General features: G+C 35.1%; 56 protein-coding genes and 8 pseudogenes (2 of these 64 running past the window's edge). 12 read left to right on the plus strand and 52 right to left on the minus strand.

Going from position 1 to position 57,671, the window contains the following annotated elements:
• Both M1D66_RS21380 and M1D66_RS21385 read right to left on the minus strand, forming a co-directional pair.
• Positions 1-133: the beginning of a VOC family protein gene (locus M1D66_RS21380; protein ID WP_000473638.1), read on the minus strand. It extends 233 nt beyond the left edge of the window; the window shows 133 of its 366 coding nt (coding positions 1-133); the start codon lies at positions 131-133; the stop codon falls past the left edge of the window.
• A gap of 60 nt (positions 134-193) precedes the next feature.
• Complete coding sequence (locus M1D66_RS21385; protein WP_070179941.1) at positions 194-1,096, minus strand: AraC family transcriptional regulator; 903 nt, start codon at positions 1,094-1,096, stop codon at positions 194-196.
• A 137-nt stretch (positions 1,097-1,233) separates the two neighbouring features.
• Here M1D66_RS21385 and M1D66_RS21390 point away from each other — a divergent pair, with 137 nt between their 5' ends.
• Both M1D66_RS21390 and M1D66_RS21395 read left to right on the plus strand, forming a co-directional pair.
• Positions 1,234-1,719 (plus strand): RNA polymerase sigma factor, encoded by a 486-nt coding sequence (locus M1D66_RS21390; protein WP_000824008.1) that lies wholly within the window; start codon positions 1,234-1,236, stop codon positions 1,717-1,719.
• Positions 1,720-1,724: 5 nt separating this feature from the next.
• The gene (locus M1D66_RS21395; RefSeq protein WP_000501943.1) at positions 1,725-2,849 is read left to right on the plus strand and encodes an anti-sigma factor; all 1,125 of its coding nucleotides are present in this window, start codon (positions 1,725-1,727) and stop codon (positions 2,847-2,849) included.
• A 43-nt stretch (positions 2,850-2,892) separates the two neighbouring features.
• Here M1D66_RS21395 and M1D66_RS21400 read toward each other — a convergent pair whose 3' ends face one another.
• Both M1D66_RS21400 and M1D66_RS21405 read right to left on the minus strand, forming a co-directional pair.
• A complete protein-coding gene (locus M1D66_RS21400; RefSeq protein ID WP_242554773.1) occupies positions 2,893-3,870 on the minus strand; it encodes an HD domain-containing protein in 978 nt (325 codons plus the stop codon).
• A 134-nt stretch (positions 3,871-4,004) separates the two neighbouring features.
• The gene (locus M1D66_RS21405; protein ID WP_000793729.1) at positions 4,005-5,111 is read right to left on the minus strand and encodes a metallophosphoesterase; all 1,107 of its coding nucleotides are present in this window, start codon (positions 5,109-5,111) and stop codon (positions 4,005-4,007) included.
• A gap of 34 nt (positions 5,112-5,145) precedes the next feature.
• Between M1D66_RS21405 and M1D66_RS21410 the strand changes: the two are divergent.
• Positions 5,146-5,259 (plus strand): annotated as a pseudogene (locus tag M1D66_RS21410) (TetR family transcriptional regulator); the annotation flags it as partial.
• Positions 5,260-5,402: 143 nt separating this feature from the next.
• Positions 5,403-6,413 carry a beta-channel forming cytolysin CytK2 gene (gene cytK2 / locus M1D66_RS21415; RefSeq protein ID WP_000830629.1) on the plus strand — a complete coding sequence of 337 codons (1,011 nt, stop codon included), beginning with the start codon at positions 5,403-5,405 and terminating at the stop codon, positions 6,411-6,413.
• Positions 6,414-6,457: 44 nt separating this feature from the next.
• On the opposite strand, the gene M1D66_RS21420 is transcribed toward cytK2, so the two are convergent.
• The 19 genes and pseudogenes from M1D66_RS21420 to M1D66_RS21510 form a co-directional block, all read right to left on the minus strand.
• Positions 6,458-6,712 (minus strand): DUF7660 family protein, encoded by a 255-nt coding sequence (locus M1D66_RS21420; RefSeq protein ID WP_016122083.1) that lies wholly within the window; start codon positions 6,710-6,712, stop codon positions 6,458-6,460.
• Positions 6,713-6,774: 62 nt separating this feature from the next.
• Positions 6,775-7,503: an Imm26 family immunity protein gene (locus M1D66_RS21425; RefSeq protein WP_242554774.1), complete on the minus strand. Its 729-nt coding sequence runs from the start codon at positions 7,501-7,503 to the stop codon at positions 6,775-6,777.
• Positions 7,504-7,857: 354 nt separating this feature from the next.
• On the minus strand, positions 7,858-8,484 hold the full coding sequence (locus M1D66_RS21430) for a suppressor of fused domain protein (protein ID WP_242554775.1): 627 nt from the start codon (positions 8,482-8,484) through the stop codon (positions 7,858-7,860).
• A 40-nt stretch (positions 8,485-8,524) separates the two neighbouring features.
• Positions 8,525-9,199: a hypothetical protein gene (locus M1D66_RS21435; protein ID WP_242554776.1), complete on the minus strand. Its 675-nt coding sequence runs from the start codon at positions 9,197-9,199 to the stop codon at positions 8,525-8,527.
• A 118-nt stretch (positions 9,200-9,317) separates the two neighbouring features.
• Entirely contained in the window at positions 9,318-9,782 is a 465-nt protein-coding gene (locus tag M1D66_RS21440) for a DUF6882 domain-containing protein (RefSeq protein ID WP_242554777.1), read from the minus strand.
• Positions 9,783-10,049: 267 nt separating this feature from the next.
• Complete coding sequence (locus M1D66_RS21445) at positions 10,050-10,328, minus strand: ribonuclease E inhibitor RraB (protein WP_242554778.1); 279 nt, start codon at positions 10,326-10,328, stop codon at positions 10,050-10,052.
• Positions 10,329-10,801: 473 nt separating this feature from the next.
• Entirely contained in the window at positions 10,802-11,164 is a 363-nt protein-coding gene (locus tag M1D66_RS21450; protein WP_000904359.1) for a hypothetical protein, read from the minus strand.
• Positions 11,165-11,255: 91 nt separating this feature from the next.
• Positions 11,256-11,609, minus strand: coding sequence for a hypothetical protein (locus M1D66_RS21455; RefSeq protein WP_242554779.1), 354 nt, complete (start codon positions 11,607-11,609; stop codon positions 11,256-11,258).
• Between the two features lie 169 nt (positions 11,610-11,778).
• A pseudogene (locus M1D66_RS21460) lies at positions 11,779-12,072 on the minus strand (hypothetical protein); the annotation flags it as partial.
• 55 nt (positions 12,073-12,127) lie between these two features.
• Entirely contained in the window at positions 12,128-12,382 is a 255-nt protein-coding gene (locus tag M1D66_RS21465; protein WP_166696326.1) for a DUF7660 family protein, read from the minus strand.
• Between the two features lie 41 nt (positions 12,383-12,423).
• A complete protein-coding gene (locus M1D66_RS21470; protein ID WP_242554780.1) occupies positions 12,424-13,215 on the minus strand; it encodes a leucine-rich repeat domain-containing protein in 792 nt (263 codons plus the stop codon).
• A gap of 208 nt (positions 13,216-13,423) precedes the next feature.
• Positions 13,424-13,833 (minus strand): annotated as a pseudogene (locus M1D66_RS21475) (Imm44 family immunity protein).
• A gap of 297 nt (positions 13,834-14,130) precedes the next feature.
• Positions 14,131-14,331, minus strand: coding sequence for a hypothetical protein (locus M1D66_RS21480; protein WP_242554781.1), 201 nt, complete (start codon positions 14,329-14,331; stop codon positions 14,131-14,133).
• A gap of 139 nt (positions 14,332-14,470) precedes the next feature.
• On the minus strand, positions 14,471-15,004 hold the full coding sequence (locus M1D66_RS21485; RefSeq protein ID WP_000397230.1) for a hypothetical protein: 534 nt from the start codon (positions 15,002-15,004) through the stop codon (positions 14,471-14,473).
• A 230-nt stretch (positions 15,005-15,234) separates the two neighbouring features.
• Entirely contained in the window at positions 15,235-15,714 is a 480-nt protein-coding gene (locus M1D66_RS21490; protein WP_242554782.1) for a hypothetical protein, read from the minus strand.
• A gap of 49 nt (positions 15,715-15,763) precedes the next feature.
• Positions 15,764-15,982 carry a hypothetical protein gene (locus M1D66_RS21495; protein WP_000411162.1) on the minus strand — a complete coding sequence of 73 codons (219 nt, stop codon included), beginning with the start codon at positions 15,980-15,982 and terminating at the stop codon, positions 15,764-15,766.
• A gap of 220 nt (positions 15,983-16,202) precedes the next feature.
• Entirely contained in the window at positions 16,203-16,448 is a 246-nt protein-coding gene (locus M1D66_RS21500) for a hypothetical protein (RefSeq protein ID WP_000475564.1), read from the minus strand.
• 22 nt (positions 16,449-16,470) lie between these two features.
• Positions 16,471-16,989 (minus strand): hypothetical protein, encoded by a 519-nt coding sequence (locus M1D66_RS21505; protein WP_242554783.1) that lies wholly within the window; start codon positions 16,987-16,989, stop codon positions 16,471-16,473.
• Entirely contained in the window at positions 16,971-17,186 is a 216-nt protein-coding gene (locus M1D66_RS21510) for an RHS repeat-associated core domain-containing protein (RefSeq protein WP_395940373.1), read from the minus strand. The genes M1D66_RS21505 and M1D66_RS21510 overlap by 19 nt, the downstream gene beginning before the upstream one ends.
• A 59-nt stretch (positions 17,187-17,245) precedes the next feature.
• On the opposite strand from M1D66_RS21510, the pseudogene M1D66_RS21515 reads away from it, so the two are divergent.
• A pseudogene (locus M1D66_RS21515) lies at positions 17,246-17,347 on the plus strand (IS6 family transposase); the annotation flags it as partial.
• A 42-nt stretch (positions 17,348-17,389) separates the two neighbouring features.
• Here M1D66_RS21515 and M1D66_RS21520 read toward each other — a convergent pair.
• From M1D66_RS21520 to M1D66_RS21555, 8 genes and pseudogenes are all read right to left on the minus strand, one after another.
• Positions 17,390-17,755 carry a ribonuclease E inhibitor RraB gene (locus M1D66_RS21520; protein ID WP_242554784.1) on the minus strand — a complete coding sequence of 122 codons (366 nt, stop codon included), beginning with the start codon at positions 17,753-17,755 and terminating at the stop codon, positions 17,390-17,392.
• 50 nt (positions 17,756-17,805) lie between these two features.
• Positions 17,806-18,561 carry an Imm26 family immunity protein gene (locus M1D66_RS21525; RefSeq protein ID WP_001192248.1) on the minus strand — a complete coding sequence of 252 codons (756 nt, stop codon included), beginning with the start codon at positions 18,559-18,561 and terminating at the stop codon, positions 17,806-17,808.
• 325 nt (positions 18,562-18,886) lie between these two features.
• Positions 18,887-19,153 (minus strand): annotated as a pseudogene (locus M1D66_RS21530) (RHS repeat-associated core domain-containing protein); the annotation flags it as partial.
• A pseudogene (locus tag M1D66_RS21535) lies at positions 19,149-19,347 on the minus strand (ribonuclease E inhibitor RraB); the annotation flags it as partial. The pseudogenes M1D66_RS21530 and M1D66_RS21535, both read right to left, overlap by 5 nt.
• Positions 19,348-19,576: 229 nt before the next feature.
• Positions 19,577-20,026, minus strand: coding sequence for a WapI family immunity protein (locus M1D66_RS21540; RefSeq protein ID WP_071716684.1), 450 nt, complete (start codon positions 20,024-20,026; stop codon positions 19,577-19,579).
• A pseudogene (locus M1D66_RS21545) lies at positions 19,999-21,246 on the minus strand (RHS repeat domain-containing protein); the annotation flags it as partial. The pseudogene M1D66_RS21545 and the gene M1D66_RS21540, both read right to left, overlap by 28 nt.
• A gap of 154 nt (positions 21,247-21,400) precedes the next feature.
• Entirely contained in the window at positions 21,401-22,102 is a 702-nt protein-coding gene (locus tag M1D66_RS21550) for a hypothetical protein (RefSeq protein WP_065211719.1), read from the minus strand.
• Between the two features lie 30 nt (positions 22,103-22,132).
• Positions 22,133-28,804 (minus strand): DNRLRE domain-containing protein, encoded by a 6,672-nt coding sequence (locus M1D66_RS21555; RefSeq protein ID WP_242554786.1) that lies wholly within the window; start codon positions 28,802-28,804, stop codon positions 22,133-22,135.
• Between the two features lie 389 nt (positions 28,805-29,193).
• Here M1D66_RS21555 and M1D66_RS21560 point away from each other — a divergent pair, with 389 nt between their 5' ends.
• The gene (locus M1D66_RS21560) at positions 29,194-29,781 is read left to right on the plus strand and encodes a hypothetical protein (protein WP_000566764.1); all 588 of its coding nucleotides are present in this window, start codon (positions 29,194-29,196) and stop codon (positions 29,779-29,781) included.
• 209 nt (positions 29,782-29,990) lie between these two features.
• Here the strand turns inward: M1D66_RS21560 and M1D66_RS21565 are convergent, their stop codons facing one another.
• The 9 genes from M1D66_RS21565 to M1D66_RS21605 form a co-directional block, all read right to left on the minus strand.
• Positions 29,991-31,064 carry a sulfate/molybdate ABC transporter ATP-binding protein gene (locus M1D66_RS21565; RefSeq protein WP_000027093.1) on the minus strand — a complete coding sequence of 358 codons (1,074 nt, stop codon included), beginning with the start codon at positions 31,062-31,064 and terminating at the stop codon, positions 29,991-29,993.
• Positions 31,065-31,077: 13 nt separating this feature from the next.
• A complete protein-coding gene (gene cysW / locus M1D66_RS21570) occupies positions 31,078-31,935 on the minus strand; it encodes a sulfate ABC transporter permease subunit CysW (RefSeq protein ID WP_000433861.1) in 858 nt (285 codons plus the stop codon).
• Between the two features lie 11 nt (positions 31,936-31,946).
• Positions 31,947-32,774, minus strand: a complete 828-nt coding sequence (gene cysT, locus M1D66_RS21575; RefSeq protein WP_001227879.1) for a sulfate ABC transporter permease subunit CysT — start codon at positions 32,772-32,774, stop codon at positions 31,947-31,949.
• Between the two features lie 34 nt (positions 32,775-32,808).
• On the minus strand, positions 32,809-33,864 hold the full coding sequence (locus M1D66_RS21580; protein ID WP_000758703.1) for a sulfate ABC transporter substrate-binding protein: 1,056 nt from the start codon (positions 33,862-33,864) through the stop codon (positions 32,809-32,811).
• Positions 33,865-34,038: 174 nt separating this feature from the next.
• Positions 34,039-34,215, minus strand: a complete 177-nt coding sequence (locus tag M1D66_RS21585; RefSeq protein ID WP_043936635.1) for a hypothetical protein — start codon at positions 34,213-34,215, stop codon at positions 34,039-34,041.
• A gap of 170 nt (positions 34,216-34,385) precedes the next feature.
• A complete protein-coding gene (locus M1D66_RS21590; protein ID WP_006916060.1) occupies positions 34,386-35,918 on the minus strand; it encodes a fatty acid--CoA ligase family protein in 1,533 nt (510 codons plus the stop codon).
• Between the two features lie 161 nt (positions 35,919-36,079).
• Positions 36,080-36,508, minus strand: a complete 429-nt coding sequence (locus M1D66_RS21595) for a hypothetical protein (protein ID WP_242554788.1) — start codon at positions 36,506-36,508, stop codon at positions 36,080-36,082.
• A 260-nt stretch (positions 36,509-36,768) separates the two neighbouring features.
• A complete protein-coding gene (gene lplA / locus M1D66_RS21600) occupies positions 36,769-37,758 on the minus strand; it encodes a lipoate--protein ligase (protein ID WP_000897277.1) in 990 nt (329 codons plus the stop codon).
• A gap of 9 nt (positions 37,759-37,767) precedes the next feature.
• Positions 37,768-38,502: an MBL fold metallo-hydrolase gene (locus M1D66_RS21605; RefSeq protein ID WP_016122068.1), complete on the minus strand. Its 735-nt coding sequence runs from the start codon at positions 38,500-38,502 to the stop codon at positions 37,768-37,770.
• Between the two features lie 180 nt (positions 38,503-38,682).
• On the opposite strand from M1D66_RS21605, the gene yhfH reads away from it, so the two are divergent.
• A complete protein-coding gene (gene yhfH / locus M1D66_RS21610; RefSeq protein WP_000567010.1) occupies positions 38,683-38,811 on the plus strand; it encodes a protein YhfH in 129 nt (42 codons plus the stop codon).
• A gap of 40 nt (positions 38,812-38,851) precedes the next feature.
• On the opposite strand, the gene M1D66_RS21615 is transcribed toward yhfH, so the two are convergent.
• On the minus strand, positions 38,852-39,865 hold the full coding sequence (locus M1D66_RS21615; RefSeq protein WP_000103715.1) for a LacI family DNA-binding transcriptional regulator: 1,014 nt from the start codon (positions 39,863-39,865) through the stop codon (positions 38,852-38,854).
• Between the two features lie 196 nt (positions 39,866-40,061).
• Here M1D66_RS21615 and M1D66_RS21620 point away from each other — a divergent pair.
• Both M1D66_RS21620 and M1D66_RS21625 read left to right on the plus strand, forming a co-directional pair.
• Positions 40,062-41,003 (plus strand): annotated as a pseudogene (locus M1D66_RS21620) (helix-turn-helix transcriptional regulator).
• A gap of 84 nt (positions 41,004-41,087) precedes the next feature.
• Positions 41,088-41,588 carry a DinB family protein gene (locus M1D66_RS21625; protein WP_242554789.1) on the plus strand — a complete coding sequence of 167 codons (501 nt, stop codon included), beginning with the start codon at positions 41,088-41,090 and terminating at the stop codon, positions 41,586-41,588.
• Between the two features lie 119 nt (positions 41,589-41,707).
• On the opposite strand, the gene M1D66_RS21630 is transcribed toward M1D66_RS21625, so the two are convergent.
• Positions 41,708-42,217: a GNAT family N-acetyltransferase gene (locus M1D66_RS21630; RefSeq protein WP_000620466.1), complete on the minus strand. Its 510-nt coding sequence runs from the start codon at positions 42,215-42,217 to the stop codon at positions 41,708-41,710.
• A gap of 133 nt (positions 42,218-42,350) precedes the next feature.
• Here M1D66_RS21630 and M1D66_RS21635 point away from each other — a divergent pair, with 133 nt between their 5' ends.
• Positions 42,351-42,683 (plus strand): PH domain-containing protein, encoded by a 333-nt coding sequence (locus M1D66_RS21635; protein WP_001068219.1) that lies wholly within the window; start codon positions 42,351-42,353, stop codon positions 42,681-42,683.
• Here M1D66_RS21635 and M1D66_RS21640 read toward each other — a convergent pair.
• The 5 genes from M1D66_RS21640 to M1D66_RS21660 all read right to left on the minus strand — a co-directional run bounded on the left by M1D66_RS21640 (position 42,658) and on the right by M1D66_RS21660 (position 49,065).
• A complete protein-coding gene (locus tag M1D66_RS21640) occupies positions 42,658-42,810 on the minus strand; it encodes a hypothetical protein (RefSeq protein ID WP_002164607.1) in 153 nt (50 codons plus the stop codon). The two genes, M1D66_RS21635 and M1D66_RS21640, sit on opposite strands and share 26 nt — an antisense overlap.
• A 145-nt stretch (positions 42,811-42,955) precedes the next feature.
• Positions 42,956-45,649, minus strand: a complete 2,694-nt coding sequence (locus M1D66_RS21645; protein WP_242554790.1) for a YhgE/Pip family protein — start codon at positions 45,647-45,649, stop codon at positions 42,956-42,958.
• Between the two features lie 216 nt (positions 45,650-45,865).
• On the minus strand, positions 45,866-46,438 hold the full coding sequence (locus M1D66_RS21650) for a TetR/AcrR family transcriptional regulator (protein ID WP_000963381.1): 573 nt from the start codon (positions 46,436-46,438) through the stop codon (positions 45,866-45,868).
• A 273-nt stretch (positions 46,439-46,711) separates the two neighbouring features.
• Positions 46,712-48,661 carry a M56 family metallopeptidase gene (locus tag M1D66_RS21655; protein WP_242554791.1) on the minus strand — a complete coding sequence of 650 codons (1,950 nt, stop codon included), beginning with the start codon at positions 48,659-48,661 and terminating at the stop codon, positions 46,712-46,714.
• Between the two features lie 2 nt (positions 48,662-48,663).
• Positions 48,664-49,065 (minus strand): BlaI/MecI/CopY family transcriptional regulator, encoded by a 402-nt coding sequence (locus M1D66_RS21660; RefSeq protein WP_000184510.1) that lies wholly within the window; start codon positions 49,063-49,065, stop codon positions 48,664-48,666.
• Between the two features lie 229 nt (positions 49,066-49,294).
• Here M1D66_RS21660 and M1D66_RS21665 point away from each other — a divergent pair, with 229 nt between their 5' ends.
• Positions 49,295-50,140, plus strand: coding sequence for a hypothetical protein (locus M1D66_RS21665; RefSeq protein ID WP_086385450.1), 846 nt, complete (start codon positions 49,295-49,297; stop codon positions 50,138-50,140).
• A gap of 54 nt (positions 50,141-50,194) precedes the next feature.
• Here the strand turns inward: M1D66_RS21665 and M1D66_RS21670 are convergent, their stop codons facing one another.
• Positions 50,195-50,494 (minus strand): hypothetical protein, encoded by a 300-nt coding sequence (locus tag M1D66_RS21670; protein ID WP_086385449.1) that lies wholly within the window; start codon positions 50,492-50,494, stop codon positions 50,195-50,197.
• A gap of 132 nt (positions 50,495-50,626) precedes the next feature.
• Entirely contained in the window at positions 50,627-52,993 is a 2,367-nt protein-coding gene (locus M1D66_RS21675; RefSeq protein WP_049107255.1) for a DUF6359 domain-containing protein, read from the minus strand.
• Positions 52,994-53,234: 241 nt separating this feature from the next.
• On the opposite strand from M1D66_RS21675, the gene M1D66_RS21680 reads away from it, so the two are divergent.
• Positions 53,235-54,587 (plus strand): DUF4026 domain-containing protein, encoded by a 1,353-nt coding sequence (locus M1D66_RS21680; RefSeq protein WP_242554792.1) that lies wholly within the window; start codon positions 53,235-53,237, stop codon positions 54,585-54,587.
• Positions 54,588-54,643: 56 nt separating this feature from the next.
• Here M1D66_RS21680 and hemY read toward each other — a convergent pair whose 3' ends face one another.
• The 3 genes in view from hemY to hemE are tightly spaced (at most 19 nt apart) and all read right to left on the minus strand, a layout consistent with a single transcriptional unit that may run on beyond the window.
• The gene (hemY, locus tag M1D66_RS21685; protein ID WP_001228099.1) at positions 54,644-56,065 is read right to left on the minus strand and encodes a protoporphyrinogen oxidase; all 1,422 of its coding nucleotides are present in this window, start codon (positions 56,063-56,065) and stop codon (positions 54,644-54,646) included.
• A gap of 19 nt (positions 56,066-56,084) precedes the next feature.
• Positions 56,085-57,020 carry a ferrochelatase gene (gene hemH / locus M1D66_RS21690; RefSeq protein ID WP_049107253.1) on the minus strand — a complete coding sequence of 312 codons (936 nt, stop codon included), beginning with the start codon at positions 57,018-57,020 and terminating at the stop codon, positions 56,085-56,087.
• Positions 57,021-57,034: 14 nt separating this feature from the next.
• Positions 57,035-57,671: the 3' portion of a uroporphyrinogen decarboxylase gene (gene hemE, locus M1D66_RS21695; protein ID WP_000252605.1), read on the minus strand. The gene runs 410 nt beyond the window's last position; only the last 637 of its 1,047 coding nucleotides appear in the window; the start codon falls outside the window, past its right edge; the stop codon is at positions 57,035-57,037.

Consider the following 57,671-nt stretch of genomic DNA (forward strand, 5'->3'; position numbering starts at 1 on the left):
ACGTCCAAATACCCCCTTCTTCTAGTTCTCTTTCTATCATCCAGTTTTGCTTCATTCCCATTTCTTTATAGAAAGAAACTGATTTTTCTATATCTTTCGTATGTATAGATACACATTCTAGTTTTTTGAACATTTTCCTATTTCCCCTTTTATGAAAAAGCGAACCATCTCCCAATGATTCGCTCTTACCCTATTATTTTTTCTTCACCGGTATCCAAAGCTCTACTTGTGCAAACTCACTCTTATCTTCGTGGCAACGCTCATCGTACAGTTCAAACTCTGTAACTCCGCAATGTTCATACCCTGAATGCGGAAACCATTCTGAGAATACTGCATTCCAAGTTTGGTGAATAGACGATACCATTTCTTTATGAGGAACTTTCGGCGTTGTAAATACTGCATATGTTGCTGCCGGGAAAGTACGCTTTGCAATTTCATTTGGTACATTTTCAAAGTCTGTAACTTCCATTCCGATAATGTAAGTGAAGTCCCCTGTTTCTAAATTAAAATCAGTACATAATCCAAGCTCTACCCATTGGCTCGTATCTTTACGATTCGGAATTGTTGTCCCAAGATCTTTTTGTAAATATTCTTGCCAAAATGCTGGAATGTCTTGATGGTTTTTCCCTTCTTTACTTGTCGTCTTCAATTCATAACCCGCCACTAAAAATTCTGGTTTATTTACAATACGATATTCCATTTGTATGCCCCCTAAATACGGATTTAATTTTCTTTGCTTTACATTCACTCTGTAATACATCGGTGTTTCGATTTCTTGTTTTCGATATTCACTCGGTGTCATTTTAAATAATTTTTTAAAGGCTCTCGTGAACGTTTCGTGAGATTGAAAGCCATGTTCAAACGCGATATCAATAACTTTTTCATCCGTATGAGAAAGTTGATAAGCTGCCCGGGCTAACCTCCTCTTTCGAACATACTCCATTACTGTATCACCTACTAACGCCTGAAATACACGATGAAAATGCGACTCAGAAAAACCTGCAACCCTCGCTAAATTACGCAGCGTTTGTTTTTCCATTACATCTTCCTCAATATAATCAATTGACCTTTGAATTTGTGTTTCATAGCTTTCCATCTCTGTTCACCCGCCTTATATGTATTATGATAAAAGAGAACGCAATCCAATTCTTGACGTTTTTTACTATAATTCCATAAAAAATTGTAACTTTTTTATATGTATTTCGTTGTTATATATGAAGGGAGGGAAATGTAGTGAAACGCAAACAATCATTAGAAGAAATTTACTCAGAGCATATGCAAGATTTATTTCGCTATCTTCTCTCCCTAACCGGAGATTCCCACTATGCGGAAGATCTCATGCAAGAAACATTTTACCGAATGCTCGTCCATATTGACTATTATAAAGGAGAAGAAATTAGGCCGTGGTTATTTACAATTGCCTACAATGCCTTTATCGATTGGTATCGAAAAGAAAAAAAGTATAAAACAACTACAGTGGAAGAATTCCATTTACCAAACGTGCCAAGTACAGAACATGAATATTTCGTAAAACATGAGATTGCTAGTTGGTTAGACAGTTTATACGCTCTTCCGCTCGAAAGACGAAATGTCCTACTACTACGAGATTACTATGGATTCTCCTATAAGGAAATAGCAGAAATGACTGGTCTCTCATTAGCGAAAGTGAAAATTGAATTACACAGGGGACGGAAAGACACGAAAAGCATAAAGGAGTGATACGGATGGGTTGTACAGAATTTAAAAAACTATGGAAGAAGTATGAAAATGGAACGCTCACGCATGATGAACAAGAACTGTTAGAAAGTCATATTGAGTCATGTGAAGAGTGTGAAGCTTACTTAGATGAGCTGTTAACAAAAACAGAACCAATTAAGAAAAAGTTACCTCCAAAAAATCTTAAAATTCCTTTTTGGAGAATTAAGTGGAAACATCGTTTACAAACGTTTGGTTTTATATTATCAATTTGCATCGTTATCTATATAATCGGCGGGGTATTATCAGCCTTTTATTTTCAAGCTAATAATGATAAAAGGCTAGAAGAAATTAGAGAGGTTCCTTCGCTTGCACTTGAAGCAACGATCCCAAATAGCCGTGTTATGGGAGGCGGAACAAGTGTAGAAGCTTTTTTCCGTACGAATAGCCAATTTGATTTAGTACGAACCGTCGGTAAAAAAGAAATGCCCCTCGGTACAATAGAAACAAAAAGCTTCTTATCATCTGTAGATGTTACGAAGCGAACTTGGATGAATCCGTTCTATCAACCAAAACTCTTCTTTGTTCATCCAAAAACAGAGCAGGGTGATTATTTAAAGGATTCATCAAAAAAAGTATGGGATACACTTGCAAAAGTACATGATGGAACCGTTGCAGAAGTAGCAATTTCTTTTGATAAAGCTTACACTTTAAAAGAATTAGAACCGCTTTTATATAGCACATTCGAGGCACAAGAACTCCCACCAACTCCTTTATGGTACGCTTTAGATACAGGACAAGAAAGAAAAAATGTAGATGACTATATCCTACATGGCGGAGAAGCTATAGGGTTTCCAGAACATGTAAGATTCCTCGATAATGAAACTGACGGGCAGAAAACGCAAGAAGACAAAGTAACCGAAATGATGCGCGTCCTTTCTATCCATAAAAAAACGGTAAGCAAAATAGCAGCGCTTTCTGAGAAAGAACTAAACTTAGATAAACGTTATGAATATGTAAAAGAGAATGGCGTAAAAGTATACGGCATTGTCATTACTGGCCCGTCGAAAGAGTTATTAAAATTACAAAACTCCCCGCACGTACGTTATGCGACTCTTGGAGATATTGAGATTTGGAATTGGTTTGATCATTAATAAAAAAGAAGTAGCGCTCTAAAAACGATGCGCTACTTCTTTTTTAATTCGAAATCACTTTCACATACATCCCTCTCACCGCTTTTTCATAAGCAATATCACTCATCTGTCTTATGTTTTCTGACACAACAGATGCTGGAATAACTTCACCTTCACGAAGTAACGGAGGATCAATAAGACGGACTTTATTTTTCTGATACAAATCGTAATCGTCTCTATCTTCTTTTACTTTTACATTGGGATGAACTTTTCTTAATAAAGCATGGACTTCTGAATCATTACATTGCTGCAATTTCGAAATAAGCTCAGCATCTTCAAGAAGGAAATCATCTGCATGAATAACCTTTTTATGAAGAGATAACTTTAACGTTTTCGCTAACATATCGTTTCCGTAAATATTCATTGGTTTCATAAAGAAATCAATTACTTCTTTGTAATACGTTTCTGTAAACCATTCTGCCATTTCGACACTTTGAACAACCATTTTCCCCTCTACTGCGATAATATCCTCTAAAAATCTATGAACCTCTTCTAAAGAAATATATCCGTATGTATACATATCTCGTAACGTATAATCTACTCGATCTGCGCATAATTCGGGCGCTAACCTTTCCAGTAATGTCCACTTCGAATCATCTAATAAAATATCTTCATAGTTATAACCATGCTTCGCAAGGATCGCTGGAATTTCTGAGTTTTTCACAACAGAACTAAATATCTCTTCATGATAACTTTCATCTTCATTATCAAAAACGTAATCAATCACGTGGGAAAAGGCAGTATGCGATACGTCATGCAGTAAACTAGCGATCTGTTCTTCTACTGAACCACCTAGTTTTTTAACTAATAACATAACACCAACTGAATGATCAAAGCGCGTTACATTCCATTTCTCGTTCACTAAGTAACTTGCGCCATTTTGATGAATTCCCTTTAGTCTTTGCATAGACTTACTTGAAATTAATTCTTCTACTACTTGATCCACTTCAAATTCTCCGTATAGTACATCTGATATGATCACTTACAATCCCCCTTTATTTTAATCGAGTCTTATAATCGTATCTCTTTTATGAAATTAGCACCAACATAAATATTTATTTTTATTTGTTTTTATTAAAAAAAATAGAGAGCCATCAACTCTCTATTTCATAACCCCTATTCAAACGTAACTTCTACCTGCACAATCTCCGACCTACTACCAAGTCTAAGCGGGGGTCCCCAAAATCCAAATCCAGAAGAAACAATTGCGTGGAACGCACCTTTTTGTGCGTATCCCCAGTCTAGCTCGTACATTCTTCTCGTTACAATATGATTGGGCGCCATTTGTCCGCGGTGCGTATGACCGGATAATAATAAATCTACACCTGCCGCTGCTGCTTGTTTCAATTCAAATGGCTGGTGATCCATTGCGATAACAGGCATCGATTTATCTACCGTACTCATTAATTGTTCAAAGCTTTGGCGATCTCGCTCTGTTTTATCTCTTCTTCCAATGAGATAAAAGTCATCTTCAATTGTAATCACTTCATCTAAAAGAATACGAATATCAATCTTATCCATCTCTTGTAAAAACTCTGGAACTGCTCTGCCGTAATATTCATGGTTTCCTAAAACGCCATATACGCCTAATGGAGCTTTCATTTGTTTCATGATTGGTCCCATATTCTTTTGAATGAACACACCTGGATGATCATCGATAATATCACCTGGCAGTAAAATAATATCAGGTTCCATCTCATTTACATGACGAACAAGTCTTTTTAAATGCGAAACGCCAGACAGTTTACCGAAATGCATATCAGAAGCCATCGCAATGCGTAAACTTTTACGCCCCTCTACCTTTTTCGGTATGTGCACCTCGTACTTTCTTACTACCGGACTATACGCATTAAATACTCCATACGCAAAGATAAAGATAAATGCAACTATCACAGCCGCCCCTGTCCAAATAATTGCCGCTTCTTTCTCTACTGAAAACTGTAAAAGAAAGACCATAATATCAGCTAATGGCAACAACATAAGCGCATATTGTATGACCGCAAACCAAATCGAACCTATCGTTCGCAGAAATGGCAAAAACTTAAACACTTGCACGAGAATGTACGCATATGAAATAAATGCGACTATGAAAGCATAATATCCCCAAGATTCCCAGCCAAATACCGCATGAAGCCAAACCCATCCGTTCCAGCCGATGTAAAACATAAGTAGTGTGTATATAATTAATATGGTAAATATATTGAGATAACGAAGATTCTTCACAGCCAGCCTCCTTATTGATTTCTTTTATTATAACTTGTTATGCACTTATAACGTAAATATTAAGCGCTTCAATCTTCAGAATAAGAACATTGATAAACATATTGTCTTAAAATTTTTAAGAACGGCTGTAATGGACATTTTCGAGTCTTAAGTGTTGGATGAAATTCTATTATCTTTATCCTTCAAAACTCATCTATGCAATTATGCATAACCATCCATTCCGCTTTATTTTCATGTTACGATATAAATGTAATACGACATATATCGACAAAGATAAAAGGAAGTGATTGTATGAAACGTTCTAAAACCTACTTAAAATGTTTAGCATTATCCGCTGTTTTTGCTAGTAGCGCTGTAACTCTTTCAACACCTGCTGCTTACGCTCAAACGACGTCACAAGTTGTAACAGATATCGGGCAAAATGCAAAAACACATACGAGCTATAATACATTTAATAATGATCAAGCTGATAATATGACAATGTCTTTAAAGGTAACTTTTATCGATGACCCGAGCGCTGATAAACAGATTGCCGTTATTAATACAACTGGTAGTTTTCTAAAAGCAAATCCTACTATAAGTGATGCACCTATTGATAACTACCCAATCCCTGGCGCTAGTGCAACATTACGTTATCCTTCACAATATGATGTTGCATTTAACCTTCAAGATAACAGCGCTCGTTTCTTTAACGTAGCACCTACAAATGCTGTAGAAGAAACGACTGTAACATCTAGCGTATCTTATCAACTTGGTGGCTCTGTTAAAGCTTCTGTAACGCCTAATGGCCCTAGCGGTGAAGCTGGTGCAACTGGTCAAGTCACTTGGTCTGACTCTGTAAGCTATAAACAAACTAGTTATAAAACAAATTTAATTGACCAAACAAACAAAAACGTAAAATGGAACGTATTCTTTAACGGATATAACAATCAAAACTGGGGTATTTACACACGTGACTCCTATCATTCTTTATATGGAAACCAACTTTTCATGTACTCTCGCACATACCTATATGAATCTGATGCAAAAGGTAATTTAATACCGATGGATCAACTTCCAGCATTAACAAATAGCGGTTTCTCTCCTGGTATGATTGCTGTTGTTATCTCTGAAAAAAATACAGATCAATCTAACTTACAAGTCGCTTATACAAAACACGCCGACGACTACCAACTTCGTCCAGGCTACACATTCGGAACTGCAAACTGGGTTGGAAACAACGTAAAAGACGTTGATCAAAAAACATTTAATAAATTGTTCACACTAGATTGGAAGAATAAAAAATTAGTAGAGAAAAAATAAAGTAAAAAAAAACGAAGGGCTATTTAAACTCTTCGTTTTTTTACTTATTCATAATAAGATCCCGCGAGTAATACCGTCGCTATGAAATTCCATGATATATTTTTAGGCATCTCTTTACCTTTATTTTGAAAAGCACCATCACAATCATTTAGCCATGCTTCCAATGATTCTAAGTAATCTTCTAACGTTATATTCTCCCACTCATCTTTATTTTCTTTAAAATCTTTTTGAAGATAAAACAGGAATTCTACTAATTTTTCTTTTGAATCTACACCAGTAGCTAGCTCATACATATCCATATTATTACTCCTTTCAAATACAAGTAAAATCCGCTATCTCTTCAACACAAAAACATTCTTTTTTATAAAACGCTATATTTCTCTTCCAACCAATCTTCTATAACATATTGTCCTGCTATCCCTGAAGGATTTTTAATTTTCTTACCTTCTTCTTCACTAACCATTTCAAAATCGATTAAAGGACCATCTGCTCTCCCTCGGCTCACAAAATAAGTCCCCTGATTCTTATTCTCAAACACAAAATCTGGAAGATTATACTCCCCCGGATCAAACAATTCCATTGGTAATCCACCAATAATTTTCCAATCACCCTCTAACCAACCAGACCAGGCAGTATACCCCGTAAATAATACTTCTTTTTGATTCTTGTAATAGTTTTTAAACTCGCTTATCCGTATTTTTTCATCTGTAAATAAAGAAAAATATTCTACATATGTTTCCCCATCATATGGCCTCGTAACATTTTGTCCTTTCACTAACATTCCGTACCCATACTTATTAATATTTTTAAGATTTATCGCAAAAACTATCCCTGGCTTAAATGATTTTTTGCGACGTTTCTTTAATTTAAACTTACAATCTACTACTTCTTGTTCCTCTAAAGAAAAACTATCACTCTGCATTTCTAATGCATTTTTCAACATAATCTCTAACTCATTTATATGTGGTAATCTGCGAGGCCCTTCATTATATATCTTTTCAATCTCTTGAAAAGCATCCATTAAAATATCAATGCTTTCATCACTTATAATCAATTTATCCCCTTTTATTTCCTCTTTATAAAAAGACATATTTTCTCTCCTTTACTCTCTTATACATATCCCTTGAAGACTCTCTTTTTCTTTCTATCACACTAAACCACGCACCACTTCTTCTAATAATAAATTCAACCATTCATCCAATTTGTTTTAAAACACTCTAATACATTCAGCCTTCTTTCCATAGTACTATTTCAACATTATACTCATTTTTTTAAATTGATAGGCTTCAACAATAGACTTAAGACTTATTAATTCTTTACATACAATATCTTTCATATATATCAAAAACCTCTCGTTTATTCTAAACATAAAAAATAAGCATCAAACTTCCTTAATATTAATAAGTTTGATACTTACTCACAATTATTATTTAAAATATTTTTATCAAACCGTAGATAAACGATGTGGATCACAGAAAGTTTCTGTATCAATCTCTTTTTCCAGCCAAAGGTCAAAGAGCGCACTAATATCTCCATCTCCTTGTTCCATCATATACTCTTTTTCTGCTTGATGAATAGGTAATAACCAAAATAAATCAAGCTCCTTTTCTTCAAAAAACTCCATTAGCTCTGGAGACTCTCCTGCCTCAATAACTGCCGGGCTTACTAAAAGCACATTCATTGAAAAATCAGATTCAACATCCGCATTAGAAATTGTATCCCCATAATCAAACGAGGTTTCATCTATAAATGGATAATGTGCTAATCCAGCAAGCAAATCAATTATTTTCTCATTTTGATTTGCATTTAACCAAATTAATTCTCCTTTAGCACCATTGGTCATATATTCAGCTGACATCCCTAATGTCACATATGTCCATACTGGCCTATCTTCATTTTTCGGGAATTCTAAAACGTATAGCATTCCTTTTTTTAGAGCGGTATTATCTAATTCTACTCTTTTAGCTCCTCTTTCACCCCAGGTATATTCAAGAATCTGACTAGGCTCTCCAAAATGTTCATAGTATTTTTTCTGAATGTCACTTAATTTATTTTTTCGAAAAAAATTCATTTATGCTCTACAACCCTCTTTCTACTATACAACCTTGTTATTAAAGATAGATTTCTTCTTTCCAACTACTGGATTTAGATTGAACTACTATTAGATTTTCACTTTCCCATTTTAATGTCCCTAAGAATCTAGAATATACCATTTCATTCCCTACCTCTTCCACCAATAATTGATCTCGAATCTTTAATCCCTTTTCATCATACACTTCACATCGTAGCTGGAAACCTTTAACACGATGAATTCCTTTTAATATCGCTATCTTCTTACGGCTTGGGCTTTTCTTAGGTGTCTTCCCAACTAAAAATATTCCTTCATAGTTTTGCTTCACAATTTCATCTAAAGATTCCTCTATATACCCTTTAACAACAGATGATGAAAGAGTAGAGTTTTCTTCAAGTCCAGGGACAACATATTGGCGTACTAATTTGCAAAACTCTTTGTATTTCTCTTCAACTGAATTTAATGCTAAAAAGTCCATAAAATTATATGGAACATATATACGAATTTCACCCAAAGCTCTATTCACTTCATATGAAATATCAGTGTTTTCGTTAGCTAAACAAAAGACAGTTACTTTTTCAATCTCTCTTAATCCCATCTCAAACTCGCTAACTTTCTTTGAGAAAATTAGCTCAAAAATTCTAATTTCATGTACAAGCAAATAATGTTTTTTAGGACGTTTTTTTTTCCAATCGTAAAACTTTACTTCAAGCAATATAATTCACTCCTTTAAATTTATCACCATGCATCGGGGACCTATGATACCTTTTAATAATTTATTAAACTGTACTCCTTATTCATTTTACCTTATCTATATTTTTCATATGCTCTACTCACAACGCATGCGGTGACATAACAGCCATAAACACATCACTTCTCTCACCTGGTGCCATATACATTCCTTCTGCATCTAAATATTCAATGGAAAAGGCTGCTAGCTCATACGCCATTTCTTGATCGCATTCAAAAAGTGGATTTATAAAAACCTCACTTCCTGTAATCTTTTGTAAATCTTTCAAACAGTTAGACTTACTTCTTGCATAATCAGCCACATTCTCATTAGCCCAAGACCACATCCAACTGTTACTCTTTCCAGACCAAGACCCTATAAAAACAACACTAAATTCAAGTAACACTTGACCATTTTTTTTAAACTGTAATATACATGGATCTTGATCATAACAATACTCATCAAAGTTATAGATATTATAATCCGAAATGAATTTTTGCTGTTTACTTTCTAATTTGTCATAACACATAACAAGATAATTCTCGAATTGTTCATCCATCATTGCCAATTATCACACGCTCCCTTCATTCAAGATTTCCGCTACAAACAATATATCTTATATCTTACTCTCTCAAAACCTATATAAAGTGAAACTTTAATTAGTCCTTACCAATCGGGCTTTTACCGGTAGCCCCCCGCCCACATATCATATACCTTTCTACCACTAAGATATATTAATATATACAAAGAAAGAAGAACTTATATAAGCCCTTCTTTCCATAAATAGTTTCTTTACTCCATCTAATTTATTTTATCACGATAATTAAATTCACTATTACACAAATGCACCCCAACCATCTGTATATCCACCAAACGCATCACTTAGGGTACTCAATTCCTTTTGCATCTTTACAATATCCTCATAAATTAAGAACATTTCTTTAGAACAAGTACATGTCCAATCTTCAAATTCTTCATTATAATCTAATTCATAATTTAAGCCCAGCTCTTGTAGTCTGCCAATTATTTTTTCTCCATTACCTTGATCAGGAATTGCAATAAAGAAATCTACTATATGTTTTTCATTAAAATCTATACCTTGCTTGTATAACATATTTAATACTTGTCCATCTTCATCTTTTGGATTTCATTATAATAACCTCCTATTTACCATTAAAACTCTTATTTTTATGCGAATAATGCCTCTTATCCATAAAGCTACCAAATTCTATCCCTTTACAGACACTAAAATTATCATCTACAACATTACTTTCTGTAAAAGAGAACTACTTTAATCTACACAATGTTTCTATAAAACTTATTGTAGGTACATCCCCACAACTAAAAATATTTAGGACCTCTAAATATTACATAGCAGAAAAATCTTCAATTAGACCTTGCAGTAGCTTTAATTTTAATTCTTTTTTGTTCATATAATTCCTTCCGCTCTCTATTTTGATTTATCCAACGAGGATTAGATACATGTCCTATCCTATATATAAAGAAAAAAGAGCCTATATTTGCTCTTCCTTCATATACACATTTAACAAATGCATCTTTCTAACCACTAACTTTTCTGATGATATATTAATAGCCTCTAAAAGCAAACTGAATATACATGTATGTACCAACACCATAAATAACAAAAGCAACTATAGTGATTAGCCAATTTTCACGAGTTTTTTGTACATACTTCGAGCATGCCCAGAAAAGAAGTAAAATAATTAATTGAATTGCAGTCACTTTTGAGACAGCAATTATAGTAGTTTCTGTAACAAATACTACCCATGTCCCGAACAACATCCGAATACAAAAAATAATCGCCCCAATACGTGTTTCAGTATATTGTTTATTTATATTTATAAAAAATATATCTTGCAACATAACAGTTAATGTTAATACAACTACTAAAGCCAAGATAGAAATGAATTCTAAAAATTCTATAAGCACTTTTAGTCTCCCTTTTGACATCATTTTATTATAATTTTCATTAAAGATTCTTACTATCATGTAACTAGGTCTACAAATACCCTCTCATTATCTATACAGTTTTCGCATACATAATATGAAAATAACAGCTAAGACCATAAATAATAAGTGCAATCATTGTAATATACCACTTTCCTCTGTACTTCTTTACACACTGCATAAGCCCCCAAAGGAAAAGTAATATAATTGATTGAATCACTAAAATATTTAGCGTCCCTAACAGAGTAGCTGTCATAGGGTAAATGATCCATATACTCACCAATGAACGTATAGCCATGACCGTAGCAAAGATTCTCCTATAATGAGACAGTCTTATACTACCTATGCAGTACTCTTGTAAAAATACGATAGATGCTACTAGCATATTTAAACCCAAAATTAATAAACATTCAAAAAACTCTACCAACTCTAAATTCTCCTTCATAAATTTATTTACGATTTCCTATCGCATCAAAAGTTAACAATTCACTCCGAAATTTTACAAGTTACTTTTTCAAAAATACTAGCTAATATTCCAATAATCATCAAAGAGATTATTATTCATACATTCATTTTATTACTCAAGGACGACCTATTTAACAATCCAATTTTTTAGCGGACTTGAAATAGTCTTGAAATTTATCATCGATGTCCTCATCTTTACTAAAAAAAAGCGTTATATGCGAATCCCAACAAACAATCTCAAGTGTTGCTTGGGGATGCTTAATATTTGGACTTGGTACCCAGAGTTCTTCGTTTCCATTTGCATAGGGTTCTACAAGCAAGTTATGAATATCAATGTTTATAGACTTATCAAAAGCAGATAATACGCCCCAAATAAATTGAGGATTATATTTCTTTACGAGATCTGAGAGATCTTCACCTGCTATTTAGACTCTTCGCTTTTATTTTAAATTAGACCTCAATAAATTAATCTATTTAAATTTATTCATAGTGGGTTGCCGCCAATAACACCTGTGCAATAAAGCCCCATGATATATTTTTAGGCATCTCTTCACCTCTGTTTTGGTAGGATCCCTCACAATCATTTACCCATGCTTCCATTGATTCTAAGTAATCCTCTAATGTTATATTCTCCCACTCATCCTGATTTTCTTTGAAATCTTTTTGAAGATGAAACAAAAACTCTAATAATTTTTCTTTTGAATCTACATCACTAATTAACTCATAAACATCCATATCATTACTCCTTCCACATGCCCCTTATTTAGGGACTACATTCATTTCATTCCATCTCTAAATTCTTCCTGCACCGTCTTAAATTCTTGCTCATATTTCCTTATTTTTTCAGCATCTGTCTTCGAATTAAGGAAAGGTCTTTTTCTACCAATCATCATAATATCTTTTCCTTCTGTGGACTCCATACGTACATATGGTTTAAAAAATTCACATTCTGTATTTTGTAATACTACCGATAATTTAGCGTATTCTTCCATAGGGAATTGATTAGATACATTTAATTTCTTAAGTCTTTTCAAATTCATTAATGGCTCTAAAGAACGATCTTTAACTTTAATATTCATTAAAGTTAACTCATTTAATTCTACTAAATCACCGATTGGATCTAATGTTTTTACATTAAGAGTTTTCATTATTGCTCCTCCCAAAAAAAGACCTTCTAACTTCTTTCCATCTTTTATTGGCGATAAATCTTCTAATTTAGAGAAACCTTGTATTAGTAGATAAGAAAGGTTGTTATTATAACTCAAATCCCATAAATCTGTATTCTTAGGATTCCAACCTAAATATAATCTTCTTAAATTAGACATTTTTTGTAGTTTCGATAAATTCTCCACCCTCATTTCATCGATATAGAGTATCTCTGGATTAACATACTCCATAATTTTATCAAACTGCGTTTGATTTACTGTGAAAATCCATAAATCCCTAATTTTCAATTCTCCTAATAGTTCTATATTCTTTGTTTTACCGCTAATAGCTAACTCTTGTACATCTTCATTTATTCCAGCCAAATCTTTAAGAATGCGTGGCTGTTCACCTATTGGAAACATTAAATTCTCTCCTTCACAGACTATTTACATCCAACATCACTTCATTCTTTCCTGAAGGGAAAAACTAACAATTGTTAAAAGTGCACTATCATATTGGACCTTTTCGAATGTAAACTCCATAATACACCTTCTTTTCTCTCAAGGTCATAATTATTTTATTCCCATTTCATCTTACTATTTTCATTTAATACTTCGATATGAGTATCTACTATATCCCCTCTTTCATATCAAAAACTTGTAAAATGTCTTGCTCTAACTTTATTGCATTAAAGTCCGACGTAGCCTTTCCCCTAACAGTCTAATAGATTGAACAATATTTTCAATTATCAATATTTTCCTCGTAGCGTAATCTGCAGATAAAAATGTCTCATAGTCAATCCTTAATCGAAAGTCTGCTACTTTACTCTTCTTTTTAAAAAGCTTTCTTTCTTTAAAGAAACCCGCAGCTTCATATTCCGGAGTTATGTTAACTACTATAGGAATTATAGCTATTTCTTCTACTTCGCTACCATAATTATTACTATTTAATTTTTCAAGGTCACTACCGATTTCTGAAATTATATTTATAAATTCCTCAGCAATGTCACCTTCTAATTCACCACTCAAAAAAAACCTCATAATTACTCATCCTTTTCAATTATTACTTTTATTTAGCGGGGGACGCTTTCTATCTGTTTCATATAATGGATTGATGGTGCCACTCTTTCTCCTACCTTATATATCTTTTTATAGGAATATACTTTTAAATTTTACGTAGAATATATCTTTCAGGCGGGCCGCTCCCCTGCTCAGCTTGAAAATATAATAATTTACTCGGTATGCATGAAATTAAACAAGGTAAACCACACCAAATAACTTTTTCTATTGCACATTCTAATCCCATAAAACTCCCATCAATTTCACTAATAAGGGACATTACGTAACAAGAATCCTTTGCTCCATATTTTTTGGGATAGATTCAAAATACATAGAATTTAAGATAGTGTCATGGTTATGCGCCAAACGCCCTAATGCCTTCACTCTTTTTTTAGGTGAAGTTAGTTCAAAAATAATTCTATCCTGGATTTTTTTTTTAAAAAAACTCCTAACTATGAGTTCTTCATATTCTTTATCCATGTATCTTTTGTCCTCCTATATTCTTAAAGTTACCTTTTCTGAAAAATATAAGTGGTGCGACATATATATATTAATTAACTTTGGACATCTCCAGTATCTCCTTGCGCTAAAAAAATCATTTAATTACCTCTTATTATTTTCATGTTGCATAAATATCGAAATTATTACTAGCAATTGTTAAAAGCGCACCATCATATTGAATAAATGCACACGCCGATGATGGAACTAATTCGATTTGTGGTACAACACATTCTCCCATTAAACACTTCATCAATTTACTTTGATTTATTTCCTCTAGTTTAATACCAACGCTATTTCCTAAACTGATAATAGCAAAAGTATTTTCTATACTTACACCATAAAAATACTTGATTATATATGATACTTCTGTCCTTGGTATAGAATCAAAAACAAAGAAAATGTTCCTTCTTCCCGAATCAAAAACTGTGTAGGAAATGTTTTTAGACTCTATTTCTTCTTTCACATTTTTTTCCTCAGATTTATCTACATGTACAATAAACTGATTAATCCTCTCTTGAACAAGTAAACTTAAATTATCAACATTACGATTATAATCATCAAATAAATCTGTTTCATAAATATCAGTTATATTACTAACACGGTATATATTTGCATCTTCAATACGTTGAACCTTTTCGAATGTAAACTCCATAGTACACCTTCTTTTCTCTCAAAGTTATATTTATCCCTATTCCATCCTACTATTCTCATTTAATAATATTAAGTTTATTATTCCTAATTGTTTTTATAAATTAATAATAATCTAATTCTCCTCACAGAGAATCCGCTTTTCACCTTATAATACGCTACTTGTAGAGTATGCATACCGTTCCCTTTTTCATATCTCTTTCGTATAACGGATTAATGTTGTCTCCATTAAAATCAAAATTCCGAATTATAGGCATTTAAATCCCTAGCTTCTTTAAAGTAATTTCTAAATTTATCATCAATATTTATATCGTTACTTAATAACAACATCAAACTGGAATCCCAACAAACAATTTCAAGTTTTGCTTGAGGGTGCTGAATATTTGGACTTGGTACCCAGAGCCCTTCGTTTCCATTTGCATAGGGCTCTACAAGCAAATTATGAATATCAATGTTTATAGATTTATCAAACGCAGATAGTACGCCCCAAATAAATTGAGGATTATATTTTTTTACGAGATTTGAAAGATCTTCACCTGCTATCCAAACTATTGGATACGACATTTTAGGATAATCTCGGATAAGTTTCTCTTCCTGATGTGCGACAATCTCCATGTCTGTTATAAGCCAATCAAACTCTTTTTCCCTACCTTGAAATGAGTCAAAAACGGAAGCTAAAACTGTATGTTTAGATCCATGTAAAATGAAGTTCATCCAATCCCTCCAATTAGTAACAATCGATAAGTTAGCCTTCTTGAACTTATTATGTGTAGATAATTAAACAAATACCAATGAATACTGTTACTATACACAATATAATAGTTGTTGCAGTATCTAGCAAAATGCTTACGGCTAAGAAAATTATTGATTTAAGAGCAAAAGAAGGCCCTTTTTCTTTCCATTGCCGATAGATTTGTATCATTGCATAAATTAATGGAATCATACCACCTATAATCAGAATAATCCCTATTATTTTCTCCATGTTTCCTCTCCTTTTAAATATTCGAATCAATAAATATACTATATAATCATACGCCCTCAGAATATATCCTTATATTTTTAGAGTTATTTTACACATACAAAACTCTCTAATCATAGCTACACTCGTATTAAGCGCATTGTTAAAAGTTATATAATCTTTCATTCTGTAATTAACGGAACTTTCCATCTGCTAAAAACATTGCCATACAGCTTAACATTTTCTAAGGTATTAAATTTCCTAAGATATCAATTAGCTCTTCTAATGCTCTTCCCAAATCGTTTATATTGTCTCGTTCATCAAAACCTTTTTCCATTAATTCATCTACTATAATATCTCTCAATTTATTTATTTTTTCAGTTTCTATCATACTTAAGTCTTCATAAACATTTAACCATAGTAAATGTTTATTTTGTGATTCTAATGTCTGTTTCAATAAAATCTGCATCTCTTTATTTAATTTAAACAACCTTATCTTCTCCTTTCCCAGTTTATTTTGAACCCTTAGCAAAAGTTGTAATTACTTTACCTTTTTTATTTAAAACTACTACAGCCTGTTTACTAGTAGATTTAGTTCTACCGCCGCTTTGTATAACTTTTTCGCCAGTTTTAACAGCATTTAAAATCACCTTAGATGATACTCCTACAGCTTTATTACTACCTCTTACTATAGCAGCCTTTATTGCTTGTTTACCTGCACTTTTCAGCACACTTTGCATCGCTTTTCGATTTCCAACTTTTACTTGGGACGCCTTTACCTTACATTTTGTTTTAGATTGTTTCCACCCTTTAGATGCTCCCGTTATAAACGATCCCAATTTACTAATAAAATTCCCTCCACCCATAAAATTAAAACTATAGCTCTCTGCCCAACCCTTTATTCCCGCTTTTACTCCCCTAGAGTTAGCATAAGCTGTTCTGTCATCATAAATCCACAATTGTGTCGTCACCCAAAGACGATATGCCCAATGTCCATCCGGATCCACCATCATCACCATACGTATATCCATTCTTCATCACCTGGATCAGGATCCACCGATAAGAACACACCATGCTCTGGATTATAATAACGCGCAACTAGATAATACATGCCAATCTCTTTATCATACATGTATCCCGCATATCCAAATGGATTGTCTGCTGCTATTCCTTTTGCGTCGCCCTTTAGGACATTTCCCCAAGCATCATATTCACAGTTTGCTACCACTTGTCCATTTTGATCTGTTATCGCTACTACATCACCACGTGCACGGTAGTGGTAGAATAATAAGACTAATTTATATCTTATATAAACAAAGGCGAAGCCTTCCAAGAGACTCCGCCTTTTCAATGTACACTGAACTTCAACAATTACTAGCTATTACCTAAACATTGTTCTGCTTATGCTTTTTTCAAACCTTACCACCGAACTTATTCTATTACTTGGGTTTCCCATCCGTCATAACTATCACATGTTCCACTATATAAAATCGCTAACTCAGCCATTTGCTTTGTTTCTTCCCAAACATTTTCTTTTGTTGGTATACAATTTTTCCCCACTATAAATACATAGTAACGTAACCCATCTTCTGAAAGTTGTTCAGATGGTTCATAAATATCATAACCTTTTACATGTAGTACCTCTGCAATTCTCTCTGCAGTCTCTATTGTATCTACTAAAAAGTAATGTTCTAGATAGTGCACTTTCGTTAAATTAGATCCTGCATCCTCCAAAGCTGCTAATGTTTCTATATCCTGATTTTCTCTTTCTTGTCTTTCATGAATTTTTTCTGTCATTTATAAATCTCCCTTAAATCGCTTTATAGTACGGATAAAAGTTGCTATCCTCAGTTATACTCAATTATAAAATTTCTATTAGCGGATATCTCTTCTACAAACTTTTGTTTCTTTTCTAACTTGTATTCCATGCAGAAATCTATTAAATGAGACGTAGACCAAGTCACATTTCGAACTGGATTTCTCCTAGTGTTTTCATTTATTTCTCCCATTATTTCCATATCAAAAATAACCTTAAGAGTATAATCGTCAAATACCATTCCATTAAGCATCAAAGCTGTTAAAATGTTAGCATTATCGATCTCCTCTTTAGTAGGTACCGTTTTCAAATGTAAATCGAATATAACACATAGAGGAAACACGTCTTCCATCAATTCAACAATTTGTCCGAAAAAATATGTTTCATTTGGTAAAGAGATAGAAAATACATCCCCAACTTTCCATTTTTGTTTTTTAGGTCGTTTCCAAGATTCAATGAATTGTTCATACTCTCTTTTATTCTCAAATGTAAATTCTTCGTCTATAAGCTTATTCACCAAAATCGCCACTTGTAACATTGTCTTTCCATTTGTTGAATATATCTCTACACAATCGCTCTCTGAATCAAAACGGACTTTACCTTTTATTCCCGCTTCTTTAACTTGATTTCGTATGAAAACCATTGCATCATAATTTGTCTCTAAATCTAAAAGCCCGGCTAAATCCTCAAAAAGGATATATTCTTTTGAACTAAAATCCGGTATAAACATACGAATTTTTCCGACCTGTAACGTGTAATTTAATTTATTAAATAATACTGATTGCATTTATTCACTCCTTCACTAATTAAACATAGTATTGTTTCCATTTTTTCTTAGCGATTTCATGACGTGCATTTTCCAGTTTCCCACCATATTTTTGCGGGCCGCCGAATTTATTAATCATTTTTTGTTCATATCTTCTTGCTTGTCGCCCTGGTTTCGTTCTAAGTAAAATCTGAAAATCATATTTGGCATTATTTTTCTTTGCATGTTCTTTTTGGCGCTTTTCATACCTTTGCATATTCTTCGCTCTACCAACATATTGTTTTCCTGTTGCTTTATTTGTCCTTAGATAAATAGCAGCTGTTTTTGCCACTTTACCTGCAACTTTAAGTTTACCACCACCAATTGCACCTTTGGCAGCCGCTTTAGCAATTCCCTTTGCGCCTTTTCCTGATTTATATGCCCCATATCCATCATAAAGCGCAAAACCAGCATTAACAACTAACCAAGCAGCATGCCCATCTGGATCCGTCATCATCGCCGGATTATTATCCGCATAAGTATACCCATTCATCGTAACCGGATCATCTTCATCGCCCGGATCAGGATCCACCGATAAGAACACACCATGTTCTGGATTATAATAACGCGCAATCCCTATCTTCAAATTCTTCATTAAAACTAATTCACACTTTAAATCCAATGCTTGTAATCTGCCAATTACTTTTCCCTATTGTCTTGATCAGGAATTACAATAAAGAAATACACTATGTGTGTTTTATTAAAGTCTATACCTTGTTTATATAACATATTTAATACTTGTCCATCTTCATATTTTAGGAATTTCATTATCATCCCCTCCTTGCTATCAATAAATACAAGCAGTCTTTAATAACTATACCCTTTTATTAGATTCATAGCCTTTGTAATAAATACCATAAGAAATCATTTTATCAAACCCTCCACCAAAAAAGTGATTATTTCGAAAAAAGGAGTTCATCCCCTGTAAATAGTAGGGGATGAACTCCTTTTTCTTTTTCTTTTTCTTTTTAAGTGGACTTTTTCAATGACCTCCTAATTAACTATATATTTTTTTTATTTTACAACACATCTCTTCTACAACTTTTACTTCCATCCCGAATGATGTTTCATACTCCCATTTTTCATTAATCAAATCATTTTTAACAAAAGTAAAGTATACTAAAAATCGATTTTTTTTTAGCTTCACTTTAAATTCTATTTCCTCTTCATCAGCACTTAATACAGCTTCCTTAATATCTTTTCGTAGTAATGCTTCTAGTTCTTCCCCAAATTTAATTATTTCACTCGTCAAAAACATTGGCCCTTTACACTCATAATGAATATTATTCGAGGATACAGCTAAGAAATTCAGTTGTAAATCACGTAAATACAGCTCATCATCATTTGGATACATAGACCCAAATGATACAATGGTTATCTTTTTTTCATCCCCTAAAAACACCAACTCAATTTCTTTTTTTATTTCCACCATTTCACCTTCTTCCAATTTTTATCCTTCTTCGAGCGATGCCCTAGACTAATAATGTTATTTTTTTTAGTTTTTGATACAACAATATGTTTTTTACCTAACGTTTGCACAAATCGGTCATGTGGATTTCTTTTATCTATATGCTTTCTACCAAAACTTCGAACTAATACTGTAGTAGCTTTAGACATTTGACGCGCTGGGTTCGCTAAGTGCTCTGTCGCATGAATACTATATTTTAATTTTGCTGCGAAATAGCCAACTCTTCCAACTCCACCTAGTGCAACTCCTGCCACCGCTCCTCTTAGTGCTGATTTCCCTACTCCTTTCCAAGAATACCCTTTTTTTCGATTATTCCATAAGTAAGTACCAACATCCCAAGCAGCTCCACCTAACGCACCAGCTATCCACCAAGCGACATGCCCATCTGGGTCAATCTTCATCACCGGATTATTATCACCATACGTATACCCATTCATGGTAATCGGATCATCTTCATCACCCGGATCTGGATCCACCGATAAGAACACACCATGCTCTGGGTTATAGTATCTTGCAATCAAGTAATACATGCCAATTTCTTTATCATACATGTATCCCGCATATCCAAACGGATTATCTGCTGCAATACCTTTTGTATCACTCTTTAATACATTACCCCACGCATCGTATTCATAGTTTGCTACAACCTCTTTATTTTGGTCCGTCATCGCAATGACATCACCACGTGGATTATAGTGATAATATAATGTTTGTCCATTTGATTTCATCGCTAAGCGTACACCATCTGCTGAATACACATAATGACGAAGAACTTTTCCACTTCCATCTGTTTCATATAATGGATTAATACTATCTCCATCATAGAAGTAACGTGTTACTTTTCCATCTATATTCTTTTCAATACGACGATCATCATCATCATATTTGTATGTTGCGAATGCATTGCTCTCACCTTGTTTTGTGATCGCTACAAGTTGGTCATCTTCATTCCATGTATACTTATACTTCCCATCAGATGTACGATTTCCATTCGCATCATACGTTAACGATTCGTTTCCGAATTTTACAAGCTGATTTCCGTCATTAAAGGTTGCCGCTATAGACTTTGTTTCTTTTCCATTCTCTACAACTTTCACACTTGTACGGTTTCCAAATCCATCATATGTGTAAGATTTACTTGTTCCGTTTGGTAATGCTTCATTTAATAATTGGTTAATCGGGTCATATACAAAGTTTGTCTATCATGATTCTTTTTGCATCACTTTTTAATAAGATTATCCCACACACCATATATGTTTTTACCACTAAGCTACCTTAATATATACAAAGAAAGAAGAGCTTATATAAGCTCTTCTTTCTAAAAATAGTTCTCAAAAAGACATGAATCTTTTTCTATCCCTTCAAAACATCTGGATAATCACTTGATTTCCCATTAAAAAGGTTCAATCCAATGAGCTCCTTCGTTCGCTGTTCTAACAGTAAAAATTCTTCTTCCTTCTTATCATTTAAAACTGTTAGTAGTCCTTCGTTTAGCGGAAAAGAATTAGACCATGGAAGAGATTGAAGCTTATCCTTCCCTATAAAATCAACAAATGATTTCCCGAAATAATTATATTCAAATATTCCAGGTATTCTATTCTTTATTGTTCCTGTTATATGTTGTCTATCTACCATTTTTTCATCACTGATATATCCGTATATAGCATTAAACTCAACCAATGCTCCTTCAAAAAAACTTAGTATTTCTTTTTGGTATTTAGTAAAAATTTTCTTTGTGAACGATATAGTTAAGTAATTGATACTCTTCCCCCTAGAATCTTTCCACCACGCTACATTAAACCAAAAGCCATTTCCTCTCCCAAGCATTCCACCGGCTGTACCCATCATCTCATCTAACTCAAAATCATAGCAACCTGGTTCTTCATGCATCCACATCTTCAAAGCCTGTTCAATTGTAAATACTTTATTAATTGGTTCATATTGTGCCATTTTTGTAAATTTCAATCCCATTTTTTCGATTGCTTCAAAGAAAAATTTTGCATATTCATGCGAAGAAATATCTTCCTTCGTATAAATATCTAATTGTATAGACATAAAAACCTCCATTTTTTAAATTTATAAATATTATCTATAAGTATAATATTTATTTTTTCCATAGCGTACTTTTATTTTCCCACCAGATTTGTTAATCGCATTTATTAACGGCTTGGAAACTTTAGAATGTTTAGAAACTATCAAATCAATCCGCTTACCTGACTTCGCATATTGTTTAAACTGCTTGGAATATGATATCTTTCGGACATCTTTAATTTCTGTAATTCTCCCTTTAGATAAACTATCAGGAATCCGGCCCATTACCTTTTTAGTATTTTTCGCTAATCCAAGCTCTTTTAATACTTTCTTTTCAAAACCTCGACCTCTAGCATATCTATATACATAGTGTCCACCTTTTTTACCTAATTTTTTAGCTGCATAGCGAGCTACATGAGGGGCAGCCATTCTCGCTCCAGCTACTACAAGTGGAGCAACAGGTATATTACCATCTGGATCGATTAACATTACTGGATTATTATCTACATACGTATATCCATTTTGTGTCACAGGATCATCTTCGTCACCCGGCTCTGGATCTATCGATAAGAACACACCATGCTCCGGATTATAGTATCTCGCAATTAGATAATACATGCCGATCTCTTTATCATACATGTATCCCGCATATCCAAATGGATTATCTGCTGCGATACCTTTTGCGTCGCTCTTTAATACGTTACCCCATGAATCATATTCATACGTTGCTACAACTTCTCTATTTTGATCTGTCATCGCAACGACATCACCACGAGGATTGTAGTGGTAATATAATGTTTGTCCTTTTGATTTCATTGCTAGGCGCGCGCCACTTGTAGAGTATACATATTGACGAAGGACATTCCCATTTCCATCTGTCTCATATAATGGGTTAATGCTGTCTCCATCATAGAAATAACGTGTTACTTGACCATTTACACTCTTTTCAATACGACGATTATCCTCGTCATACTTATAAGTTGCGAATGCATTGCTCTCGCCTTGTTTTGTGATAGCTACAATTTGATCGTCTTCATTCCATGTATACTTGTACTTTCCATCAGACGTACGATTACCATTCGCATCATACGTTAACGATTCGTTCCCGAATTTTACAAGCTGATTTCCTTCATTGAATGTTGCCGCTATAGATTTTGTTTCTTTTCCATTCTCTACAACTTTCACACTTGTACGGTTTCCAAATCCATCGTATGTGTAAGATTTAGTTGTTCCGTTTGGTAGTGCTTCATTTAATAATTGGTTAATCGGGTCATATACAAAGTTTGTTTCTGTTACTTTTCCGCCCGCGCCTTCATGCTTAATTTTCGTACGGTTACCGGCTTGATCGTATTCATATCGTTCTGATAAAAGAATACTATTTGACGTACCTACTACTAAATCTTTAATTTTGTTCGCATGGTCGTAGTTAAAGGTAGAACCTGAACCATTTCCAGCTGTATACGTACGAACATTTCCTTGATCGTCATAATCAAAGCGATACGTTTGAGAACCGTCTGTCACACGAATGTTTTGATCTAGCGTGTTGTAGTCATACGATACTTTATTTGTGTATCCGCCTTGCGTTACTGTTTGTTCTTTTAATTTTTCTGTCTTACTGTTTGCTTTGTCGTGATATGCCCAGTCAACTTTTCCGCCTCGGCTATCTGTTGCGCTTGTGACACGGTCAGCTTTGTCGTATGTTTTCGTACGTTCTACACCATTGACATGGTCTTTCACTTTCGTAACTTGTCCATTTTGATCACGTTCAAAAGTAAATGAATCTTTTCCATTGCGTTTTTCACCAATGACACGGTCTGCTGTATCATAAATTGATTCTAAAATGGATCCATTTGGCATTTTTGTTTTAATCTTGTTTGCATTTTCATCGTACGTATGTTCAATACGACGGTTTAACGCATCGATATACACTGTATTTTTATTATCTACATCATATTCATATTTGTGTGTTTGCGTTTTTCCGCCAAACATGACAGATTTCTCTGTTGTGTTTCCATTATGATCATAACGATAATTTACAGAGGTACCATTTTTTAATGTAACCTTTGTTAATAGATTATCTTTGTTATAATCATATAGTTTTGTATTTCCTTTTTCATCTGTCTCGCTCTTTTTATTTCCTGATGCATCGTATGCGAATGTATTTTTCTGTCCTTCTTCATCATACGTCGCAACAACATTTCCATCGTTGTCGTACTCATTTTTTATAAGAGCATTTCCTTCTAATAGGCGTATATCATCAAACCAAACTTTTCCTTTATTCTCTCTTCTAAAGAGCAGATAAACTTCCATACGTTTAATTGGTTTAGTGGCAGGGATTACAACCGCACTACGATTCCAATCATTTGTCCCACTTGGGAATTTCGCTTGGAAATTTTCCCCACTACCATCTTGATAATGTACATCTGCCCAAATAGAGTAATCTCGAGAGAGTTTATCTGGTGCAGTATTTTCTACATTTACTGATTTAGACATTCCTGTTAGCGTAATTGGTTCTGCTTTTTTCTGATTTATAGTGATATGCTTGCCATATCCTACATCTGAACCACCATATTGGCTACGCTCTAATACAATAGATGAATGTCCCGTAAAGCTCTCTTGCTGAGAAACATCTTTCGGATCACAGCTTGTTCCATCTCCTCTAATCCAACCTGGCATACAGCCATTTCCTGCCATATTTTCTAAACTACTATTTTCAATTGGGTTAAAGCTAGAAGAAACTTCACCTTTTTCTAGTTGAATCTTATCAAACCAGACAGAACCACTCGTAGCAGAACCGCCATTTTCTACTTGTAAATAGATTTTTACTTTTCTCGTTTGTTCTGTTGTTTTAAAAGTAACTTGACGGTTAACCCATTCCCTCGTTCCTTGAACTTTATTGTGACGAGTATCATGCCATCCACCATCTATACCAGCACCGTTTTCATTTAATAACTGTACATTGAAGAAACCAGCACCATTGGCTAAATCCGTTTTTATCATACCACTTAACGTATACGTTGTATTTGGTTCTAACGTTACTTCTTGAATTGCAGCAATATAGCCCCAATCATTATTCGTTGCTTTTGTTGAAATTTTAAGTGATGATTCTCCGCCCAGACCACCTGGTGCCGGTGTTGCATCTTTTATAATAGATCCAGAATTATTCGCATTTACTGGTACCCATTTTTCCGTACCATTCATTTCAAAGCTTGGATTTTGAATCAGGTTTTCTCCTGTTCCTAGTTCTTTACTTGTTTCAATTGGGTTTCCATGTTTATCATGGAAGGTGACGGACGACGTGTGTGCAGCTTGGTCAGTTTCAGATACTTCTGTATTTGCTGCTTTATAAGCAACTGTTGTTTTACGATCTTCGTTATCTGTCGCTTTTATAAGCCCGTTGTCTTTATTGTACTCAAACTTTTCTGTTCCCATTTCATCAGTAACAGAAGTTACATTCCCATTACCATCATAGGTCGCTGTTTCTGTTTGATTTTTAGGAGTTGTTGTTTTTACTAGGTTATTTGCATTATATTCATACGTCGTTGTTAAATTTAGACGTCCAGAATCTTCAACTGTTTTGACTGGATTTCCAGCATCGTTATACGTATAAACAGTCTTACGTCCTTTAGGATTCGTTAACGTAACTTCTTTCGCATCTGTATTATATGCTAATGTTGTAGCTTTCCCTAATGGGTCCGTTACTTTTACTAACCTATTATTCTCGTATGCATATGATGTTTTATATGGTTTTGCATCTGTATGTTGCGGATCATAAATAGATGTTAATAATCCATTATCATATCCGTATTTATATGCTTTTCCTTCTGGTGTTGTAGAAGAAACAAGTAAATCTCCATCATATTTAAATGTAATCGTTTTGCTATCTGGGCCGATTACTCTTGCTGCTTTTTTATTATTTCCGTCATATTGTACGACTAACTCTTTGCCAGAAGCATTTTTCACTTTTGATAAACGCGATTCACCATCATACTCATATGTCGTCGTATTTCCATATTTATCTTTTGTATACTGGATACGCCCTTGTGCATCGCCAGATTTATAGAAAGTAACCGTTTGGTCTTTATCTTTTATTTCATATCCGCCTGATACTTGTTTAATTTCTAAATATATACCAGTAGGAGCTTGATACGTATTATCTCCCGTTCTAGTAAAAGTAATATTTGCGCCATCGGCAGAAATTAATAGTAAGTTTCCATTTCCTTCAGCCAAAATTCTTTCTTCTAATCCACTAGACCAACCTGTACCAAATAAACCTACTTTTTTACTTTGGCTATTATACGTTCTTTCTACTGATACATCCGGTCCGCGCCCTGATAACGTAATATCTTTCTCACTCATGATAAAGTTACCATTTGTAGCATTCACTGTACCATTTAGTACCGGAACTGATGCCCAGTAATCAAACATCCCTATAAACCCAAAGTCTTGAGCAAATTTAGGTACAAACTCATGCGAAATTTCGCTTTCAGCATGTCCGGCTTTACTATACGCTGTTACACGGAACCAATAATTTTTAAAGCCAGCATAAATTCCGCCAGAATTCTTATACACAGGTGATGGATCAACTGCTAATTCTGCACCTTTTTTATCATGATGAAGTAAATATTGGCCTTTTGCAATTTCATCTTTCGTTGGCCAAATTTTCTCATTTTGCGTTGTCCAATTTGTTTTATTTCCTACATCGAACGCTTCGTAATCTTTTCCGTTATAAATCCAAACTTTATAGCCTGCAGCCGCTGGAACTGCATCCCATTTTAATGTGACATATCCTGTTTCCTTATCTGTCGCATTAATGTAGGCCGATCCGTCTGGCTTTTTCACTTGTTCTAATGGAATAAATGGAACTATTTCATCTGAAAGTGGACTATCCCCAAACGGATACTCTGCTACAATACGAATCCAGTAGCTACTTCTTCCGCTATAATCCCCGTACGGACCTCCTGACTCGTAAGCATTTTTATATATTTGTCCTGGGTTAGTAGGCGCTTCTGCACCTTTTCCGTCATCATGTATCCAGTAACGCCCTTGTGCAATTTCTTCTGGCGTCGGGAATATTTTTTTATCTTTCGTCGTCCAGCTTGTCACATTCCCAACAGGAATATATTCATAGTCATATCCATTAAAAATGGCAACTTTATAACCTGTTGCTCCTGGAACTGCGTCCCATTGTACATTGAAGTGACCTGAACCACTCCCACTCCCATTTGAGTAAGCTTGTACTCTTGGCTTATTTGGTTTTGCGTAGGAATATTTCACTTCCAAGAATGGTGCATTCGTTCCATTTTCAGCTGCAATGAATTTCTTCCAATGGTTTTGACCATTACCATTTGCATGTAGCTTAAAGCCATTGTTTTGTCTCGCGCCTTCTACCCATGCTTTCACTGTATTCGTTACATTGAACTGGGCCCATTTTCCGCGGCCCACATCAGCGTGTGCAATGTTGTTAGAACCTGGTTTGTTATTCCAGTTTACACTTCCAACATTCCATCCACTTGTTACTTCATCTAACCAAACACCATTGGGTTGATTCGCATAATAATGCCAAACTGCATAGGCATGGAATGTTGCACTTTCAATCTTTGCACCCTTTAAGTTTGAAACATCTGGTTTAATAAATGAAAAATTAGTTCCAGATGCTCCATCATAATATCCAACTTTTAACGTATAAGCATTTTGACCTGAATCCCAAAGTTTTCCCCCTGAATAATTGACAGTTGGATACGCACTTGAAGCGTAAGCATTTTCAAAATTATCCAATTCAATTGAAGGATCTACATATACCGGATATTTTCGCTCTGGTGCTTGTAACCACTGCGGATCTGCAGTAACAGTTAATGTATATGTTTTTTCATCTTTCTTCTCAATATTGTAGCGAACTGCATCTGACGTTACAGCCTCGCCTGATTGCTGGTCCACATTGGAATCATTCATATATGGTTTCGGCAATGTGAATACTTTTTCTTTTTTCTCATCTTGGAAGTCGATTGAACCATCTTCCTGTAAGCTAGGTGTTAAATCTGTTTCTAATGCAAATGTAAAAATGTGGTGTCCTGTATACTCACGTAATACAAAATCTTCTTTTACATTTTCATTGAATGTCGTACTCTTTAAATCAATATTTGGGAAGACCCCTTTATACCATACTGTATTATTTTCATGTGTTGCAGTGACTGGTGATGGCTTCATTTCACCTTTTTCACCATTTGCACTTATTAGTTTATACTGAATCGTATGATCTTTTACTTTAAATTGAACGTACTTTCCATCTTGTGTCGCTTTCTCGAACTCTGGTTCTAATGTTGTATTTTCCGTTACAATTTTTTCATTTGGTGCTTCTACTAATTTTGGCGAAACCTCTTCTAGCTTTCCATCTTTCTCTGCATGAATCGGTTCCGTATATACCCTCTTTGTAAAAGTACCATCATTGTTATCAAAAACCTTTTCGGTTTCCGTTCTTTCTTCTACAATCTCAGTCGGACTCGCCTGTGCTTTAGCCTTATCCTTCTTTAATTGATCCGGATGTGGAGCTGGTAATTCCTGCTCCTCTTTCTTTTCCACTTCTGGACTTTGTTCTGAATTTGGAGATGGTGTAAACGGTGGTGCCGTTTCTGCCAACCCATTCAGTGGTATAGAAGTAACAATTAATGCAACTACGATAAGTTGTATTAAATACTGATACCACTTCCTTTGTTTCTTACCTTCCATAAACTCACCTCACTGAAATATTTTTAACATATATAATGTTACATATCACAATTTATATAAACCAAAGAGTAAAGTAAATACAGTTTTAAAGTTTTGAAGATTTTGTGCACAAAATACGACAATTTAATAACAATTTTTAAAATATCATTTCAGATAATTAATTCTGTTATATAATTTAAGATTAAAGATAAATACATCTATCATAAAAAAGAAAAGACGATTTCTTTTCTCATTAATGCTTGTAGTATCCCAATCCATTTAACGATTGATAAAATAAGACAAGGGCTTTTTTGGAATCATCGGTTAAACTTGCAATTTAGTTGAAGAAGGAACAAACTGATGATGCGGAAAAACGTAGTATATAGAAGACTATGTAAGGAGTTTGTCATATGATTGATAACAGAATTTCGAAAGATTATGATCATGAAATAGATGATTCTTTAAAAGAAATTACAGATACAACCATCTTACTTAATTTTCAAAAAGCGATTGTAAGTTTATATCCTCATCTAATACCAATTCATGCTTTTGCCTATGACGCATGGGATGATATTGTAATGCCATTGTTTTATGAAATGGTATATAAAACCTTTGCTTTTAAATACGGGATAGATATTAACTTTAAAGAAACTCATACCTATATGTTTTCGCTTAATAGTTATAAAGGGATACATCACATCGAGTGTGTTCCAAAGTGCACGACATTTAAGATTTATATTAACGAAGAATGGATTGAAATGGATAATAAAAGTTTGAAAGAAAATGTATTTGTATTTAAGTCATTTGGGGATGGATTACATTTTCTAACTGGTGGAATTGAAATTGAAGATGCTTATCGTGTAGGATTTGACCTTGTTGAGGTTGATATTGTTTCTACCATAACAGGTCTTCCATCTAAAACAAGTATTTTTATTGATAAAGAGCATGTAGACTTTGTGTTTGTCGCAGAAACATATGATACAAATATCCAAAATTAAAAATTTTATGTAAGAAAGTAGGAAGAATATCTTCTTTACTACTCGTATCAAATAGTTGTTTGAACACGCTCCGCTATTATATATACAAACTTCCGACTACATTTCATATGAGAAAAAGTTATTACGATAAACAAAGAAAAGTTCTCCTAAAATATCTTTTAGGAGAACTTTTCTTATTAATAGATTTTGTAATTTAAGAGTAAACACTCTTAAATTACAAAATCCTCCGGAATAAACACTTTCACTTCTTTCGGCTGTACGTATACGAAATCACCCGCTTGAATGTTCAACTGCTTGAACTGTTCTTTCGTAATTTCTGCTTCTAAATATTCATCTGTTCCGTCTCGTTTTAATTCTACATATACGATATTTCCGACTGCGTGAGAATAGGATACTTTTGCCGGGATTGCATCTATGCTTTGTTTCGTACGAGAGATTGATAAGTCATGTGGCCTTACGTAGGCTATTCCGTCTACGTTGGAAACGTGCTTATGCTCTGGTGCTTCTAGTTCGACCGATCCTACATTTAGCTTTCCTTTATGAACGCGGCCGTGAAATAAATTTACATTTCCTAAAAAGTCATATACAAACGGACTTGCTGGGTTTTCATATACTTCTTCCGGTGTTCCCATTTGTTCAATGCAGCCTTCATTCATTACAACGATGCGGTCTGCAACGTCTAACGCCTCTTCTTGATCATGTGTTACGAATACGCTCGTAATTTGAAATTCGTCATGTAATTTTCGGAGCCATCTGCGTAATTCTTTTCTCACCTTCGCATCGAGTGCACCGAACGGTTCATCGAGTAATAAAATTTTTGGTTCGACTGCAAGTGCCCGGGCTAGTGCAATACGTTGACGTTGTCCACCAGATAATTGCGCTGGATAACGTTTAGCAAAGCCATCCATTTTTACGAGCTTTAATAATTCTGTTACCTTTTCTTCTATCGCTTCTGCTGACGGTCTTAAGCTTTTCTTTCTTACTTTTAAACCGAAAGCGACATTCTCAAATACATTCATATGCTTAAAGAGCGCATAGTGCTGAAAGACGAAACCGACTTGCCTGTTTTTCACGTGAATGTCTGTTAAATCTTCTCCATCAAATGAAATAGAGCCTCCATCCGCTTCTTCTAATCCTGCAATAATGCGTAATAACGTCGTTTTCCCAGAACCTGACGGGCCTAATAAGGCAACAAGTTCGCCTTTTGGAATATCCAAATGAATGTCTGTTAGTGCTTGAAATGTACCATATTGCTTTGATACACCTTGAATTTGAATACTCACCGTAATCCCCCTCTTATTGTCGTTTTTCCATTCGCCATTCAATCCAGTTTTTTATAACGAGTGTAAACACTGCAATTAATGACATTAACGTCGCTACTGCAAATGCTGCTGAAAATTGATATTCATTGTACAAAATTTCAATATGGAGCGGCATCGTGTTCGTAATACCGCGCACGTGACCTGATACGACAGAAACGGCTCCAAACTCACCGATAGCACGGGCATTACATAGAATCATGCCGTATAAAAGACCCCATTTGATATTCGGAAGCGTAACGCGCCAAAACATTTTCCAGCCACTTGCGCCAAGTGATAAAGCTGCCTCTTCTTCACTTTTCCCTTGCGCCTGCATAATCGGAATTAATTCACGTGCAACGAACGGGAAGGTTACAAAGATTGTTGCGATAATAATGCCTGGTACAGAGAAAATGAGTTTCACTCCATGTTCAAGTAACCATTCGCCAAGAGCACCCCTCGGTGTGAAAAGTAAAACGAATACTAATCCTGCGATAACTGGCGACACAGCAAACGGCAGTTCAATAAGAGAGAGTAATACTTGTTTTCCTTTAAACTGAAACTTTGTAATAAGCCACGCGGCCGCTATCCCAAATATCGTATTAAGCGGCACAACGATTAACGCAACGAGAAGCGTTAACCTAATTGCTGAAAATGCTTCTTGATCAGTGATAGCGGCAAAGTATACATCCATCCCTCTTTCAAAGGCTTTTAGAAAAATAGTTATGAGTGGCAGTAATAGAAAGAGAGATAAAAATAAAACTGTAATCGTAATTAATACGCCTGGTACAAGCTTAGATTCTTTTTTAGCTGATACGCTTTTTACTATTTTCTTTTCTAATACTGTTGGTTCCATTTTCTCTCCCCCTATTCACTTTTTAGTTCATGCCTTCTACTCCAGCTTTGAATCATATTAATAAGAAGAAGGAAAAGGAGAGAAATAATAAGCATCACGGTCGCTACAGCTGTTGCCCCCGCGTAATCATATTGTTCTAGTTTCGTCATAATCATCAGTGGTGCAATTTCTGTTTTCATCGGCATATTACCTGCGATGAAAACGACAGATCCGTATTCTCCTAATGCTCTTGCAAATGCAAGTGAAAAACCGGCAAGAAGAGCGGGAAAGATTTCTGGTAAAATGATTTTCACAAATATTTGCAAGCGGGATGCACCTAAACTCGAAGCCGCCTCTTCTACTTCTTTATCAATATTTTGCAGCACTGGTTGCACCATTCGAACGACAAATGGTAAACCGATAAAAGTAAGCGCAACGATAATTCCGAGTGGTGTAAAAGCTACTTTTATATGAAACAGACTAAATATTTTCCCAATCCATCCATTTTCCGCATAAAGCGTTGTAAGTGTAATACCAGCTACAGCTGTCGGAAGTGCAAACGGTAAATCAATGAGTCCATCTAATAGTCGTTTCCCTGGAAATTTGTAGCGTACGAGCACCCATGCTATTAATAAACCAAAAATGGCATTTACAATAGCAGCTGCAAATGAAGTTGTAAAACTAACTTGATAGGAATGCAACACACGCTCGTTCGTTATAACCCCAGCGAACTTCTTCCAACCTAACTGTGAAGTTTGAATGAATACGATAGAAAGTGGTATAAGTACGAATAAACTCATGTACAACATTGTAAATCCAAGCGATAATCCAAACCCTGGTAAAACACGTTTCTTCCTCATCCTCTTTCACCTCATCCCCCTTTAGCAGTACGCATTATTTTTGATAAATTTTATCGAACACGCCGCCGTCATTAAAGTGTTTCTCTTGTGCTTTTTTCCAGCCACCAAATAGTTCATCTACCGTAAATAATTGAACTTTCGGAAATTGGGATGTGTATTTTTCTGCTACTTTTTCATTACGCGGACGATAAAAGTTTTTTGCCGCAATTTCCTGTCCTTTTTCTGAGTACAAATATTCAAGATACCCTTCTGCTACTTTTTTCGTTCCTTTTTTATCAACGACTTTATCTACAACCGCTACTGGTGGTTCTGCAAGTACACTAATAGAAGGAGTTACAATTTCAAATTTATCTTTTCCAAGCTCTTTTTGGGATAATAGCGCTTCATTTTCCCATGCGATTAATACGTCACCAATTCCTTTTTCAACAAATGTTGTCGTTGCTCCGCGCGCTCCTGAATCTAATACTTCTACGTTTTTATAAATTTGGCTAACAAACTCTTTCGCCTTATCTTCACTATTATTATATTTTTTCAATGCGTATCCCCACGCCGCTAAATAGTTCCAACGTGCTCCGCCTGATGTTTTTGGATTTGGTGTAATGACAGACACACCTTTTTTCGTTAAATCATCCCAGTCTTTAATTCCTTTCGGGTTTCCTTTTCGAACAAGAAATACAATTGTTGACGTGTATGGAGTGGAATTATTCGCAAGTCGCTTCTGCCAATCTTCTGCTAGTTGTTTTTTCTTGCTAATGGCATCAATATCATAAGCAAGTGCTAGTGTAACAACGTCTGCTTCTAAGCCATCAATAACAGAGCGTGCTTGACTTCCAGATCCCCCGTGTGATTGTTTTACATTTACTGTTTGCCCATGCTTCTCTTTCCAATACTTCGCAAAATCTTTATTGAAATCTTGATATAACTCCCTCGTTGGATCATAAGAAACATTTAAAAGCTCAACTGTTTTTTTATCTCCACTTCCTTCAGAATTACTAGTGGATGTTGCCGAACCACACCCTGATAAAAGTACAACTGCTGATAATAAAACACCTGTACTTTTCATAAACGCTGTCTTACCCCACTTTTTCATTGTTAAGCCCCCTTAGTTTATACAATAGAAAAAGGCACACAATATATTCACAAATGTGAACATTGTGCGCCTTCAGTTTATCTGATTAGCTTCTAATGTATTGTATTCGATTTCTTTTCATTTTAATTCTGTAATTCATATGTGTCAACTTGGAATTTGAATTTTCTTACTAAACTAAAATATTGGCATACTTCGAGCCCAATGATTTTTCAAATCAGCAAATTCTTTTGGTAACTTACTATTTTCATTCCATTCTAATTTATATGCATTTACTAACACCGTAGCCATTGATTCACAGTCCACTACTCCATTTTGATTAAAATTACCGTTCTTATCACTTTCAGAGTTCATTTCATCCATAATATCACAAATAAGATATTGCACTCGCCGTAAGCGTTAATTCCTTCTGTTCTACGTATATCTCCTCCTTGTTGGTCATATGAAGGTTTAAATATATGGCACCACCGCTTAATCAATACATAAAAATGAGGCAACCACCTTCAAAGATGGTTGCCTCATTTTTACACTTGCATCGCTTTCTCTCTCAATGCTCTTCTTAACAACTTACCAGTCGTATTCTTCGGTAATTCTATTAAAAACTCAATACTTTTCGGCACTTTATATTTCGCTAAATGTAATGTACAGTAATGCATTAGTTCTTCTTCTGTTACGTTCGTTTGTTTCAGAACGACGTAAGCTCGCACTGCTTCTCCTAAGTTTTCATCAGGAACACCGATTACAACAACTTCCGCTACTGATTCGTGCGTATATAATACTTCTTCTACTTCACGAGGGTATACGTTATAACCGCCAACTAAGACGATATCTTTTTTACGATCAACGATATAGAAGTAACCTTCTTCATCCATTTTCGCCAAGTCACCTGTATATAGCCAGCCGTCTTTCAATGTCGCAGCTGTATCTTCTGGTGCATTATAGTATCCTTTCATAACGTTAGGTCCGCGAACGATTAATTCGCCGACTGCGCCGACAGGTACTTCTTCTCCAAGTTCATTTACAATTTTATTTTCTACATGCCAAATATTTGTGCCAATCGACCCTGGTTTACGAGGACGATCTAGCGGATTGAAACAAGTAACTGGTGATGCTTCTGATAAACCGTATCCTTCTGAAACAATAACGTTAAAACGTTTTTCAAAGTTTTGTAGAAGAGCAACAGGCATCGATGCGCCACCGGAAATACAAAGACGAAGCGTCTTCACATCTTCTGCACTTGCTTCTTCAAATAAATATAAATAATTGTACATCGTCGGTACGCCAGCAAAGATCGTTGGTTCATACGTACGACAAATACGGAATACTTCTTTCGGACTAAATTTCGGTAACATTAAAATCGTTGCCCCGTTCACAATCGGTGCATTTACCGCAACTGTTAAACAGAATACATGGAACATAGGCAGTGCCGCAACAACACGGTCATCAGCCGTATATTGTAAATACGAAGCCACATCGCTCGCATTACTATATAAATTTTTATGTGTAAGCATAGCGCCTTTCGGTTTTCCAGTTGTGCCCGAAGTGTATAGGATAACCGCTACATCTTCTTCATCTAGTTCAGGACCTTCGTAAGTTGTATCTCCAGTCCCCACAAAACTAGTAAACGTTTTCATTTTTTCGGTTTCTGTATGGTTAAAATCTGATGAGGTTTCGCATATGATGATGTTTTCTAATGAAGGAAGTCTTGTTGTAAGAGATTGTATAACAGGTAGAAGGACGTCGAGTACGATGATTGTTTTTACATCTCCATTTTGTAAAATATAATGCATTTCGTCTGCTGTATAAATTGGATTAACTGGAATAACAGTTGCTCCGGCTTTCATTGTTCCGTATAAACCGACCAAAAAATGTGGTGAGTTCCCAACAACTAATGCGACATTGTCCCCTTTTCCAATGCCCATTTCTGCTAAATTGCCAGAAAACCTTGTGACCATTTTGTTTAATTGGTCATATGAGACCGACTGATCCATAAATATATAAGCCGGTTTATCCCCCTTCTTTTTTGCCGTTTCAGCCAAAGATTGAACGAGATTCACAAAAACCCCACCTTTATAAAATTTAGAATATTTAAAAATTCTAAATTAATTATATTAAAAGAAAATTAAAGTGGCAAGTGATATTCTATTAACTGCATATAGACAGACTACCTACTCTTAGTTTACTTTGGAAGAATAAGGGGATTTTATTTGTAAGTAATTTATGAAACTAGACCAGAAATCATTTTAGGATAATATGCATTCATCTTTTCTCTAAGTTTATTAAATTCCTCTTTATTTAACGTCGTATGCTCGCCGTGCAAGTTAAGAGCTTCCGCTCCATCTTCATGAAAATACACCGTAACATATAACGTCGGTAACCCTGTATTGTCTTCATCTATTGATAAGATGACATCTGGTGTTTTATTAACAGTGCTGAATGTTTCATTTCTTTTCCACTTCTTATTTTGAAACATGTCTTGTATATCATGTATCTTTCGTTTGTTATCTGTATGCGTAAAATATATAACATTATCCTCCGCTGGTTTTCCGATAGACAAAATTGTACGACTTGAGGGCGATCCACTGCTACACGCTGTCATTCCGACGACGAAGCTGAGTAATAATACAACGTACATTACCCTTTTCATTTCGATTCGCCTCCTTTTGAATATATATATTCCTTTACGAGGGGCAAATGTCCTGTGATTTTATGTTTTTTGGTAAATGAAATTATATGAGCGATTTTTCAGTTATATCAGCGCAACTCAATTTATATCGGCGATTTTCTAAATATATCAGCGCAACTCGGTTTATATCGGCGATTTTTCAAATATATCGACTTACCGACAAAACCTGACAATCTACGCAAAAAGAAAGAGGCTGCCCGTTATGGAAGCCTCCCTCATTTTTAGAAGAATAAATGTAAGAAATCTTCTGTTGTAATGTTACCGAAGTAGCGTGCAATATCTACGCCTTCTAAAGCTGCAGTGAATGCATCTTTATCGAACTGAACGCCTGTTAGACGCTCTTCGATATCATGAACATCTAATGAACCGAAGAAGTCGCCGTAAATTTTACATTCTGTTACTGTTCCTTTTTTCACTTCAAGACGAACATCAACTTGTCCAACTGGGAAGCGGTGTGAATGTTGTAAGTTGAACTTCGGTGATTTTCCGTAGTTCCAATCCCAATTTTGGTAACGTTCTTCAGAAAGTTTGTGGATCTCTTTCCAATCATTTTCTGTTAATTCATACGTTGGGATTTCTGTTTCTCCTTCGAAAATTGTTTCTAGAAGAAGTTGTCTAAACTCCTCTGTCGTCATTTCTTCGTTTAGGAACTCTGTAATGTTCGCAACGCGGCTACGGATTGACTTAATTCCTTTTGATTGAATCTTATCCATTTTTACTTTTAACGCTGATACGACGTGATCGATTTCAGAGTCAAATAGTAACGTACCGTGGCTGAACATACGACCTTTCGTTGCGAACTGTGCGTTACCTGAAATTTTTCTACCTTCAGCTAAAATGTCGTTACGACCACTTAGTTCTGCATTTACGCCTAATTTACTAAGCGCTTTCGTTACAGGCTCTGTGAATTTTTTGAAGTTGCTGAAACTGTCTCCATCATCTTTCGTAATAAAACTGAAGTTTAAGTTTCCTAAATCATGATATACTGCGCCTCCGCCTGATAGACGACGAACGACATGAATACCTTTTTCTTTTACGTAATCTGCATTAATTTCTTCTACTGTGTTTTGGTTTTTACCAATGATAATCGAAGGCTCATTAATGTAAAACAGTAAATATGTTTCGTTAATATCTAAATTTTTCACACAATATTCTTCAATCGCTAAGTTTATTCTAGGGTCTGTAATTCCTTTATTATCAATAAATAACATCGTATCACCTCATGAGTTCCATACGTAGCCACTATGCGCTAGCGTAATGTGACCACTGAAAATTTGTTTTGCTTCTGTTACTAAATCAGATGGGTTGCCTGTATGCGGTAAGTGCGTTAATAAAAGTTCTTTTACATTCGCATCTTTTGCAATACTTGCTACTTCTGTACTATTCATATGCCCTGCTTTTGCAGCCTCTTGATGTGCATACATATTACACTCACAAATGAAAAGATCAGCATCTTTTGTGAATGGAATGAATTCAGGAATATAACTTGAATCAGCGCTGTATACTACAGCATCATCTCCAGCTGTAATACGCATCGCAAAGCATGTAACAGGATGAACAGTTTTTAAGAATGAAATCGAGAACGGTCCAATTTGAAGTGTTTCTTCTGGATTGTACGGGATTCCTTTCGTATGCGGTTCATGCGTTAAAGAATGGAATCCATTCTCATCAAATGTATGACCGTATATTGGTAGTTCTGGTAGTTGCCTTGTTGTCGCACTCGTAATTAGTCTCGCATATTGCAATACCCCAATGTCTGCAACATGATCATGATGATAGTGCGACAGTACAACTGCATCTATATCAGACGGTGTTATATATTTTTGAAGCTGTGCTAGTACACCACTACCACAGTCTACAAGTAAACGAAAACCATCGTGTTCAAACAAATACCCCGACGTTGCTTCTCCCGCTTCTGGAAAGCCGCCCCAAAAGCCGACAACAGTCATTTTCATATGTATCCATCCTTTCTAAAACCGAGTAGAAATGCATGTTTTGCTTACATCCTACATTGTTAACTATAATCCATTTCCTAAACTTTTTCATTAATTTTCAATTTTGTTATAAAACAGTTGTTGACTTTTATTTTTTGTACTAATACAATGATAGTAAGAAATGGAAATGGAGGGATTGACATGATCGATCAACCAATGGAGTTTTTCAGAAATTTACCGACGAAAACTTGTGCGCACTGCGGGAAAGAAATTGATGAGCAGCACGAAGCATACCATAACAAATGTGATGATTGCGTTCACGAAGAATAGTAGTTTGTGAACATAAAAAAAACCTAGCAGACATAGTCTACTAGGCTAATAACATCTTATCCTTCATCGTTGAACCTTTCACCAAGAGCTCCAGTTCAAACTCATACAATTCTTTTTTTCGATAATTTTTCGTATGGATTTTATCCATCATTAGGTCGACAACTTTTCGGGCCATTTCATCAATTGGCTGTTCAATTGTCGTAATACCTGGTTCTGTAATCTGCGATAATATTTGATTATCAAAACCGATAACAGCGAGATCATCTGGAATGCTCCAGTTATGGCGTTTCGCCTCTGAGATAATTCCAGCTGCTACCTCATCGCCTCCTGCCAAAATCGCGGTAGGATTTTTTTTGTCCTTTAATACTTCATGGAATATTCGTTTTCCATCTTCCCAAGAGAAAGCGTTTTCAAGAAAGTCAATCGCTTCTACTTGGCGGCTCTTCTCAGTTATTGCACGTAAAAAGCCCATTTTTCGCTGCTGGCTAACGACTTTGGTTTCGTTACCACGGCAAAAAATAAGATTACGATATCCTTGATCTAACACATGCTTCGCAGCTATGTATGCTCCTTGCGCATGATCAAATTTCACTGTTGGAATATTTGCTTCCTCAATATATTCATTACACAACACGATTGGACCGTGCTGTAAGTATGGCTCTACATCTTCCCACGGATTTTCTAGTGAACATAGAATAATCCCATCTACTTGTTTCGTAGATAATAATTGTAAATACTCCATCTCTTTTTCCGGTAAATACCTTGTTTGACAAATAATCAGTTTATATTTATGTTCAGAAGCAGCAATCTCGATTGCTTCGATAAATCTACTGAAGAAAGGATTTGTAATCCTTGGAACGAGCACCGCAATTGTTTCCGTTTTTTGTTTACGAAGCCTTCTCGCCGCAGAATTAGGAACGAAGCCTAAATGCTTCATTGCTAATTGAACCCTTTTTTTCTTCTCATCTGAAACATATGGATGATTATTAATCACCCTAGAAACCGTTGTCCTTGATAACCCCGCTAATTTCGCCACGTCCTCTATAGTCGACACGAAATTCTCCCCCTTTGAATGAAAACGTTTTCTTAAATTGATTATATAGTATATTATTGGAAACTGCAATATCGGTTGTTATGATTTTACTATATTAATATTATACATAGGTAAAAGTCTGTTAATGCAGGGGAATTTATACTGCTTTTAGAAGTTTACAGTAGGTATATTTATAAAAATTTGAAGGTGATATTCCATGAATCGGACAGATCGTTTATTAGCTATATTAATTGAATTACAAAGAAGACAAACTGTTACAGCACAAAGCTTGGCTAAAAAATTCGAAACTAGTATAAGAACTATTTATCGAGATATGGATGCACTTAACGAATCGGGTGTTCCTATTTATTCAATGCCTGGCTAGGGCTATTCATTAATGGATGGTTATTTCTTACCACCCATTCAGCTTACGCCTGAAGAGGCTGTTACTCTTTTATTAGGCGGTGATTATATCGAGAAAACTTTCACTTCTTCTTTTTCTGTACATGCACGATCAGCAAAAGAGAAACTTGAAATTGTTCTCCCTGCTGATCAACAAAAGAAAGCCCGGGAATTACGAGGAACTTTTCGTTTTCTTTCTCCTATATTTTCGCAGCAACAACCTGAACAAAAAAAACTTGAAAACCAACTGATTCTGTTGCAAGAATCTATACAAAAAGAACAAGCTGTCTCTTTTTCTTATCGTAAACCGAGGGAAAATACAAAAATGCAGCGGACCGTCCATCCTTACGGCTTAGTCAATATTTCAGGAATTTGGTACATCGTTGCACATTGCTTACTTCGAAAACAAATACGCAATTTTCGTTTAGATCGTATGGATACGTTACAGCAAGAACAAGAATTCTTTACAAAGCCAAAAGACTTTTCTTTACAAAACTATAAACCTGAAAGCAATCGGACTGTTACGGTTCATTTACTATTTCCATCACATATTGCGCATAAGATTATTGAATCCCGCTACTTTTTTATAGATTCATACGAGCATAGAGATAGCAGTTTTCACGTTTTTTTGAAATCAAGAAACATAGACGAAGTATTTCAGTGGGTATTGAGCTGGGGAAGCCAAGTGAAAGTACTTGAGCCAAAAATTCTTTCTGAGAAAATTCGTGATGAAGCAAAAAAAATGTTAAAACTTTAATTTCACTACTGACATAATGTTGTCAGTAGCCATCCTTTATATTAGGTATTAACAAATACATTTTTATAAAAAGGAGTTAACACTATGAAGAAATTTGAGGAGTTAGCAACGTATTACATAGAGGAATTAGAAAAGTACTCTATAGAGCAATTTAGGATGAAGCCTTCTAGTGAGGAATGGTCTCTTGGTCAAATGTATAATCATTTAATTGCCTCCACATACATGCAGTTAAATGCAATCACAAAATGTAAAATAGAAACACCATCAATAACTAACATAAAAACAGAGATGGGTGAAAAAGTATATAAACTTGGTGCTTTCCCAAATATACAAATTAAAGTACCAAATCATCCTGGATATACACCTGGAAATCCAGCCACCAAAGAAGAAATGCAGAAACAATTTCTAGAATTAATTACAATTGTAAAAAATACAGAGCTAACACTTTCTTCTATTCCAAGTGATTGTAAAGTCGAACATCCTGGGCTTGGTTACTTAAATGCAATAGAATGGTTTCAACTTATTTCTATGCATTTTGCTCATCATCTTCGTCAGAAAGAAAGATTGGAACTTAAGATTCGCTAAATTTTAACATTTTCACTAAAAAGAGACTGCCAATATTGGCAGTCTCTTCACTAAAATATGTACCGCCTATACAATTACTCATAAATTCCCACTTTCTATCAATAGAATACTTCTCTTTTTTATTCAATATAAAACCCCATCAATACGTCATCTCCATATGATCCATCTTCATATTTAATTTGCTTTCGTTGTCTACCTTCTTCTACAAAGCCCATACGTTTGTACACTTTAATTGCCCGATCATTAACAGAAACTACACCTAAACAAATTTTCTCTAAACCTTTCTGCCCTTTCGCCCATCTAATAAGAAATTCAATTAATTTCGTGCCTATGCCTTGATTACAATACGCCTCTTTAATCCCCATTCCCATTGTGCCTGCATGTTGTAACCGTTCTAGTTCATATCGGTTGAAAATTAAAAAGCCAACTACCTTCCCATCTACTTCATACACGATATAAAGATTACCTTTCTCATTACTTTTCCGTATCTTTTCTCTTTCTGCATTCATATCATTCGGTAACTTCTTTGGGGATACTATGAAAAATTTTGTAGTAGTTTCCGATAATATAATTTCTTTTCTAATATTCATAATTGCTTCTGCATCAGTCTCTTTTACTAACCGTATCATTGAATCACCTCGTACTTTTTCTTTTTAAAAATAATATTACAACTATAAAACGGCCAATATGCAATATTACATATTGAGAATCTTTTTACTCTTGATACAATATTCATATATCAAAATAAAAGGGATGTATACAATGAATCCAATCTTAACAGCTGCAAAACAACTATTACATAAAGAAGAAAAAATTTTATCTACTTTAAAATGTTCACTTACTGGCTATATGATTACGCATAAAGTCCCGTATCCTGGCATGTTACTTGCTACTAATCAAAGACTTCTCTTTTTTAGCCAATATAAAAACACATTCATTGCCGAATTTGATTATGAAAAAATTCTATCCATAGAAACGAAGAGAAGAATCTTTGACAAAAAAATAATATTTTACTATGAAGATGAATATATAACGCTTGGATACATTACAAGTTCGAATGTTGAAGCGTTCATAGACTTACTACATAGAACGTAAGTATTCCAAATGCATCTTTCATACTTGTATATACTTCTTTATCAAACAATATAGGTGAAAGGGCATAAACAAGAAAGATTATTAGCGGATTTACGATAAAATAATAAGTAAGATTGCCTTTCATCATATCAACTCCCCCACCCTATGTTTCTCTGTAAATTGTTGTAATTCCTTTTCTTTCGTTTCTATAGCTTTTAGAAAGATTTATAGATGAACTAAGGAAAAGATGTGCCCTCTATTAAAATAAAAAAGCACCAAAAAGGTGCTTTTTTCTACGCTTCAACCGATTGATTTTCAGCAACATTTTTTAATTGTCGTTTGTGCATCAAAGTTAAGGAAGCGATCGTTCCAAGTGATAATACAACGATGAAGATCATGAGCATTCCAATGTTTTGCCACATGAAGTTAAAGTCTCCGCTTGATACGACTGCCTTCAATCCAGATACAGAGTATGTCATCGGTAACCAAGCATTGAATGGTTGTAAAAACTTCGGAATCAATTCTAGTGGGAATGTTCCGGCACTCGTTGTAAGCTGAATAATTAATGTGATGATGGCGATGAAACGTCCTGCATCACCAAATGCTGTTACTAAACATTGAATTAATGCGATAAACGCTAAGCTTGTAACGATGCTAAAGAGTATGAAATACGGAATACTTTGTACTTCTACACCTAATCCGAACAGTAATATAACATCTGCTACTATCGCTTGAATAATACCAACTGATAGTAGTACGCCGAACTTACTAATAAACCAACTAAACCCTGATTTCGGAACGCCGACTGTATCACGTAATGGATATACGATTGATAATAGTAATGCCCCAACGAATAAACCGAGTGATAAGAAGTACGGCGTAAATCCAGTTCCGTAGTTTGGAACTTCCGCCATTTTCTCCGTCTTCACTTTTACAGGACTTGCAAACATATCATACGTTTTATCTGTTCCTTTCACTTCACCAGTTTTCTCTGCCCCTTCGCCAAGTTTCTCAGCAAGTTCACCTGAACCATCGTTTACTTTTACGAGGCCATCTGTTACTTTTCCTGATCCGTCTGCTAGTTTATTTACCCCGTCGATTAGCTGGGTTGAGCCATTTGATAATGTACCTAAGCCTGTTGTTACTTGACCGGAGCCATCTGCTAATTGATTTACTCCACCTGCCATTTGATTTGCTCCTACAGATAATGTTCCTAAACCGCCTGTTACTTGGCTTGAGCCATCCGTTAATTGATTTACTCCTGCAGATAATGTTCCTAAACCACCTGTTACTTGGCTTGAGCCATCTGCTAATTGATTTACTCCTGCAGATAATTGACCTAATCCATCTGTTACTTTTCCAGAGCCGCTTTGTAATTGCGTTACTCCATCAATTAATTGAACTGATCCATCTTTTAATTTATCAGCACCTATTTTTGCATTATCTAATCCCTCACCAAATCCATGAAACTTACTAACAAATTCATTTTGTGCGTTCGTTAGTTTCTCAACACCATCTGCCAGAGCTTTCATCCCTGCTGGATTTGGTAATTTATTTTGCAATCCATTTGTTGTTTGATGTATTTCGCCCTTTAATTGTTTTACTTCTTCATTTAGTTTATTTGTTCCACCTGCTACTCCGGCAGCCTTTTGCTGAACTGTTGCTGTACTTTTTACAGCACTTGTTATGAACGGTTGTAACTGCTCTTGATATTCTTTTGGTAAACTTTCAATTTGCTTTTGTAAATTCGCTACATCTTGCGCTGCATTTTTTGCATCTCCTACTGTTGATTGCGTAAGTTCATTTAACTGATTTATATTCGCCCCAGCCCCATCTATTTTTTCATTTACTGTATTCAATATAGAAGGAACTTGCGACTGCATTTCCTCTAAGCCTGCAGCAGACTTTTGTACGTTACTATTTAAATCTTGCAATCCCTTTTGAATTTCTTGAGACCCTTTTTCTAATTGACTTCGCCCTTCAACAAGTTTTCCCATACCATTTGATAGATCAGTTGTTCCTGTTTTTAAATCACCGGATTTACTTACTAATTTGTTCAAGCCACCGGTCACTTTCTCAGATCCATCACGCAATTCACCCGTTTTGCTATTTAATGTATTTAAACCTGCTGTTACTTTTCCTGACCCATCTACTAATTTTCCGATACCTGCATTGCTATTTAATACATGTAAACCATCTGTTACTTTTCCTGATCCATCTACTAATTTCCCGATACCTATTTGCATTTCACCGGTTTTGCTATTTAACGTATTTAAACCTGCTGTCACTTTCCCAGATCCATCAAATAGTTTCCCAACTCCATCCTTCATCTCCCCAGACTTCCCTTGAAGTGTATGAAGGCCATCCGTCACTTTACTTGAACCATCATGCAATTCACTTGATCCGTCGTGTAGTTTACTTGCCCCTTCCGCTCCATCTGCTAATCCTTTTGAGACGTCTTTAATAGAATCAAACATTTTCTCTGCATATGTCTTCGTTAACGTACTTGCTACTTCACCTTTAATTTTTTCAATGGCTGTTCCACCAATTTGTGAAGATAAGAAGTTTAAACTTTCGTTTGGAATGTACTCTAAGTTTAATGGCTTTGGATTGTCTTTTAGTAACGTTGTAGCGTTACTTGAGAAGTCATCTGGAATGCGCACTAACATGTAATACTTTCTGCCTTCCATTCCTTTCTTTGCTTCTTTTTCACTTACGAACTCCCATTTAAAACTTTTATTATCTTTTAAATTATCAACGAGCCCTTTTCCGACCTCAATTGGTTTCCCATCAAATACTGCGCCTTTATCTAAATTGACTACTGCAACTGGTAAGTCATCTAACTGTTTATACGGATCCCAAAAGGCCCACAAAAACATCCCTGCATATAAAATCGGTACGAATAAGACCGCAATAATTGGAATTAATATTTTTTTACTTTTTATAATTTCCGTGAACTCTTTCCGAAGTAACTGATTACCTTTCATAATTTCTCCCCCTTTTATAAAATGACCAAAATGTTCATATAGTCATTTTTACCCAAACAAAAAGGCTATACTTGTTCATACATATGCCTTATCCCCGAATTTATTACTATGCAACTTTTTCTCATTATGATTATATTTTTTCTATATCCCCCCTTAACTTAAATATATGACCATATTGTTCATTCGGTCATTTTTTATAAAATTAAAAGGATTATCTTAGTTTGACAATCCTTTTAGTAAATAAAGTTCAAATAACTCTGCAATTTTTTCTTTTTCTAGCGGTTCATGATTTTTTTCCCAATCAAAAATAAGCGATACATATAGACGAAGCATAATAAATGCTGTAATTTCTGGATCACATTTGCTAATTTCACCTTTTTCAATCGCAATCTTTAAATACGATTGAATAACAGAAACGATTTCCACATCAACTTGCTGCATAACTTCTTGTACTTCTTTCGTTCCCATATCGCGCTCTTCTTGAATTAATTTAATCATGAGCTGATGTTCTTTTCTAAATTCCAAGATGCTATATAATGCTCTATGTACATTTTCAAAAAATGAAACATCTGAACGAATTGCACTTTCTGCAACTTGCTTCATTTCTGTAATTAAATTAGAAATAATTTCACCAAATAGCTCTTCTTTATTTTTGAAAAAAGTATAAATCGTTCCTTTTCCTACATTCGCTAACTTCGCTACTTGATCCATCGTTGTTGCTTTATAACCGAACGCTGAAAAAGACTTTGTTGCAGCTTCAATAATAGAACGTTTTCGATCTATCGCCACATTGTCACCTCCAAAAATGACCAATTGGATAATATAGTCAATCAGTACATCTTTGATATTACCACACGCTTACATTCTATACAAGTTCTCTTTTTATTATTTCCAGTATAAAAAAATTCCAGTCAGTGTATATCATACTGTCCATAGTTTATCAAAAAGTATACTTGTATGGAAAGCTAGAATATATTCGTAAATAATTGCTGACTAGATCCCACTAGAAATTTAATAAAATAGACAGTGTTCTTAAAACCAAAGGTTTAAGAACACTGTCTATTATTTTGACATAGAAAGTAATATTTTCTCCATTTCTTTCTTAGTTAGCTCATCATCGATTATCTCTTCGTATATCTTTGTATCTCTTGTAAAAATATCATTCACTATGACAATTTGATAATCACTATTCTTACCTTGTGCTGGTACAAACATTTTAAGGCCTCTTAACTTCCCCTCTCCATGAGAAGATTTATTATAGACCATTCCTTTCCCGTCTAAACTATAACTTTCTAAATTCTCTTCTCCAGGCATCATATAGTGTAGTGGATCCTTACCACCATTAACATTACCATCCATATACATCCTTGACTGATAAATCGTAAAACCATATTTCCCTTTTGTATATTCTGATTTAATAACTAATTCTACATCTCTTCCAAAATATGAGTCAGCCCATTCTCTCTTTAGCTCATAACCTTCTGGTATATAAGTCGGCTGCTTAATTTGATACGGTACATGTTCTTTTGCTTCTTCTATAGTATATGTTAAAGACTTCTCCAACTTATCTTCAAGCGGCTTTAATGTCTTCTCAATAGTAGCTAATCTTTCTTGATCAGCTTTCTTCAAGCGTTCAGGTTTATATTCCTTTGTATCTCCATCATAATTCTCAGGCACATTTTTCTTAACCATTGCTTTCTTATGAATTTCTTGCGCTTCCTTAAATAATTGAACATACTGCTCAAATTCTTCTTTCGTAAAATTCTTTTCTGCCAAATACAAAAAATCTGTATTCATTTTATATGACTTTATCGACATACCCCATTCTCTACTTGCATTCTCTGGTGTACCTAATACTGTTTCTATCGCTTCTTCAAAAGCCGCTTTATGTTGCTTTTTTCCTACAATTTTTTCTTCCTGTCTTTCATCTCCCTCAGTTATCCTTGCATTTAATAAAAATCCGCCTGCTATAGCTGCTATCGCAATCACTCCAAGTAAAGAAAGGCGATACGATTTCTTTTGGAATTTTTTAATCATAACGATTCTCCTTTTTAGTGTTCGTTTATTTCTACTTAAATTTGCTAGGCTTGGTACTTGATAGGAATAATGTTCTAGAAGGGTAATAATTGTATGTCCGTATGCAATTTGTTCCTCTTTATCTATAAAAGTAAGTGCATATGCATCGCAGGCTAATTCTTGATCTTCTCGCATACAAAAATAGGCGTACCAAAGAATTGGATTGAACCAATTTAATATGATTAAACTGTACATAATCCAATTTACAGCTACATCGTTTCTCTTAATATGAGCTAACTCATGGTAAAAGACATATTGTAATTGTTGCTCATTTAATACTTTCATATGTTTTTTTGATAGTAATACTTTCGGACGAAAGAAACTAAACACAGTTGGGCTCGCAATCTTTCCCGCTAGACGTAACGAAACTGCCTTCTTCATTTTCATAGATTGCTTACAGCAATTAAACACTGTAGCGACCTGTTCGTCCGTAATATTCGGTTGTTTCTTTATGTAAGAATATAAACGTCTATTTGTAAGAAACGTGATGGCTGCTAATATGATTACCCCAGCTAGCCACACATACAAAGCAAGTTTGTATAAAGAAAATGTAGTCTGTTTTTCCGAACTGACTTTTACTTCCGGTTCGCTAGTTTTTGTCACCATTTTAGAATTTGATTCCAATTCCACTTTTCGGTCGCTTTCTATGTTCACTATATTCTCAGTAGCCGGCATATTTTTTGGAATAACTTCCGATACGCTAGAACTATAAGAAAGTAATGAGTAAATGCTATAAGAGCTATCTGGCGACCACGGTAAAAGGAGTCTTATCATTAATACGATCCACAGCATATATTGCCACCGGGGGGGTAATTTATTTCGAAATAGAACTTTTATACATAAAATAAATCCGACTAATATGCTAGCCATAAGTGACGTTTCTATAAGCCAATCAAAAAAATGAGGAAGGTATACATTTATAAGCGTGTTTATCATTTTTATCGATCCTTCCTCTTATTCTCCTCTGTCTTCTCATCTAAAATGCGTTTTAATTCATTAATATCTTCTGAAGATAATTTCTCCTCTTTTAAGAAATTAACAAGTAATGGCTTAAACGCTGCACCGCAAAAACGTTTTAGTAAAGATTTCGTTTCCACTTGCAAATAATTATGTTGTGATACTAACGGGTAATAAGCGTACATACGCCCTTTATCTTGATGGTAAGAAACGGCTTCCTTTTGTACTAACCGATTAATTAATGTGCGGATTGTTTTCGGTTTCCAGTCCATTGCATCTTCCAGTTCTTCTATAATTTCATTCGCTGTTTGCGGAGAACTCGACCAAAGTACTTTCATAATTTCTAATTCCGCTTCAGATATTTTAGGTAATTGATTTGTCATCGTATGTTTCACTCCTAAGTATTACATTTGTAATCTATAATTAAGATTACAAATGTAATACTTAATTGTCAACCATATTTTAGAAAAATTAATTTCAGCTAAACCTTACTTCACAACAACAAAATTCCTCTTTTTCAAATAATCAAATAAAAAAACAAGAAAATCTTTACAATTAATAGTAATATAGAAAATAGACAAGTTTATCAAAATAGTGGAGGCTTTTTCAGTCATGATGCGTGCGCTTCGTTTAAATATAAAGCAAGCTTTTTGTAATCGTGTTTCTTTAATTATTATGTTTAGTGGATTTGTTCTTATTTGTATTTATCATTATTATTATGTAATTCGTTATTTAGGAGACGCTGCGAATGGACCTATATCGACGGATATTAAATGGATTGGATTTCGTGGAAATGAAATGGATGTTTATTTATTATTAATGCCAGTTATTGCAAGTCTTCCCTTTAGTACAAGTTATAACTCGGATAAGTCCGATGGTTTTAAACCGTTTGTCAGTAAAGAAATTTCTTTATTTTCTTATTTAGTAACGAAATATATCGTTACATTTTTTTGCGGCGGACTTCTTTATACATTTCCATTCATCTTATCGTTATTATTTTGCAAATTAACCATTCCAGACGGAGTACCAACGGCTGGTTCAGGCATTATAAATGATAACGGGATGTTCGCAAACTTATATGAAACTTCTCCCATCACTTACATTGCTGTATATATCGGAATTAATTTTTTATTTGCAGGTTTGATGGCTCTTTTAGGACTTGCTGCATCTGCATGGTCCCAAAAGGACTATATGGCGCTTCTATTTCCATTTGCAACTACCTCTATTCCTTACGTCCTGCTAAATACGGTACTCCCTACAATAGGCGGAGCGCCTATTCATTTATATGATCCAAGGCAGCCACTGCATGGCATGTCACCATATATTTTGACAATACAATGTGCCTTCTTCCTCCTCGTTAGCTTAATCATGTATATACAAGGAGTAAAACGTGATAGAAAAAAATATAGAAGAAGGTTGCAAAAAAGAGAGCGGTGTAGAAAGGCGTTTCAAGTATAATAAAACCCTAATTTCCTTACTATATTGGAAATTAGGGTTTTATTTACTATTCACTTACGGTGTACCTGCCAATCCCCATAAAATAACAACCGCTACAAAATAAATCGCTTTAATCACTACTACTAAACATAATGAAACAATTGCATATTTACTTAATTCTCTTCTTGCACCTATTAAAGTGAAAATAACCGCCAAACTAAATGTTATATAAGAAGCTGCTGTATGTATTAAGTTATACGTAATATCTAGATTGCTTATAAGTCCTGTTATATCAGCTACAAACTGAAGCATGACGATCGTACTAAAAAAAATTGCAAACTGATTCATTACCTTTCCATTTATTTGTAACTGCATTGTTGTCCTCCTTTTTAAAAACTAAATATTCAATCAATTTTATCATTAGATTACAAAAAAAGGAATCATCTCTTTATACTATTCTATAACGATGCAAAAAAAGAACGCTTAGTCACCTAAGCGTTCCTTTCTTTAAGAAGCTTTCTTCAAATCAATTTGAGCAAGTACTGGGTCATGGTCGCTTACACGTCCGTGCTCTTTCATTATATTTGAGTTTAAGTGCACTGGATCTACAATTGTGTGTGGTGCGATATTATTTGTTACTAAAATATGATCTAACACTTGTGCATTTCCTTCGTGAATGTACGTGTAACGATTCTCTTTTGGCACTGTGTTTAACATATCTTTTAAGATTGTTCCCTCTAGTGTTTTTAGTGGTTTAGAGAATTCGAAATCGTTCATATCACCTAACACGACAACTGGTGCATTCGTATTCTTTTTCTGAATTCCTTGCACGAAATGATTTACTTCTTGTGCTAACTGAATTCGTTTGTCTTCACTTTTTAATACGAGCGGCTGCACTTTTCCAAATGGCGTTGCATCTCCTAGTTTTGAGTTTAAGTGATTTGCAACGACAACAATGTTTTGTCCTTGGAACGTAAATTCTGCCGCTAACGGTTTACGTGTACTTTCAAATAATGGATTTTCGTCTCCAATACGAACAACATTTTTATCAAGTAACTTCGGTACCGTCGCTAATTTCACGCGTGATGGATTATAGAAGAAGCCGACGCGAATATTCGCTCCTGGTGCTCCTCCGTCTTGATTATTGTTTGGAGCGATTTCTACATACTCATACTTCGGTCCACGAATTTCTAGCACTGCATCAATGATACGTTTTGCGCTTAATGACGCATCTGTTGTACCGTCATTAATTGATCCGTTATTATCTTGCATTTCCTCTACACCGATAATATCTGGCATTTTTAAGTTGTATTTAATAGAATACGCTAACGCTTTTACCTTTTCATCTGTTGTTTCTTTTTTATTCGCTGAGAAGTTTTCAATGTTATATGTAGCAACCGTTAACTTATCAAGACGTGGCTGAATATTTGCGCCTACTTGCTTAAATCCACCATCCACTACAGCTGGCAGTTCTGTTATTGGCGAAATACGGAAAGAACCGTAATCATATCCTACTACCCCTGTTATATCTCCAGTAAAAATATCTCCTACTTTTGCTACATAATCACGAGGTACTTTCACAGAAAGACGCTCTGGGTTTAATTGGTTTTCATCTAATAGAGGTGTGCCATATTGTGTTACTATTTTATCTCCACCATTTTTTACTGTTACATATAAATTTCCATTTTTCTGAGGTGCAATAATTTTTGGTGTTGGCATCGTAACACGCATGCCTTCTATACTTTCATAAAAGTCGATTGCATCTTCATTTGGATCAAATAAACCGAATGCATCATTATCGATAATTTGATCAGGAATTTTCACACCATTTTCTCCAAGTACAATCGGTGCTGGTAAAACTTGATCTTTTGCGATTACAGCAACGCGACTCGCCTTAATTTCTGTCGTCGTTAAGTCTGTTTCAAATCGCTCTGCATATCCTGGTCCAACATATTCTTCTACTACTCCATCAACTTGAATAAGATCTCCTACTGCTACATTCGCATCTTTTTTATATACGTACATACCTTCTGAAGTAGCTGGATCATTATCTGGCTGATTATCTTCTATATAAAAGCCGTTTTTATCAAGCGCTGTGACAACGCCTTCCACATTGTTTACTTTCTTCCCGTTGTAAGGAGACATATGTGATTTTCCTTGAATGTCATGAATACGAACCTGTTCATTATTTACGATAATAAATGAAAATGTCGAAATTGCTGAAGAAGTAAGTCCTTCTTTTTCTGCGATTGCTTTCACTACACTATTTTCATTCACTATAATTTGTCCATTATAACGAACACTTTTATTAGTAGGATTAGAGCCATCTAACGTATAGTAAATCGTTGCACCTTCTGTATTCGTCGTTAATGTTACCGCTGTTCCTTTAGCAACTTCTCCACCGTTCGGTGAAGCCACTACATCGCTAACACGGTTTTGTCCTTCACCTTGAAACTTATAAGCTGTTACTGATTTTAAACCTGGGTTACTAAAATATAATTCAAGAGTCCCAGTCAAACTAACTTTCTTCCCGATATTTTCAGGGTGATCTTTTACATTCACTGCCGTTCTCACATCACCTTTTGGCAACTGAACGGGCATGATTTTGTCTGGATTCGTTTCGTTTGGCGAATCTGCAATTGCTACGTTTGTATCATCAAACTTAGCTGGATCCTTCGTATATTTAGAAGAACTTTGCGTATATCCGACAATATATCCTTCCACAATCCCCTTCGTTTTCCCTTGCTGCTTAAATACTTGAATTGCTTTTTCTACTGACATAGAAGCAGTTTCTTCTGCTTGCGCTAAAGTTCCAGTAAATGAAAGCAATAGCAAGAATGATAAAAAGACGCTTAACAATTTCTTCACAGCCATTTTCCTCTCCCTATTTCATATTTTCTCAGCATTTCTATCATAACAAATGATTCGTTATATAGAACTATTTTTCGACAAATTTTACAAAAGATTTATTTAATTTACAAGCTTTCAAACTATAATACAAAATAATAATTTTACACCTTCTACAAATGCACTCTATAATGTTAGAGAGAGAAAACAGAAAATATCGACATTTGATTGGCATGTAAAATGGATTCATTTGAATAGGAGTGATTGGATGGAAGTGCAAACAGAAACATACCGCGCAGCTATGAATGGAACATTAGAACGTCATTTTTCAGATATGATTGCTGTTATACCAACTAGAATTACAATTGAGCAGTTAAAACAACGGCTAGAAAATATCGCTACTAAAGTTGATGAGTTAAAAATTGTTTATAGTGATGAGACAAGCCTTATTGTTGAGTTACATATGGATGAAACAATCATACCGTATGAACTGCATATTGATGAGGCGAATGACCCAGAAGAATATAAAATGTACAATAGACAAGATTCTACAATTGTAGATCGTAATTTTGAAGATGCGGCTTTCGGTACTGAAATTTTCACTCGTACGCTATTTGTAGGCGATGTACTCGACTGCTTTTTCCAGCAAATACAATTTTTATGGAACCTCGCCCCAGATTTGTTATTTGTAATCGATTCAAGTGCAGCAATGAAAGTGATATCTAGAAACTATATTGAATATCACGTTGAAAATGAATTATTACCTGACATTCCTGACTTATACGTTATTCATTCCGTTTATGAAGACAATAAAGAAGGCGAGCCTACGCAATATTGGTTTCATACACACGGCCTTTTAAGAGCGGGCGTAACTGAAATAGAGTTAATTATTCCAAATCGCATTTCTTCCTACTACGGCATTGGCGATCTCTTTCAAACATTTGCTAATAATGCCGTTGAGAATGGACAAGTCCCTATGAATGAGCCTATCGTTATCGCGCATAGTCAGCAAGGTTCTATACATACAGTCGCTGTTCCGTGGGAGAAAGGATTATCTTATATAGGGCATAAAACGAGTATGGACCAATTATCTTCAATCGAGGATGAAGAAGTGAAATTACAGCCAATAGATGCACAAAATACATTCTTAGGCGGAATGGATGCCCGAGATGAATACCATCAGTCTCCATCCGTTCTCTTATTCAAATTTAATACTTCAGAAGAATATATTGAAAGTTTTTTCAAAGAACACGAGGAAGCTACAGGGCTCATGTTCTATAAAACAAATAGTGAAACCGATCGTATGGCTTATAATGCGAAAAATACTTTCGGGTATTTCAGCAACATTTTTCACATTGAAAAATCAAATGAAGAGTTTCGTTTTCTCGCTAAGTTTGGTGTTTCCTATGAAGAGGGTAAAAGCGAACATATGTGGTTTGAAATGCAAAACATTACGGAAGATTTCATTCAAGGAATACTCATTAATGAACCATATTTTATAGAAGATATGAGTGAAGGAAATAGTTATCATTTAGATTTTGATAACTTAACAGATTGGGTTATTTATGCAGGAGATGCTGTTATAAAGCCAAATAACTTATATATGTTTATTGGCGAATAAGTATTTTATATAATAAACGAAACGCCTTCAATATGATTGAAGGCGTTTCTTATAATTTATTGTGCGATTAATTCAGCATCTATTACTTTCTCCAAATGAGATAATACACGCTTTGCAGCTTCCTCACCTTGATTCATACAGTCTGGAAGTCCAGCACCAGCATAGGAGCTACCTGCCAAGTATATACCTGGCAACTCTTTCTCCATAAATGTTGTGAGCTTTTTCATTCGCTCGTTATGGCCCACTGTATATTGAGGCATCGCTTCTTTCCAGCGACTTACGATTGTAAACTCTGGATCCTCTGTAATATCCATCGTCTTCCTTAAATCTTCTAGGACGAGCTGAACGAGTTCTTCTTCAGTTTGTTCTACAACCGCTTCATCACCAGCACGTCCAACGTAACAGCGAAGGAGTGTTTTTCCTTCTGGCGTTGTATGTGGCCATTTTTTATGCGTCCACGTACATGCTGTAATGGTGTAATCGCTATTTCGTGATACGACAAATCCTGTACCATTAATATCGCGCTGGATTGCAGACTTTTGGAAAGCAAGTGCCACATTCGCAACGGATGTGGCTGGAATATTACGGAAGAAACGAAACTGCTTGTACTGAGCAAACATGGACGGCAATACTTTATGCGAAGTTGCCACTACGATGGCGTCCGCTTCTATTTCTTTTCCGTTACTAAGAGTAATCGTATAACCATCACCCTGTTTCGCAACTTTTTCAATACGAGTTCCCTTTATTATCGTACCTTCATGCATCTTTGCTTCGAGAGATTTTACGATAGATTCTAAACCTGTTTTCACTGTTTGGAACATTCCCTTTTTCGGTTCAGCTTTCTCTTCTTTCGGAGCGAGCGTACGCATACCGAGTGAAATACTGCGATGTTTCTGCTCAATTTGATACATTTGCGGGAATGTTGACATTAAGCTCATTTCATCAATATCCCCTGCATAAATACCCGATAGTAACGGCTCTATTAAGTTTTCAACCACTTCGTTTCCAAGACGATGTCTGAAAAATTGTCCGAGTGATTGGTCAGATACTGGCTTTGACCTCGGCATTAATAGATCAAAGCCAGCTCTTAGTTTACCAATTGGGGAGAACAGCCCGGAAAATAGAAACGGCGTAATTTGCGTTGGAATTCCCATCATTGATCCATTCGGCATTTTATGTAACCGATTGTTTACAAGGATAAATGATTGACCGGCTTGATTATTTACAAGTTCATCGCCAAGACCTAATTCTTTCACTAATCTAGCTGCACTTTCTTTTCGTGCTAAGAAAGAATCTGGTCCGCGCTCAATTGTAAATCCATCTTTTCGAACGGTTTGAATTTTTCCGCCAAGTTTACCCGATGCTTCTATAAGTAATGTATCAATCGGCAAGTTTTTTTCATGAATATTTTTTTGTAAGTTATACATTGCTGTTAATCCAGTGATGCCTCCGCCGACGATCACAACTTTTTTCCTCAAGCAGGCTCCTCCTTTCTTCTTACAGTACAGATCCTTTTTTCTTTAATACAACATCTGTTAAACAATCAATAAATGCCTCCGATGCATTTGGCATTTCTGGACGATAATATTTTGCACCAATTTCATCCGTTACAACTTTACATTCAAAGTCGTTGTCATATAAAACTTCTAAATGTTCCGCAACAAATCCAACTGGTGCATATACGAATGAAGTATAACCATACTTTTCATTTAGTTCTCTCGTTAAATCTTGTACATCTGGACCAATCCAAGGATCTGGTGTGTTTCCTGCACTTTGCCAGCCTACTGCATAGTTTGCTACTTCAGCTCCGCGCGCGATATAATCCGCTGTTTCATTTAATTGATCTGGATATGGATCGCCCATTGCAATAATTTTCTCTGGTAAGCTATGTGCAGATACGATTAATACTGCTTTTTCACGCTCTGCATCTGACATACCGTTATATATACCTTTCACTGCATCAACCCAGTACTGGATGAATTTCGGCTCTTTATACCAGCTATCAATGCCGTGAATTGTTAAGTTTCCAAGTTTCTCAGCTTCTTCTTGTGCTCGTCCAACGTACGATTTCACGCTAAACGTAGAATAGTGAGGTGCAAGAACAAGTGCGATTGCATCTTGTATTCCGTCGTTATGCATATCTTTCACCGCATCTTCAATAAACGGTTCAATATGTTTTAAGCCAAGATACATATGGTACTCTACTTCATCTTGTACTTCATTTAAACGCTTCTCTAACTTCTTAGCTTGCTCTAATGTAATAGTAGCTAAAGGAGAAATACCACCAATTGCACGGTAACGCTCTGTTAAATCTTCCAGCATTTCAGGACTTGGCTTTCTTCCTCTGCGAATATGTGTATAGTAACGTTCAATATCTTCTTCTTTATATGGCGTTCCGTATGCCATTACAAGCAAACCAATTTTCTTTTTCATACAGCAATGCTCCTTTACTTCGCTAACTGCCCTTTAGAGTATTCATGAATAAATGTAGTTAAACGTTTTAATGTATCTGGATTTACCTCTGGGAATACACCGTGACCTAGGTTAAAGATATAACCCGGCTGTTTCATCCCTTGATCTAAAATACCTTTTACATGTTCTTCAATAACAGACCATGGTGCAAGTAAGAATGAAGGGTCCATATTACCTTGTACCGCCTTATGAACGCCCCTTGCACGTGCTTCTTCAATCGGTAAGCGCCAGTCTAAGCCGACTACATCAAGCGGTAAGTCGTGCCACTCATTCACTAAGTGTGCAGCTCCTACGCCGTGCATAATCATTGGAACACCCATCTTACGAACTTCTGCAAAAATACGCTCCATTGCTGGTTTAATAAATACGCGATAATCTGCTACATTTACTGTTCCAACCCAAGAATCGAAAATTTGAACTGCTTTTGCCCCTGCGTTAATTTGCGCTTTTAAATATGTAATAACCATATCTGCTAGTTTATCCATTAAAGCAAACCAAGCTTTCGGCTCTGCATACATGAACGCTTTCGTATTATGGTAGTTACGAGATGGACCGCCTTCAATCATATAGCTCGCTAATGTAAATGGAGCTCCTGAAAAACCGATTAACGGT

Source organism: Bacillus sp. PK6-16 (assembly GCF_056530295.1).

What these genes read in the sequence shown, in the direction of transcription:
- M1D66_RS21560 (WP_000566764.1), top strand. Translation starts at nt 29,194, where the DNA reads ATGATTGATAACAGAATTTCGAAAGATTATGATCATGAAATAGATGAT.
- M1D66_RS21465 (WP_166696326.1), bottom strand. Translation starts at nt 12,382, where the DNA reads ATGGATGTTTATGAGTTAATTAGTGATGTAGATTCAAAAGAAAAATTA.
- M1D66_RS21485 (WP_000397230.1), bottom strand. Translation starts at nt 15,004, where the DNA reads ATGGAGTTTACATTCGAAAAGGTTCAACGTATTGAAGATGCAAATATA.
- lplA (WP_000897277.1), bottom strand. Translation starts at nt 37,758, where the DNA reads ATGTTATTTATTGATAATAAAGGAATTACAGACCCTAGAATAAACTTA.
- M1D66_RS21660 (WP_000184510.1), bottom strand. Translation starts at nt 49,065, where the DNA reads ATGACAAATCAATTACCTAAAATATCTGAAGCGGAATTAGAAATTATG.
- M1D66_RS21665 (WP_086385450.1), top strand. Translation starts at nt 49,295, where the DNA reads ATGATGCGTGCGCTTCGTTTAAATATAAAGCAAGCTTTTTGTAATCGT.
- M1D66_RS21585 (WP_043936635.1), bottom strand. Translation starts at nt 34,215, where the DNA reads ATGAACTCTGAAAGTGATAAGAACGGTAATTTTAATCAAAATGGAGTA.
- cysW (WP_000433861.1), bottom strand. Translation starts at nt 31,935, where the DNA reads ATGGAACCAACAGTATTAGAAAAGAAAATAGTAAAAAGCGTATCAGCT.
- M1D66_RS21625 (WP_242554789.1), top strand. Translation starts at nt 41,088, where the DNA reads ATGAAGAAATTTGAGGAGTTAGCAACGTATTACATAGAGGAATTAGAA.
- M1D66_RS21550 (WP_065211719.1), bottom strand. Translation starts at nt 22,102, where the DNA reads ATGTCTATACAATTAGATATTTATACGAAGGAAGATATTTCTTCGCAT.
- M1D66_RS21430 (WP_242554775.1), bottom strand. Translation starts at nt 8,484, where the DNA reads ATGAATTTTTTTCGAAAAAATAAATTAAGTGACATTCAGAAAAAATAC.
- M1D66_RS21580 (WP_000758703.1), bottom strand. Translation starts at nt 33,864, where the DNA reads ATGAAAAAGTGGGGTAAGACAGCGTTTATGAAAAGTACAGGTGTTTTA.
- M1D66_RS21445 (WP_242554778.1), bottom strand. Translation starts at nt 10,328, where the DNA reads ATGTTATACAAGCAAGGTATAGATTTTAATGAAAAACATATAGTAGAT.
- M1D66_RS21395 (WP_000501943.1), top strand. Translation starts at nt 1,725, where the DNA reads ATGGGTTGTACAGAATTTAAAAAACTATGGAAGAAGTATGAAAATGGA.
- M1D66_RS21490 (WP_242554782.1), bottom strand. Translation starts at nt 15,714, where the DNA reads ATGAACTTCATTTTACATGGATCTAAACATACAGTTTTAGCTTCCGTT.
- M1D66_RS21495 (WP_000411162.1), bottom strand. Translation starts at nt 15,982, where the DNA reads ATGGAGAAAATAATAGGGATTATTCTGATTATAGGTGGTATGATTCCA.
- M1D66_RS21425 (WP_242554774.1), bottom strand. Translation starts at nt 7,503, where the DNA reads ATGTCTTTTTATAAAGAGGAAATAAAAGGGGATAAATTGATTATAAGT.
- M1D66_RS21420 (WP_016122083.1), bottom strand. Translation starts at nt 6,712, where the DNA reads ATGGATATGTATGAGCTAGCTACTGGTGTAGATTCAAAAGAAAAATTA.
- M1D66_RS21645 (WP_242554790.1), bottom strand. Translation starts at nt 45,649, where the DNA reads ATGAAAGGTAATCAGTTACTTCGGAAAGAGTTCACGGAAATTATAAAA.
- M1D66_RS21635 (WP_001068219.1), top strand. Translation starts at nt 42,351, where the DNA reads ATGAATCCAATCTTAACAGCTGCAAAACAACTATTACATAAAGAAGAA.
- M1D66_RS21655 (WP_242554791.1), bottom strand. Translation starts at nt 48,661, where the DNA reads ATGATAAACACGCTTATAAATGTATACCTTCCTCATTTTTTTGATTGG.
- M1D66_RS21630 (WP_000620466.1), bottom strand. Translation starts at nt 42,217, where the DNA reads ATGATACGGTTAGTAAAAGAGACTGATGCAGAAGCAATTATGAATATT.
- yhfH (WP_000567010.1), top strand. Translation starts at nt 38,683, where the DNA reads ATGATCGATCAACCAATGGAGTTTTTCAGAAATTTACCGACGAAAACT.
- M1D66_RS21595 (WP_242554788.1), bottom strand. Translation starts at nt 36,508, where the DNA reads ATGAAAAGGGTAATGTACGTTGTATTATTACTCAGCTTCGTCGTCGGA.
- M1D66_RS21505 (WP_242554783.1), bottom strand. Translation starts at nt 16,989, where the DNA reads ATGGATATACGTATGGTGATGATGGTGGATCCGGATGGACATTGGGCA.
- M1D66_RS21680 (WP_242554792.1), top strand. Translation starts at nt 53,235, where the DNA reads ATGGAAGTGCAAACAGAAACATACCGCGCAGCTATGAATGGAACATTA.
- M1D66_RS21525 (WP_001192248.1), bottom strand. Translation starts at nt 18,561, where the DNA reads ATGCAATCAGTATTATTTAATAAATTAAATTACACGTTACAGGTCGGA.
- M1D66_RS21480 (WP_242554781.1), bottom strand. Translation starts at nt 14,331, where the DNA reads ATGGATAAAGAATATGAAGAACTCATAGTTAGGAGTTTTTTTAAAAAA.
- M1D66_RS21385 (WP_070179941.1), bottom strand. Translation starts at nt 1,096, where the DNA reads ATGGAAAGCTATGAAACACAAATTCAAAGGTCAATTGATTATATTGAG.
- cysT (WP_001227879.1), bottom strand. Translation starts at nt 32,774, where the DNA reads ATGAGGAAGAAACGTGTTTTACCAGGGTTTGGATTATCGCTTGGATTT.
- M1D66_RS21470 (WP_242554780.1), bottom strand. Translation starts at nt 13,215, where the DNA reads ATGTTTCCAATAGGTGAACAGCCACGCATTCTTAAAGATTTGGCTGGA.
- M1D66_RS21670 (WP_086385449.1), bottom strand. Translation starts at nt 50,494, where the DNA reads ATGCAGTTACAAATAAATGGAAAGGTAATGAATCAGTTTGCAATTTTT.
- M1D66_RS21640 (WP_002164607.1), bottom strand. Translation starts at nt 42,810, where the DNA reads ATGATGAAAGGCAATCTTACTTATTATTTTATCGTAAATCCGCTAATA.
- M1D66_RS21555 (WP_242554786.1), bottom strand. Translation starts at nt 28,804, where the DNA reads ATGGAAGGTAAGAAACAAAGGAAGTGGTATCAGTATTTAATACAACTT.
- hemH (WP_049107253.1), bottom strand. Translation starts at nt 57,020, where the DNA reads ATGAAAAAGAAAATTGGTTTGCTTGTAATGGCATACGGAACGCCATAT.
- M1D66_RS21605 (WP_016122068.1), bottom strand. Translation starts at nt 38,502, where the DNA reads ATGAAAATGACTGTTGTCGGCTTTTGGGGCGGCTTTCCAGAAGCGGGA.
- M1D66_RS21520 (WP_242554784.1), bottom strand. Translation starts at nt 17,755, where the DNA reads ATGACAGAAAAAATTCATGAAAGACAAGAAAGAGAAAATCAGGATATA.
- M1D66_RS21675 (WP_049107255.1), bottom strand. Translation starts at nt 52,993, where the DNA reads ATGGCTGTGAAGAAATTGTTAAGCGTCTTTTTATCATTCTTGCTATTG.
- cytK2 (WP_000830629.1), top strand. Translation starts at nt 5,403, where the DNA reads ATGAAACGTTCTAAAACCTACTTAAAATGTTTAGCATTATCCGCTGTT.